The organism is bacterium (assembly GCA_035691305.1).
In the GTDB taxonomy this organism is placed as follows: Bacteria; Sysuimicrobiota; Sysuimicrobiia; order Sysuimicrobiales; family Segetimicrobiaceae; genus DASSJF01.
Genome location: DASSJF010000073.1, coordinates 1 through 57,671 on the forward strand (window position 1 = coordinate 1; position 57,671 = coordinate 57,671).

53 protein-coding genes (1 of these 53 running past the window's edge) are annotated in these 57,671 nt (G+C 68.4%); 29 read left to right on the forward strand and 24 right to left on the reverse strand.

What is annotated here, in order from left to right:
* Window positions 1–20: 20 nt before the first annotated feature.
* Genes VFL28_13425 through VFL28_13440 form a run of 4 tightly spaced genes read right to left on the reverse strand, consistent with a single transcriptional unit; the run spans window position 21 to window position 4,593 of the window.
* Window positions 21–1,091, reverse strand: a complete 1,071-nt coding sequence (locus tag VFL28_13425; GenBank protein ID HET7265659.1) for a 2-dehydropantoate 2-reductase N-terminal domain-containing protein — start codon at window positions 1,089–1,091, stop codon at window positions 21–23.
* Window positions 1,092–1,108: 17 nt separating this feature from the next.
* Window positions 1,109–2,728, reverse strand: coding sequence for a peptide ABC transporter substrate-binding protein (locus VFL28_13430; GenBank protein ID HET7265660.1), 1,620 nt, complete (start codon window positions 2,726–2,728; stop codon window positions 1,109–1,111).
* A gap of 48 nt (window positions 2,729–2,776) precedes the next feature.
* On the reverse strand, window positions 2,777–3,652 hold the full coding sequence (locus VFL28_13435) for an ABC transporter permease (protein HET7265661.1): 876 nt from the start codon (window positions 3,650–3,652) through the stop codon (window positions 2,777–2,779).
* Window positions 3,649–4,593, reverse strand: coding sequence for an ABC transporter permease (locus VFL28_13440; protein HET7265662.1), 945 nt, complete (start codon window positions 4,591–4,593; stop codon window positions 3,649–3,651). Before VFL28_13440 ends, VFL28_13435 begins: the two co-directional genes overlap by 4 nt.
* Window positions 4,594–4,755: 162 nt before the next feature.
* On the opposite strand from VFL28_13440, the gene VFL28_13445 reads away from it, so the two are divergent.
* Window positions 4,756–6,012 carry an amidohydrolase family protein gene (locus VFL28_13445; protein HET7265663.1) on the forward strand — a complete coding sequence of 419 codons (1,257 nt, stop codon included), beginning with the start codon at window positions 4,756–4,758 and terminating at the stop codon, window positions 6,010–6,012.
* 21 nt (window positions 6,013–6,033) lie between these two features.
* Window positions 6,034–6,891: a creatininase family protein gene (locus VFL28_13450; protein ID HET7265664.1), complete on the forward strand. Its 858-nt coding sequence runs from the start codon at window positions 6,034–6,036 to the stop codon at window positions 6,889–6,891.
* A 43-nt stretch (window positions 6,892–6,934) separates the two neighbouring features.
* On the opposite strand, the gene VFL28_13455 is transcribed toward VFL28_13450, so the two are convergent.
* Complete coding sequence (locus VFL28_13455) at window positions 6,935–7,372, reverse strand: nuclear transport factor 2 family protein (GenBank protein HET7265665.1); 438 nt, start codon at window positions 7,370–7,372, stop codon at window positions 6,935–6,937.
* 59 nt (window positions 7,373–7,431) lie between these two features.
* Window positions 7,432–8,049, reverse strand: a complete 618-nt coding sequence (locus tag VFL28_13460) for a helix-turn-helix domain-containing protein (protein HET7265666.1) — start codon at window positions 8,047–8,049, stop codon at window positions 7,432–7,434.
* A 195-nt stretch (window positions 8,050–8,244) separates the two neighbouring features.
* Here VFL28_13460 and VFL28_13465 point away from each other — a divergent pair, with 195 nt between their 5' ends.
* The 3 genes from VFL28_13465 (at window position 8,245) to VFL28_13475 (ending at window position 11,981) form a co-directional block, all read left to right on the forward strand.
* Window positions 8,245–10,647, forward strand: coding sequence for a LuxR C-terminal-related transcriptional regulator (locus VFL28_13465; protein ID HET7265667.1), 2,403 nt, complete (start codon window positions 8,245–8,247; stop codon window positions 10,645–10,647).
* A 160-nt stretch (window positions 10,648–10,807) separates the two neighbouring features.
* Window positions 10,808–11,659 (forward strand): sulfurtransferase, encoded by an 852-nt coding sequence (locus VFL28_13470; protein ID HET7265668.1) that lies wholly within the window; start codon window positions 10,808–10,810, stop codon window positions 11,657–11,659.
* 31 nt (window positions 11,660–11,690) lie between these two features.
* Window positions 11,691–11,981 (forward strand): antibiotic biosynthesis monooxygenase, encoded by a 291-nt coding sequence (locus VFL28_13475; GenBank protein ID HET7265669.1) that lies wholly within the window; start codon window positions 11,691–11,693, stop codon window positions 11,979–11,981.
* 27 nt (window positions 11,982–12,008) lie between these two features.
* Here the strand turns inward: VFL28_13475 and VFL28_13480 are convergent, their stop codons facing one another.
* Complete coding sequence (locus tag VFL28_13480) at window positions 12,009–12,446, reverse strand: hypothetical protein (GenBank protein HET7265670.1); 438 nt, start codon at window positions 12,444–12,446, stop codon at window positions 12,009–12,011.
* Window positions 12,447–12,764: 318 nt separating this feature from the next.
* Here VFL28_13480 and VFL28_13485 point away from each other — a divergent pair, with 318 nt between their 5' ends.
* From VFL28_13485 to VFL28_13495, 3 genes are all read left to right on the forward strand, one after another.
* Window positions 12,765–14,105, forward strand: a complete 1,341-nt coding sequence (locus tag VFL28_13485) for a cytochrome ubiquinol oxidase subunit I (protein ID HET7265671.1) — start codon at window positions 12,765–12,767, stop codon at window positions 14,103–14,105.
* Window positions 14,105–15,121 (forward strand): cytochrome d ubiquinol oxidase subunit II, encoded by a 1,017-nt coding sequence (gene cydB, locus VFL28_13490; protein ID HET7265672.1) that lies wholly within the window; start codon window positions 14,105–14,107, stop codon window positions 15,119–15,121. Before VFL28_13485 ends, cydB begins: the two co-directional genes overlap by 1 nt.
* Before the next feature lie 71 nt (window positions 15,122–15,192).
* Entirely contained in the window at window positions 15,193–15,603 is a 411-nt protein-coding gene (locus VFL28_13495) for a DUF3830 family protein (GenBank protein HET7265673.1), read from the forward strand.
* A 15-nt stretch (window positions 15,604–15,618) separates the two neighbouring features.
* Here VFL28_13495 and VFL28_13500 read toward each other — a convergent pair whose 3' ends face one another.
* Genes VFL28_13500 through VFL28_13510 form a run of 3 tightly spaced genes read right to left on the reverse strand, consistent with a single transcriptional unit; the run spans window position 15,619 to window position 18,998 of the window.
* Window positions 15,619–16,470 (reverse strand): ABC transporter permease, encoded by an 852-nt coding sequence (locus VFL28_13500; GenBank protein ID HET7265674.1) that lies wholly within the window; start codon window positions 16,468–16,470, stop codon window positions 15,619–15,621.
* The gene (locus tag VFL28_13505) at window positions 16,463–17,410 is read right to left on the reverse strand and encodes an ABC transporter permease (protein HET7265675.1); all 948 of its coding nucleotides are present in this window, start codon (window positions 17,408–17,410) and stop codon (window positions 16,463–16,465) included. The genes VFL28_13500 and VFL28_13505 overlap by 8 nt, the downstream gene beginning before the upstream one ends.
* Window positions 17,411–17,423: 13 nt before the next feature.
* A complete protein-coding gene (locus VFL28_13510; protein HET7265676.1) occupies window positions 17,424–18,998 on the reverse strand; it encodes an ABC transporter substrate-binding protein in 1,575 nt (524 codons plus the stop codon).
* 278 nt (window positions 18,999–19,276) lie between these two features.
* Between VFL28_13510 and VFL28_13515 the strand changes: the two genes are divergently transcribed.
* The 9 genes from VFL28_13515 to VFL28_13555 all read left to right on the forward strand — a co-directional run bounded on the left by VFL28_13515 (window position 19,277) and on the right by VFL28_13555 (window position 27,921).
* A complete protein-coding gene (locus VFL28_13515) occupies window positions 19,277–20,401 on the forward strand; it encodes a mandelate racemase/muconate lactonizing enzyme family protein (protein ID HET7265677.1) in 1,125 nt (374 codons plus the stop codon).
* A gap of 24 nt (window positions 20,402–20,425) precedes the next feature.
* Window positions 20,426–21,331, forward strand: a complete 906-nt coding sequence (locus VFL28_13520) for a DUF6772 family protein (GenBank protein ID HET7265678.1) — start codon at window positions 20,426–20,428, stop codon at window positions 21,329–21,331.
* Window positions 21,328–21,663 carry a hypothetical protein gene (locus VFL28_13525; protein HET7265679.1) on the forward strand — a complete coding sequence of 112 codons (336 nt, stop codon included), beginning with the start codon at window positions 21,328–21,330 and terminating at the stop codon, window positions 21,661–21,663. Before VFL28_13520 ends, VFL28_13525 begins: the two co-directional genes overlap by 4 nt.
* 10 nt (window positions 21,664–21,673) lie before the next feature.
* Entirely contained in the window at window positions 21,674–22,594 is a 921-nt protein-coding gene (locus VFL28_13530) for an ABC transporter permease (GenBank protein HET7265680.1), read from the forward strand.
* Window positions 22,591–23,514, forward strand: a complete 924-nt coding sequence (locus VFL28_13535; GenBank protein HET7265681.1) for an ABC transporter permease — start codon at window positions 22,591–22,593, stop codon at window positions 23,512–23,514. The genes VFL28_13530 and VFL28_13535 overlap by 4 nt, the downstream gene beginning before the upstream one ends.
* 89 nt (window positions 23,515–23,603) lie before the next feature.
* Window positions 23,604–25,130 carry an ABC transporter substrate-binding protein gene (locus VFL28_13540; GenBank protein ID HET7265682.1) on the forward strand — a complete coding sequence of 509 codons (1,527 nt, stop codon included), beginning with the start codon at window positions 23,604–23,606 and terminating at the stop codon, window positions 25,128–25,130.
* A gap of 25 nt (window positions 25,131–25,155) precedes the next feature.
* The gene (locus tag VFL28_13545) at window positions 25,156–26,172 is read left to right on the forward strand and encodes a D-cysteine desulfhydrase family protein (GenBank protein HET7265683.1); all 1,017 of its coding nucleotides are present in this window, start codon (window positions 25,156–25,158) and stop codon (window positions 26,170–26,172) included.
* A 17-nt stretch (window positions 26,173–26,189) separates the two neighbouring features.
* The gene (locus VFL28_13550) at window positions 26,190–26,930 is read left to right on the forward strand and encodes a ribonuclease activity regulator RraA (protein HET7265684.1); all 741 of its coding nucleotides are present in this window, start codon (window positions 26,190–26,192) and stop codon (window positions 26,928–26,930) included.
* A gap of 94 nt (window positions 26,931–27,024) precedes the next feature.
* Complete coding sequence (locus VFL28_13555) at window positions 27,025–27,921, forward strand: DUF3830 family protein (protein HET7265685.1); 897 nt, start codon at window positions 27,025–27,027, stop codon at window positions 27,919–27,921.
* 7 nt (window positions 27,922–27,928) lie between these two features.
* Here VFL28_13555 and nikC read toward each other — a convergent pair whose 3' ends face one another.
* The 4 genes from nikC to VFL28_13575 form a co-directional block, all read right to left on the reverse strand.
* Complete coding sequence (nikC, locus tag VFL28_13560; protein HET7265686.1) at window positions 27,929–28,786, reverse strand: nickel transporter permease; 858 nt, start codon at window positions 28,784–28,786, stop codon at window positions 27,929–27,931.
* Window positions 28,783–29,709, reverse strand: coding sequence for an ABC transporter permease (locus tag VFL28_13565; GenBank protein ID HET7265687.1), 927 nt, complete (start codon window positions 29,707–29,709; stop codon window positions 28,783–28,785). Before VFL28_13565 ends, nikC begins: the two co-directional genes overlap by 4 nt.
* Window positions 29,710–29,727: 18 nt before the next feature.
* Window positions 29,728–31,215 (reverse strand): ABC transporter substrate-binding protein, encoded by a 1,488-nt coding sequence (locus VFL28_13570; protein HET7265688.1) that lies wholly within the window; start codon window positions 31,213–31,215, stop codon window positions 29,728–29,730.
* Window positions 31,216–31,425: 210 nt separating this feature from the next.
* Window positions 31,426–32,130: an RraA family protein gene (locus VFL28_13575; GenBank protein ID HET7265689.1), complete on the reverse strand. Its 705-nt coding sequence runs from the start codon at window positions 32,128–32,130 to the stop codon at window positions 31,426–31,428.
* Between the two features lie 178 nt (window positions 32,131–32,308).
* Here VFL28_13575 and VFL28_13580 point away from each other — a divergent pair, with 178 nt between their 5' ends.
* The 8 genes from VFL28_13580 to VFL28_13615 are packed head-to-tail and all read left to right on the forward strand — an operon-like array spanning window position 32,309 to window position 41,060.
* Window positions 32,309–33,901, forward strand: coding sequence for an ABC transporter substrate-binding protein (locus tag VFL28_13580; GenBank protein ID HET7265690.1), 1,593 nt, complete (start codon window positions 32,309–32,311; stop codon window positions 33,899–33,901).
* Between the two features lie 47 nt (window positions 33,902–33,948).
* Window positions 33,949–34,872 carry an ABC transporter permease gene (locus VFL28_13585; protein HET7265691.1) on the forward strand — a complete coding sequence of 308 codons (924 nt, stop codon included), beginning with the start codon at window positions 33,949–33,951 and terminating at the stop codon, window positions 34,870–34,872.
* Window positions 34,842–35,717: an ABC transporter permease gene (locus VFL28_13590; protein ID HET7265692.1), complete on the forward strand. Its 876-nt coding sequence runs from the start codon at window positions 34,842–34,844 to the stop codon at window positions 35,715–35,717. Before VFL28_13585 ends, VFL28_13590 begins: the two co-directional genes overlap by 31 nt.
* A 9-nt stretch (window positions 35,718–35,726) precedes the next feature.
* The gene (locus VFL28_13595) at window positions 35,727–37,352 is read left to right on the forward strand and encodes a gamma-glutamyltransferase (GenBank protein ID HET7265693.1); all 1,626 of its coding nucleotides are present in this window, start codon (window positions 35,727–35,729) and stop codon (window positions 37,350–37,352) included.
* Complete coding sequence (locus VFL28_13600; GenBank protein HET7265694.1) at window positions 37,349–38,506, forward strand: CapA family protein; 1,158 nt, start codon at window positions 37,349–37,351, stop codon at window positions 38,504–38,506. The genes VFL28_13595 and VFL28_13600 overlap by 4 nt, the downstream gene beginning before the upstream one ends.
* A complete protein-coding gene (locus tag VFL28_13605; GenBank protein ID HET7265695.1) occupies window positions 38,500–39,306 on the forward strand; it encodes an aldolase/citrate lyase family protein in 807 nt (268 codons plus the stop codon). The genes VFL28_13600 and VFL28_13605 overlap by 7 nt, the downstream gene beginning before the upstream one ends.
* Window positions 39,307–39,312: 6 nt before the next feature.
* Window positions 39,313–39,993: a cyclase family protein gene (locus VFL28_13610; protein HET7265696.1), complete on the forward strand. Its 681-nt coding sequence runs from the start codon at window positions 39,313–39,315 to the stop codon at window positions 39,991–39,993.
* 50 nt (window positions 39,994–40,043) lie between these two features.
* Window positions 40,044–41,060 carry a Gfo/Idh/MocA family oxidoreductase gene (locus VFL28_13615; protein HET7265697.1) on the forward strand — a complete coding sequence of 339 codons (1,017 nt, stop codon included), beginning with the start codon at window positions 40,044–40,046 and terminating at the stop codon, window positions 41,058–41,060.
* On the opposite strand, the gene VFL28_13620 is transcribed toward VFL28_13615, so the two are convergent.
* The 10 genes from VFL28_13620 to VFL28_13665 all read right to left on the reverse strand — a co-directional run bounded on the left by VFL28_13620 (window position 41,021) and on the right by VFL28_13665 (window position 53,913).
* Window positions 41,021–42,223, reverse strand: a complete 1,203-nt coding sequence (locus tag VFL28_13620; protein HET7265698.1) for an amidohydrolase family protein — start codon at window positions 42,221–42,223, stop codon at window positions 41,021–41,023. The genes VFL28_13615 and VFL28_13620 overlap by 40 nt on opposite strands.
* An 11-nt stretch (window positions 42,224–42,234) precedes the next feature.
* Window positions 42,235–43,140 carry an ABC transporter permease gene (locus VFL28_13625; protein HET7265699.1) on the reverse strand — a complete coding sequence of 302 codons (906 nt, stop codon included), beginning with the start codon at window positions 43,138–43,140 and terminating at the stop codon, window positions 42,235–42,237.
* Window positions 43,140–44,057: an ABC transporter permease gene (locus VFL28_13630; protein HET7265700.1), complete on the reverse strand. Its 918-nt coding sequence runs from the start codon at window positions 44,055–44,057 to the stop codon at window positions 43,140–43,142. The genes VFL28_13625 and VFL28_13630 overlap by 1 nt, the downstream gene beginning before the upstream one ends.
* A gap of 27 nt (window positions 44,058–44,084) precedes the next feature.
* Window positions 44,085–45,596: an ABC transporter substrate-binding protein gene (locus VFL28_13635; GenBank protein ID HET7265701.1), complete on the reverse strand. Its 1,512-nt coding sequence runs from the start codon at window positions 45,594–45,596 to the stop codon at window positions 44,085–44,087.
* A 40-nt stretch (window positions 45,597–45,636) separates the two neighbouring features.
* Window positions 45,637–48,813, reverse strand: a complete 3,177-nt coding sequence (locus VFL28_13640; GenBank protein ID HET7265702.1) for a glycosyl hydrolase — start codon at window positions 48,811–48,813, stop codon at window positions 45,637–45,639.
* A gap of 34 nt (window positions 48,814–48,847) precedes the next feature.
* Complete coding sequence (locus tag VFL28_13645; protein ID HET7265703.1) at window positions 48,848–49,681, reverse strand: ABC transporter permease; 834 nt, start codon at window positions 49,679–49,681, stop codon at window positions 48,848–48,850.
* Window positions 49,682–49,695: 14 nt separating this feature from the next.
* Entirely contained in the window at window positions 49,696–50,613 is a 918-nt protein-coding gene (locus tag VFL28_13650; protein ID HET7265704.1) for an ABC transporter permease, read from the reverse strand.
* Between the two features lie 3 nt (window positions 50,614–50,616).
* Window positions 50,617–51,588: a succinylglutamate desuccinylase/aspartoacylase family protein gene (locus tag VFL28_13655; protein ID HET7265705.1), complete on the reverse strand. Its 972-nt coding sequence runs from the start codon at window positions 51,586–51,588 to the stop codon at window positions 50,617–50,619.
* Window positions 51,589–51,600: 12 nt separating this feature from the next.
* Window positions 51,601–53,139: an ABC transporter substrate-binding protein gene (locus VFL28_13660; protein ID HET7265706.1), complete on the reverse strand. Its 1,539-nt coding sequence runs from the start codon at window positions 53,137–53,139 to the stop codon at window positions 51,601–51,603.
* A 66-nt stretch (window positions 53,140–53,205) separates the two neighbouring features.
* The gene (locus tag VFL28_13665; GenBank protein ID HET7265707.1) at window positions 53,206–53,913 is read right to left on the reverse strand and encodes a GntR family transcriptional regulator; all 708 of its coding nucleotides are present in this window, start codon (window positions 53,911–53,913) and stop codon (window positions 53,206–53,208) included.
* Between the two features lie 164 nt (window positions 53,914–54,077).
* Here VFL28_13665 and VFL28_13670 point away from each other — a divergent pair, with 164 nt between their 5' ends.
* From VFL28_13670 to hydA, 4 genes are all read left to right on the forward strand, one after another.
* Complete coding sequence (locus VFL28_13670) at window positions 54,078–55,646, forward strand: NAD(P)/FAD-dependent oxidoreductase (protein ID HET7265708.1); 1,569 nt, start codon at window positions 54,078–54,080, stop codon at window positions 55,644–55,646.
* Window positions 55,647–55,734: 88 nt separating this feature from the next.
* On the forward strand, window positions 55,735–56,610 hold the full coding sequence (locus tag VFL28_13675; GenBank protein HET7265709.1) for a MurR/RpiR family transcriptional regulator: 876 nt from the start codon (window positions 55,735–55,737) through the stop codon (window positions 56,608–56,610).
* A gap of 11 nt (window positions 56,611–56,621) precedes the next feature.
* Window positions 56,622–57,410, forward strand: coding sequence for an aldolase/citrate lyase family protein (locus VFL28_13680; protein HET7265710.1), 789 nt, complete (start codon window positions 56,622–56,624; stop codon window positions 57,408–57,410).
* 9 nt (window positions 57,411–57,419) lie between these two features.
* Window positions 57,420–57,671, forward strand: the start of a protein-coding gene (gene hydA, locus VFL28_13685) for a dihydropyrimidinase (protein ID HET7265711.1). 1,140 nt of this gene lie beyond the right edge of the window; 252 of the gene's 1,392 nt are visible here — the first part of the coding sequence; its start codon is at window positions 57,420–57,422; its stop codon lies off the right edge, out of view.

Consider the following 57,671-nt stretch of genomic DNA (forward strand, 5'->3'; position numbering starts at 1 on the left):
GGGAGCCGGCGCGTTGGGCCTTAGGGCAGCGCCACCCCCAGTTGCTCGGCGTAGGCATTCGCTTCGTCGATGTTGTGCCAGCCCATCTTCCTCGTGCCGGCTTCCACTTCGTTGATCATCTGCACGATCCGCCGGTTCAGCGGGACGTCCACCCCGTAGCGGTCGGCGATGCAGGCGACCGTGAGATAGTCCGCTTCGCTCTTTCGCTTCCGATAGACGATGTCCCAATGGATCCCGCTGGCCTTTTTCACGTACGTGTAGCCGCCGGGCGGCGTCTTCAGTTTGTGACCCGAGAGGTGCTCGGTCAGACGATCGTAGGCGTGGAATAGCCGTGCGGTATCGGCGGCCGTCTCGGGACGGTAGAGTTCGGGATGGAACCACTCGTCCGCGTGCAACGTGACACCGGCGGCGTCCGAGACCTTCATGGCCTCGCGTACGGCGGCGCCCCCGAGCCGCTGGACACGTCTATCGGCGAGCACCGCCGTCTCGTCGATCAGCGCCGTCGGGACGATTTGCGAATTGTACACCTGTTTAGTCCACACGCGGCCGACGACGTCGGTCAATAGCTCGCACTTGTTGGGACCGATGCCGAGAAGGCGCGCCGCCTCGCGCGCCCGCGGCGTGATGCGCCCGTCAAGCTCGCCGACGTACACCACCCCCGCGTGCACCGCTTCGAGCAGCCCGGGATCGAGGTACGCGCCGCCGTAATCCGGCAGCGCACCCATCGTGCGCTCGCGTCCGACGACGTCGGCGATCAGATCTTCGTTCATGCCATTCTGCAACGACACCACACACCCGCCCGGGGTGAGATGCTCCACGATTCCGCGCACCGCGTCCCGGGTGGCCTGCGACTTGCACGCCATAAACACCAGCCCGTCGAGCGGCTCGTCCAATTCCGCCGGCGTCGCGGCGGGCTGCGGCCCCACGGACATCGGCCCGTAGAAGCCGTTGACGCTGATGCCGTGATCTCGAATCGCGCGGACGTGGTCCGCGTTTTGATCGACGAAGAGCACCTTCTCGCCGGCGCGGGCCATGTAGAAGCCCGCCAGCCCTCCGATGGCGCCGCACCCTACGATCGCGATCTTGGCCATAGCGTCGTTTGTCCTCCTCAGGGCTCCAGCGTCCACTGCTCCATGTTCCAGCCGTCCCCGTCGTTGGTCGGGTTGCCGACGAGTCCGCGCAGTTGGGTCGTCGTGGCCTGCGCCCCGTACAGATAGTACACGGGGATCGACGGGAGGTCGCGTCCGAGGATCTCCTCGGCCTGCCAGAACAGCTTCTTGGCCGCCGCTTGGTCGATCGTACGCTCTGCGCGGCGGATCGTGTCGGTGAACTCCGCGCTGACGTAGAAGTCTTCGTTCAAGCCGTTCGGGGGCATCGCATCGGACCCGTAGAACTGCGCGAGGGCCGGATAGGCCGGGACGATCCAGCGATGGAACAGGGTGTCGCATTCGCCCTGGAAGCGGATCTGCCCGTACACCGTCGGCGAATAGTTGTGGATCTGCATGCCGAGTCCTACGGCGCGCAATTCCGCCTGGATCACCTGCTGTACGCGATCCTGCGTCGCGTCGCCGACGCTGTTGCAGTTGGTGAACGCGAGCGACTTGCCGTCCTTCTGCACGACGCCGTCGGGCCCGGCTTTCCAACCCGCCTCCGCGATCAGCTGTTTGGCTTTCGCCGTATCGTACCGATACTGCCTGTACGCGTTGGGATCATACGCCCACGACAGAGGCGTGACCGGCGGCCCGGCCGGCCGGCCGAGGCCCCCGAGCACGCTGGCGACGATGTCCTGTTTGTTGATCGCGTACGCGACCGCCTGCCGGAGCCGGACATCTTGGAACAGCGGCCTGCGGAGGTTGAAGTCGAAATGCATCCAGGCGTTGAGCGGATGTACGACCACCTTGACGCCGGCCACGGACTGCAGCGGTTTGATTTGATCGAATGGAAGCGCCCACGCGACCTGCGCCTCGCGGGTCCGCAACATATTGATCCGGGTGTTTGCGTCCGACACGAACCGCCAGACGATCTTCTTGATGCGGGGCAGACCCTTGGCCGCGTCGCGGTAGTATGGGTTCGCGATCGTCGTCAGGTACTGGCCCGGGACCCACTCTTGGACGACATACGGCGCCGTCGTGACCGGCGCGCGATTGTAGGCGGCGTAGGTGTTGAGGTCCTGACCGTCCAGCACGTGTTTGGGGAGCAGATAGCGGAACAAGTCGCGATAGGCGCCGTAGGGCTCCTTGAAGTGCGCGACCACGGTGAGGGCATCGGGCGTGTCGACCGAGGCGATCAGCCCCCACCCGGCACGGCTATCTACCCGGAACGAGGGATCGGTCATCGTCTTGTATGTGAACGCGGCGTCGGCCGACGTGACCGGCTGGCCGTCGCTCCACTTCAAACCGGGCTTGAGCCGCCAGGTGACGGTCATGGTGTCGCCGGAGAGTTTCGCGCCGCCGTTGGCGAGGGTCGGCACCTCCTGGACGAGGTGCGGAACATACTGCATCTGGCTGTCCGTCGCCGCGAAGCCTTCGACGACATCCAGTTCCTTTGCGGCGAGGACGTGCGTCGCGTACGGGTTGAGCGTGTCGGGCTCGATGTAATAGGCGACCACCATCTGCGAGATCCCGGCCCCGCTTGCCGGCGGCGCCGCGGGCGCGGTGGCCGCCACGGCCGCGGCTGCAAGACACAGCGCCGCGAGTCGGATCGGCCGCCATCCCATGCGTCGGTTCACGTCATTTCCCCCTTTCGGTCTGTGGCCGGCGGCGACGACGGCCGCCGTCTACTCCTTCGCCCGGACGTCCAGCGCATCCCGCAGGCCGTCGCCCAGGCCGTTGACGCTCAACACGCTCAACAAGATGAGCACGCCCGGGAAGACCGAGAGCCACGGCTTGGTCGCCATCGTCGATTCCGCGTTCTGAAGCATGTTGCCCCACGAGGCCGTCGGCGGCTGAATCCCGACGCCGAGAAACGAGAGCACCGATTCGGTGATGATGGCGTTGCCGACCGCCAGCGTCGCCGCGACGATCACCGGGGCGAGGCTGTTGGGCAGCGCGTGGCGGAGAATGACCCGCAGGCTTCCGCAGCCCGCCGCGCGGGCAGCCTCGATGTACTCGGTCTCCCGGATCGAAAGGAACGCGCTCCGGACGAGACGCGCCGTTCCCATCCAGCCCACGCCGGCGATGATCAACACCAGGATCTGCGGCGACGGCTTCACCACCGCCGACAGGACGATGATGAGCGGCAGCGGCGGAACCGAAAGGGCCACGTCGGTGAGTCGCATCAGCGCGGCGTCGACGAGCCGCCCGTGGTACCCTGCCAGCGCGCCAACCGTCGTGCCGGCCAACGCCGCGACGACGGCGACGGCGGTGCCGATCGACAGCGAGACGCGGCCCGCGTACAGCGCGCGGCTGAACTCGTCGCGGCCGAGGTCGTCGGTGCCGAACCAGTGGGGCGCGGACGGCGCCGCGTCGAGCTGCTTCAAGTCCACCTCGTTCGGCGCGTACCGGGTGAGCAGCGGGGCGGCGGCGGAGGCGAGCGCCAGCGCCGCGAGCACGATCCCGCCCGCCAGCGCGAGCCGGTCGCGGAGGAATCGCCTCCACGCGTCGAGCCAGAGGCCGGACCGTCTGGGCGGCAGGCCGGCCGCGCGCGCGCTCACCGGTACACGATCCTGGGGTCGAGGACCGTGTAGAGCACGTCCGCGATCAGGTTCGAGACTACGATGGCGAAGGAGCTCAACATCAGAATCGCCAGCAGAGTGGGATAGTCCACGCTGGAGATCGACTGGATCAGGAGACTCCCCATTCCGGGCCAAGCGAACACCGTCTCCGTGACGACCGCGCCGGACACGAGAGCGGCCAAGTCGAGCGCGACGATCGTGACAACCGGGATGAGGCCGTTTCGCAGCGCGTGGCGGAACACCACCTGCCGCTCCGGCAGTCCTTTTGCGCGCGCGGTGCGGATGTAGTCCTGCCTCAACACTTCGAGGACGCCGGCGCGCGTGAACCGGCTCCACCGCCCCGCGGTGAATAGCGCAAGCGTCACGCTCGGCAGCACGAGGTGTCTGGCGATCTCTCCCCAGCCGCCTCCGCCGCCGAACCCGGCGACCGGCAGCCAGCCGAAGCGCACGGCGACCACCAATTGCAGCATCAGCCCGAACCAGAATACCGGCATCGAGATGCCGAGGAACGAAAAGACGGTGATGGCGTAGTCGAACGCCGAGTACTGGCGCACTGCGCTGTACGCGCCCGCCGCCACCGCGAACGCGAGTGCAAGCAGCAGCGCCGTTCCCATCAATAGAAGCGTCGCCGGCAGGCGGCCGGCAATGAGCCCTGCGACCGGCTGTCCTGACGAATAACTGAGGCCCCAGTGCCCGAGCGCGTACGCGCCGAACCACCGCAGATACTGCAGATACACCGGCTGATCGAGGCCGAATTGGTGCCGGAGGAGCATGAGATCGCGACCGGTGACGAACGGGTTGTTGAGGTAGACGGCCAGCGGACCGCCGGGGATCGCCTGGAGAAGGCCGAAGAGAATCATCGAGACGCCGACAAGCAGCGGCACGATGCCGAGCGTTCGGCGCAGTACGAAGGTCGTCATCGCAGACGCGTGAAGCTGTAGATGGCCGGTATCCCCGGACAGTTGGGCTGCACAGTCAATGCGGGTTTACGTGCATCGTCTCCTGCCGGGGCTCGGGGAGGTGCTGCGCGGCGTGCCGCAAGAAGAAGCCCGCAGAGATCGTAGGGCAGAGGAGGCTGGCTGATGGAAGCACCCGCAACGCTGATCAAAGCGGGACGTCTCATCGACGGTACCGGGGGGCCTGTTCAACGGGACGTCGCCGTTTTGATCGAACGCGGCCGCATTACACAGATCCGGCCGGCCTCCTCCGCGCGGACCCCGGGCGACCGGGTCGTGGTGCACGATCATCCCGGCCTAACCCTGATGCCGGGTCTCATCGACACCCACGATCACATTGCCCACTTCGGCCACGACTTCCGGCGGCGGTTCAACTTGGCACCCAGCCTGGCGGTCCTGCAAGTCGCCCGGTGGGCCACCGAGACGCTCCTCGCCGGCATCACGACGTTCCGGGACGCCGCGGGGGCGGATCTCGGCTTGAAGACGGCAATCGACGAAGGGCTCCTCGCCGGCCCGCGGATGCTGATCAGTCTCGTGATCATCACGCAGACCGGCGGCCACGGCGACCTGATCCAGCCGTGCGGGCTCACGTCGGATTTTCCGAGGCTACCCGGAGTGCCGGACGGCATCGCGGACGGCCCCGACGGATGCCGCAAGAAAGTCCGCGAAATCATCCGGCTCGGCGCGGACTGGATCAAGATAGCCACGACGGGCGGTGTCGGATCGCCGCGCGGCGGACCGGCGACGCGGCAGTTCACGCTCGAAGAGCTTCGTGCGATGGTGGACGAGGCGCACGCGGCCGGCAAGGGTGTGATGGTTCACGCGCACGGCGGCGACGGGCTCAAGATCTGCCTCGAGGCGGGCGTCGATTCAATAGAACACGCCGCGGTCGCCGACGAGACTGACATCGAGCGCATGGCGCGCCAGGGCGTGTGGTTGGTGCCGACGCTCAGCGTCACGCAGCGGATGAAGGAACGTCTCGATGCCGATCCGCGATCCCTGCCGGCCTACGTCGCGGCCAAGCTGCCGGCCGTCCTCAAGACGCAGCAGCGCAACTTCCGCCGGGCGCTCGAAGCCGGTGTCAAGATCGCGATGGGCACGGATGCCGGCGCCCTCGGGCACGCCCAGAACGGCAGAGAATTGCCCTACATGGTCCAGGCCGGCATGACGCCGATGCAGGCGATCGTCGCCAGCACCGCCGCGGCCGCTTCGCTCCTGGGCATGGCCGACGACCTGGGCACCGTCGAACCCGGCAAGCGGGCGGACTTGATCCTGGTTGATGGCGATCCGCTCGAGGACATCGCCGCCGTCGCGGATCCGACGCGAATCACGCTGGTGATGAAGGACGGGGTCGTCCACAAATTCCCTGAGCCGAGCCGGTGAAGGCCATTCGGAGGTTGTAAGATGGCGCGCAAATGGAACCTCGCCCTCATGAGCTACAAAGAGATCGGTGCGATCCCGAAAGATCGCGCCGTGTTGATGGTCCCGATCGGGTGCGTTGAGCAGCACGGGCCGGCCGGCTACACCGGTGCCGACACATTTCTTGCCGACTATCTCTGCCGGCGTACGGCGGAAGGTCTGGAGGATGTGTACGTCGCGCCGCCCCTATGGTACGGCTATACCCCGTACACGGCATTCCCGGGAACGGTGACGCTGCGCCTTGCGACCCTCGAAGCCCTAGTCCGGGACGTGGTCGGTGGATACGTGGTCCACGGCTTCCGCCATATCATCATTGTGAACAACCACGGCCCGAACGAGGCCGCGATCGAACCGGTCGCCGCGGAGATGCGGCGGCAGCACGGCATTGTGATCAGTATCCTGTACCCTTGGCGCCTCGCCGAGCACTTCGGCCGTGAGATCATTCCAAACGCCGCTCACGTGTTCGGGCACGGCGGTGAACCGACGATCTCGGTTATGCTGGCGCTCCACCCGGAGGCCATCACGATAGATGGACACGGCGAGAGGCGGGGTTACGTAAGAGACGCCGGGCCGATCTCCGCGTCATCGTATCGCACGGCGGCCTTCCAGGGATTTTCGATCGGTTTGTTCAGCGAAGCCGCGGAGGTACTCCCGAGCGGAGCCAGCGGCGATTGGACTGCGGCGTCCGCAGAGCGCGGCGGGGAGGTTCTCGACCGCATGGTGGCGTACGCGCGGGAGTTCGTGCCGGCATTTCTGCGTTTCAGTCAAGGCCGGCAGTCGGCCGCCGGATCAAGCTCGGCGGTGCGCGAACGACGCGACGTTCGCCCGGGCCGGTCCGAATGAGCGGGTCGCCGTCCGTTTCGTTTTCGACGCCGCGGCGCACGCCTTATCGTCCGGCGTTCCTCAAGAACTCGAGGATCGCGACCGTATCCTGGTTGAACATCCAGGACTCGATGACTCGTTTGTCCTGCACGGTGAACACGAACGCCTCCGGGACATCCAGCGCGCTCCCGTCGGGTCCGACCGCGAGCTGCCGGCCGATCACCACGACGTGATCCTGGGCCGCCTCAAGAAACTCGAACAGGCGGGGGCGCGTCGTGCCGATGTCTTCGAAGAGACTCGGAGGTTTCAGGCCCTCCCACGTCCGGTAAAATCCCTCCACGTGTTCGACGGCCCCCGAATGTCCATGGAAACGGCCGCCGTATGGCAGCGAGCGTGCCTCGTGGATCGACACCTCGGGGTGGTAGGCCTCCAGGAGGGCCGCTCGGTCGCGCCGCCTCACCGCATCAAACAACCGCTTCACAACATCAACTCGCTCCGACATCGCGCATCCTCCTTGTGATGGGCTTCCGTTGGGGATGGGCTTTCATCCGGTGACCGTCGCTACGGCGGGTTCTGCGACGGCTGGACGCCCGCGAGGCGCAGCGTGGCATGGTACGTCGCGGTTATCAGGAGATCGACGTAATCGGGCGGGACCTCCTTCGCCGCTACGTGCCGGCGAACCGCCGCGAACGGCGCGTCGAGCACGGCGAACGTGACGATGCGCACCGTGCGGGCATCCGTACGTTCACACAACCGCCGGCTGAAGTCACGAAACTCGCCGTCGATCTGTTGCCGCAGCGCCCGGGCACGCCGCTCCATGCGGGGTGGCCAGCCGTGCCGGACAAAGTCCTGCCGCCGGTAGAGTTGCAGCACCCGCGCCTCCGCGAGATTGGCACGCACCCGTTGCGCGAGGTACAGGGCGGCGGCCAGTCCGGCATCGCGGGCTTCGGGCCCCCGAAGGACCTCGAAGTAGGCGTTCTGGAACGACTCCGCCGCGCTCAACCACACCTCGCCGAGGAGCACCGCGCGCGACTCGAATCGGTGGTAAATTGAGCCGATCGGCGCGCGAATCGCCCGAGCAATCGCGCTTACGGACGCCGCCGCGGGGCCGTGGGCGGCGACCAGGTCTCGCGCCGACGCCAGGATCTGGGCTTCGTCGAATTTGGGGGCTCTCGGCATGAATTTAGAATATATATTCTAGAATGGACTGTCAACGTACGCCGATGCCCGCGAGCAACGGAGCGCGCTGCCGGCGGCCGGCGGTGCCGGTCACGCCGGTGTCGTGGGTGTCCGCGCGGCCGCAGGTCGCCGTCATCGGCCCACCGAACACCGGCCTCTGATCCGGTGCAGGCGGTCCGGGTTTGGGGGAGCGCGATGGCTCGTCGACCGAGGAAGCCGAGCGCGAAACGACGGACGGCCGGGCGGCCTGTCCGCGAGGATGGGCCCGGAGTCGGCCCGCCGCCGCGGCGCCGTCACAACCTTCCGATCCAACTCACGACCTTCATCGGCCGCGAGCGGGAGATCGCCGGCGTCCAACGGCTGCTGACGACCGCCCCGTTGCTGACCCTCACGGGCGCCGGAGGCGCCGGCAAGACCAGGTTGGCTCTTCGGGTGGCCGCCGAATGTCTTGAGCAGTACCCGGACGGCGTGTGGTTTGTCGATCTGGCACCGGTCGCCGATCCGGCGCTCGTCCCCAGCAGCGTCGCGGCCGCGCTCGGCGTCCCGGAGCAGCCGGGCCGTCCATTAGCCGACACGCTGGCCGCTTACCTGCGAACGAGCCGCCCCCTGCTGGTCTTGGACAACTGTGAGCACCTCCGCGCGGCGTGTCAGGCTCTCGCCGATCGTCTGCTGCGGGCGAGCGAGACTGTTCGGGTGCTCGCGACCAGCCGGGAGGCGCTCGGAGTCGCGGGGGAGATCACGTACCGTGTCCCGCCGCTACAGTTTCCCGCTGCGCGTCACGCGGCATCCGCCGCGGATATGGTCCGGTATGATGCGCTGCGCCTCTTTACCGAACGGGCCGCGCTCGCGCAGCCGGAGTTCACCGTTACCGATGACAGTGCTCCGACGATCCTGCAGATTTGCCGGCGGCTGGATGGCATGCCGCTCGCCATCGAGTTTGCCGCCGCCCGCGTGGCGGCGCTGTCCGTTGAGCAGATCGCCGCGCGGCTCGACGACCGGTTGCGGCTGTTGACGGCGGGGTCGAGGCAAACCCTCCCCCGGCATCAGACGTTGCGCGCGACGCTGGATTGGAGCCACGATCTGCTGACGGAGCGCGAACAGACGTTGTTCCGGCGGCTCGCGGTCTTCGCCGGCGGGTTCACGCTGGAGGCGGCTGAACGAGTCTGCCCCGGCACCGGCATCGCGGAGCAGGACATCTTGGACCTCTTGACGCGCCTTGTCGACAAGTCGCTTGTCGTCTTCGATCAACGTCGCGGCGACCCCCGATACCGGCTGCTGGACAGTGTGCGCCAGTACGGCCAGGAGCGGCTCGAAGCGTCCGACGACACCGAGGCCATCCGGCGGCGGCATCGCGATTGGTACCTGGACTTTGCCGACCGCGCAGGCGACGCACTGCGCGGACACGCGCAAGACCTGTGGCTGAGCCGGATGGAGACGGAGCACGACAACCTCCGGGCGGCGCTCGCGTGGAGCAAAGCGGCCGGCGACATCGCCGGGTGGCTGCGGTTGACCGGTGCGCTCACCTGGTTCTGGTTCATGGGCGAGCACTGGGGCGAGGGGCGGCGGTGGGTGGAGGACGCGCTCGCGGCCGGCGGGACGGCGGAGCCGCTGAGCCGGCGGACCCGCTGGGGGGCCATGCTCTTTGCGCTCGCGCAGGGAGACATCCCGCGCGTGGAAGAGCTGACCGGAAACCTGAATTTCACCGGTGCGGGCCGGGACGACCAGGTATTTGGCATTGTGGCGCGCATCGCCAAGGGCAACATCGCCGCCGACACCGGGATGGACCATGGGGTCCGGCCCCTCGAAGAAGCGGTCGCCCAAGCGCACGCGCTGGGTGATCGATGGCTCCTTGCGTTCGCCCTAACGCAACTATCGGTCGCCCTGCGAAAGCGCGGTCACTACGACCGCGCGGTCGATCTCTGCGCCGAAAGCGCGCGGCTGTTCGAGGCGCTTGGAGACCGGTGGCGTCATTCGATCGCGCTGCGCAACTTGGGCATCACGATGCTGCGCCGCGGCTCGTATGACGAGGCGGTGGACGCCTACGCGAAGAGCATCCGGCTCCGCGCTCCGGAGCAAAACCGATGGGTCGTCTTTCAAGGGCTCGAGGGGCTGGCGTGCGTCGAATGTGCGCGCGCCCACTATGAACGAGCCGCCGTTCTGTTCGCCGCGGCGGCACCCGTCCAGGAGGCGCTTCGAGCCCGGCGGGACTCGGACTTCCTGGCCGAGGTTCAGCGCTACGGCGATCGCGCACGCATGTCTTTGAGCGGACGGGCATTCGAAGCGGCCCAGATCGCGGGCCGCGCGATGACTCTGGAACAGGCCATCGAATACGCGCTGCCACCGGCCAAATCAGAACCGGCGTCCCTCGGGCAGGAGGATAGAGGGCCGGCCGATTCCTCGCTCACGGGTCGTGAGCGCGAGGTCGCCCGGCTCGTCGCGCGCGGGTTGACCAACCGGCAGATTGCCGCGGCCTTGGTGGTGTCCGAGCGTACGGCCGAGGGTCACGTCCAGAGCATCCTCAACAAACTGAGCTTCAACACCCGCGCGCAGGTGGCCGTCTGGGCCGTGGAGCACGGACTGCACCTATCTTCGGCCTGACCCGCCGGGCCGGACCTCCGGCCGCGCTCGCTACCTACACTGGAAAACACGTACCGGGCTCCCAGAAAACACGTACTTCCCCCGGTGACGCGGCGCCTGGGTCTCTCGTACGTTGGCATCGGATCGCGCATTGATTCTTCACGTGAAGGGGGAACGGCGCATGCCGAGGGGTTACGCGCAACCCGAGGTTTTGGTGGATACGGACTGGCTCGGCGACCACCTGCAAGACCCCGCGGTGCGGGTGATCGAAATTTCCGAGGACGTCACGCTCTACGGTCAGGGGCACATTCCCGGGGCCGCGCATATCAACTGGCAGACCCAGCTCCAAGATCGGGTCCGTCGCGACTGGATTTCCAGAGAGCAGTTCGAGAATCTGCTCGGGTCCTACGGCATCGACAACGCCAGCACGCTGGTGCTGTACGGCGACAAGAACAACTGGTTCGCCGCGTACACATTCTGGCTGTGCAAGATGTTCGGGGTCGACCGCGTCCGCATACTCAACGGCGGCCGGGCGAAGTGGATCGCGGAAGGCCGCCCCATGGCTACCGATGCGCCGGTGTATCCGCGCGCGCTGTTCCGCGCGAAAACTCCGGATCTCAGCGTCCGCGCTTTTCGCGACCAGGTGCAGGCGCGCATCGAGGCGCCCGGCGTGGCGCTCGTCGACGTCCGTTCGCCCCAAGAGTTCAGCGGCGAACTGATCGCGATGCCGGCCTACCCGCAGGAGGGGGCGCAGCGCGGCGGCCACATCCCGGGCGCACGCAACATTCCGTGGGGGCAAAATGTCCGCGAGGACGGCACGTTCAAAGAGGCCGACGATCTTCGCCGCCTGTACGAGAGCCGCGGCGTCCACCCGGACAACGAGGTGATCGCCTACTGCCGCATCGGCGAGCGCTCGTCGCTCACCTGGTTCACGCTGACGTACCTGCTCGGGTACCCTCGCGTCCGCAACTACGACGGGTCGTGGACGGAGTGGGGGAGCCTGGTCGGCGCGCCGGTCGAGAAGACCGCTTAGCCGCACGTATTTCGATCTGAGAGGTGCAACGATGAATTTGAGACTCGTTCAGTTCAGCTTGGGCCCGGGGAGCCGCTCGGCAGCCGAAGCGATAGCCGACAAGATCGTCCCCGCCATTCGATCGCAACAGGGCTGCGACCGATGCGAGTTCTTCGCCGACAACGAAACGGGCGACTACGGTCTGGTCGTATTGTGGGCGTCGAAGCAGGCCGCCGACGCCGCCGCCTCAGTGATCGGTCCCGTTTTGAGGCCGGTCCTGGCCGACGCGAAGGCGCCACACAACATCAAACTGTTTGAGGTGTACCAGCCGAAGACGAGGTAGCTGCGGCAGGGTACCTCTTGAATTCGTTTACGGGAGCACGGCGGCGAGACGGCGGATACCTTCCTCAATGTCCCCGTCCGGTATCGCCCCGTACCCGAGGAGTACCCCCGCGCGGCGCGGGCGGCGGAGGAAGTCACGCGTCGCCGGATATACCCCTGCTCCGGCGCTTGCGGCACGCTCGACGAGCGCAGCAAGCCTGCCGACCGGGATTCGGCGAAACCACATCAACACTTGGGTTCCGGCATCGGTACCTGTGATGTCGACGCGGACGGCCAGATGTGTCCCGGCCGCCGCAAGAAGTGCCGCCCGGCGCTTCGCGTACACCCTGCGCGAGCGGCGTAGAGCGCGCTCGAAGTGACCGCCCGCCATGCGCCCGCAACGTTCCGCGAGCGACACCCCGACGGCGGCGAATTCCTCGGGCCGGTATCCGGCGACGATCCCCACGATCAGGCGGCCCTTCGACACTACATCGCCGGCGCGGAAGCACCGGAGGCACGCGTCATGGGTGGGAATCCGGCGCTGATCATCTGGCCCCGGGAAGAACTTCGGCCACCGATAGTAGTTCGATGCGCGCAAATAGTGGTCTCGGGCCTTACTCCGTGTCCGGCGTTGGCCGCTTTTCCGGCATGGTGTTCCAGCGAGGCGGCCATCGCGTGTCGCAAGATGCGGGACTCGACGGCAGCGGTTCGTAAGCGGAGCGGAACACCGCGTGGCGTGTAGAGGAAGGCAGGTGTACGCAATGAAGTGAGGCACGGCCCGACGTCAGAGCAGGGTGGGGCCCGCATGACAGACGCGGTGATCGCCGATCGTCTTCAATTTACGTTTACCGTCATGTTCCACTACCTCTTCCCGATCCTCACGATGGGACTGGCTCCGCTGATCGTCGTCCTCCGGACGCTGCACCTAATCCGGGGGGAGGCGCGCTGTGGCGCGGCGGCCCGCTTCTGGACTCGCATCTTTGCGCTCAACTTCGCCATCGGGGTGATCACAGGGATCCCGATGGAGTTTCAGTTCGGCACCAACTGGGCGCAGTTTTCGGCCTACGCCGGAGGCGTGATCGGACAGTTTCTCGGCCTCGAAGGCGTATTCGCGTTCTTCCTCGAGTCGACGTTCCTTGGGATCGTGCTGTTCGGCGAAGGCCGCGTCCCGCCCCGGCTACATTGGCTCGCGACGGTGCTGCTCGCGGCCGGGGCTTGGCTGTCGGGCTTGTTCATCACTGCCACAAACGCCTGGATGCAGCACCCGGTTGGCTATCGTCTTGCGCCGGACGGAACGGCGCAGGTCGCGAGCCTGGGCGCGATGCTCGGCAACCCGTTCCTCTGGTGGCAGTACGCCCACGTGATCAACGGCGCCGTACTCTCCGCCGCCGTCGTGATGGCGTCGATCGGCGCGTACTACCTGCTTGCCGGCCGCCACGTAGAGTTCGGACGGCTCTCGGTCGCCCTCGGGGTGGGGGTGGGGGTGGTGTTCTCGCTGACGCAGCTGTTTCCGACCGGCGACATGAACAGCCGGAACGTGACAGCCTATCAACCGGTCAAACTCGCCGCGATGGAGGGCCTGTTCGAGACGCGGTACGGCGCGCCGCTTGCGATCATCGGGATGCCGTCGACGACGGAGCGCAAGCTGCTGGATCCGGTCTTCGTGCCGGACGCGCTGAGCTTCCTCGCCTACGGCAACCTGCGCGCTGAGGTCAAGGGTCTCAACGACTACCCCGAGATGGACTGGCCACTCGTGCAGATCACCTACTACGCCTACCACATCATGGTGGGGCTGGGGACGATCCTCATCGTCGCCCTCCTGCTCGGGGTGCTGCTGTGGTGGCGCGGGATCTTGTTCACGAGCCGGTGGTTTCTCTGGGTGTTGATGCTGTTGCTTCCGTTCCCCTATATCGCGAATGAGGCCGGCTGGGTTGTGACCGAGGTCGGCCGCCAGCCGTGGCTGGTGTACGGCCTGCTGCGGACGGCCGCGGGCGGCTCGCCCACCGTCGAAGCCGGAGAGACGATCTTTACCGTCCTGGGATTCGCCGGCACGTACGCCCTGCTCGGCGTCCTCGCCGTTTTCCTGGCGATACTGCTCGTGCTGCGCGGGCCCGACGAGCCGTCGTCCGCGGCGGCGGTGCGCTGATGGCGATGTTCTGGTTCGTCATTCTCATCGTGCTCCTCGTGGCATACGCGATCCTGGACGGGTTCGACCTGGGCGTCGGGGTCCTGCACTTGGCGGTGGCGCGGACGGACGCCGAGCGGCGAACGGCGCTCAACGCGATCGGGCCGGTGTGGGACGCCAACGAGGTGTGGTTGCTCGGCTTTGGGGTCGGGACCTTCCTCGCTTTTCCCCGCGCCTTCGCCGTGGGGTTCAGCGGATTCTATCTGCCGTTGATGGTCGTTCTGTGGCTGCTGATGGGCCGCGGCGTCGCGCTCGAATTTCGCCACCATATCGCCGATCCTTTGTGGCAGGGGGCCTGGGACGTCGTGTTTTCGGTGACCAGCCTGCTCCTCGCGTTGTTTTACGGCATCGCAGCCGGCAACGTAGTGACCGGCGTCCCGATCGGCGCCGACGGGTACTTCCAGGGCCTGTTCGGGTGGCTGCTGAATCCGTACGCCCTCGTCATGGGCCTGTTCAGCGTGGCGCTGCTCATGCTCCACGGCGCCTACTATTTGTGCCTGAAAGCGGACGGCCCGCTTGGTGAGCGCGCGCACCGCGTGGCGGAGCCGTTGTGGACCGTCGTGCTGGTGCTGGCGATCGTGCTGACCGTTGCGACGTTTGCGCTTCGGCCCGAGCTGCTGGGGAACTATCGCGTCTATCCGATCTGGCTGCTCGCCCCGCTCGCGGCCGCGGTATGCCTTGTCGTGACGCGGCGGGCGCACCAGCGGCGCCGGTACGGCGCGGCGTTTTTGGCGACGAGCGGGATTATCGCGGCACTGCTCACTGCGACGGCAATCGGCGCCTACCCGTACCTCTTGCGGTCGCAGCCGTTTCCCGAGCGCAGCCTGACCGTGGCCAACGCCGCCGCGGCGCCGGCCGGACTCGCCGCGGCGACACTGTGGCTGCTTCCCGGTGTGTTCCTCATTATCGTCTACCAAGTGGTCGTGTACCGGGTGTTCGCCGGCAAGGTACGGATGGACGCCGGGGCGCACTACTGAGGCGGAGGCAGCCCGGCCATCATCCCCGCGGGCCGCCCGCGCGGTGACGTTGTGGCGAGAGGAGCGGTGACGTGGACGTGGAGCTCGTTCTGGACGGCGTGACGGCGCGGGTGACCTTGCTCGAGATGGCGGCGCCGCGCACCACGAAGGCGCTGTGGGAGGCGCTTCCGATCAGCGACCGCGCCGTGCAGGTCAAGTGGTCGGGCGACGCGTGGCGGACCGAAGGCGACTACGACATCGGCATCACCGCGGTCGAGAACGAGGGACACGTGCTGGCGGCCGGCGATCTCATCTACTACCCGCGGATGAAGAAGATCGGTCTGGCCTATGGGCGCGCGGAGTGGCGTCACCCCGACCTTTCGTTCGCGCTCCACGTGTCCGTGATCGGCAGGGTGAGCTCGCAGCTCGAGGCCGTCGTCGCCGCGAGCCGGCGCGTCTGGCTCGAGGGCGCGCGTCCGCTGCGGCTGAGCCGGGCAGAGTAGGCTGCGGCCGGCCGGTCAGGAACGGAGCCGCGGGTCGAGCGCGTCCCGAGCGCCGTCGCCGAGCAAATTGAGCCCGAGGATCGTGATCATGATCGCCATCCCGGGGGCCAGGGCGATCCACGGGGCCTGATCGAGGAAGGGGTAGCCGTAGCGCAGCATCGAGCCCAAGGACGCGGTCGGGGGCTGGGCGCCCAGCCCGAGGAACGAGAGCGACGCTTCCGTCAGAATGGCAAAGCTCACGGTCAGCGTGGCTTCGATCGTGACGAGCCCCAGCAGGTTGGGCAGCAGGTGACGCCGCATGATGCGGATCCCGGTGGCGCCGGTCGCCGTGGCGGCTTCGATGAACTCCATTTCCCGGAGCACCCGCACCTGTCCGCGGACAAGCCGCGCGAATCTCGGCATGGCCACCACCGCGATCGCGAGCGTGGCGTTGGCGAGATTCGGTCCGAGCACGCCGACGATGGCCACCGCGAGCACCATCGCCGGGAACGCGAACAGCAGGTCCGCCAGCCGCATCAGCGCTGTGTCGACCCACCGGCCCCAGTATCCGCTGACGAGCCCCGCCGAGACCCCCCCGCAGGCGGCCAGCGCGGTGGCGGCCAGTCCGACCCCGAGCGAAATCCGTCCGCCGGCCAAGAGCCGGCTCAGGATGTCCCGTCCCAGGTCGTCGGTGCCCAAGGGCCAGGCGGTCGAGGGCGGCTGGAGCATCACCGAAACGTGCACCGCCTCGGGCGAAACCCGGTCGAGCGCGGGGCCGAGGAGCGCCGCCAGGAACGCGGCGGCGCAGATTCCTCCGCCGAGCGCGGCGAGCCTGTGGCGCTCCACGAGCCGTCCGCCGCGCGCGGCGAACCCGGCCTGATCACTCATACTTGAGCCGCGGGTCCGCCCACGCGTAGAGCACGTCGGCGAGGAAGTTCGCCCCGATCAGCGCCAGCGCCATGAACAGCGTCGCCGCCTGCAAGATCGGCAGGTCCCGGCTGAGGACCGAATCGACCGCGAGACGGCCGATCCCGGGCAGCGTAAAGATCGTTTCCGTGACGACGGCGCCGCCGAGGAGGCGGCCGGTCTCTAGAGCGACCACGGTGATGATCGGAATAAACGCGCCGCGCAAGATGTGCCGCGCGACGACGCGCGGCTCCCTGAGCCCCTTCGCCCGCGCCGTCTGCACGTACTCCGCCCTCGCGACGTCGAGGACGCTCATGCGGACGATGCGGAGCACCACCGCGGTGTAGGGCACCGCTAGGGTCACGGCGGGCAGGATCATGAGCCGCAGATTCGCGCCGAGGTCCCGCCACGGCGGCACATATCCGGCCGGCGGCAGCCAGTGGAGGTCGACGGCAAAGAACAAGATCAGGAGAAGGCCGAGCCAGAACGCCGGCATGGCGAGGCCGAGAGACGCCAGCGCCGAGATCAGGCCGTCGGCCAGGGTGTTCCGGCGAAGCGCCGCGGCGACCCCCAGCGGGAGCGCCGCCGCCACCGCCCCGCCCATCGCGAGCGCCGTCAGCTCGAGGGTGACCGGCAGGCGCGCCGCGATCTCCGGCGCGACGTAGGCCCGGGACCGGTACGAGTACCCGAGGTCGCCGCCCAGCGCGTGGAGGAGCCATGTCTCGTACTGGAGGTACAGCGGTCGATCCAGACCCAGCTGGTGCCGGAGGTCTTGGGCGACCTGCTGGGCCTGCATGTCCTCCGGCAGGAGCAGCGTGACCGCGTCACCCGGTGCGAAGTGCAGCATCAGAAAAATGCCGATGCTCAGGAGCAGGAGCATCGGCACCGTGACGGCTATACGACGGACGAGGAACCGGAGCATCGCCGCGGCGGGCTCACACCTGCATCCACACGGCGCCGAACCGCAGCATCGTGTCGGGGACGACGGGGAGGTCGTGCACCTCCTTGCGCGTCGCGGTCATCAGGTTTTCGAAGACGAGGAAGACCCACGGAGCATCGTCCACGACCAGCCGCTGAATGTCCCGGTAGACGCGGACGCGTCCGGGTCCGTTCGGAATCGCCCGGCTCTGCTCGAGCAGCCGGTCCACCTCGTCGTTCCGGTACGTCATCGAGTTCACATTGCCGCGGGAGCTGAAGTGGTTGTACATCGTGCCGTCGATGTCCGGGCGCGGCGTCCACGATCCGATGACCGCTTCGTAACGCTTGCCCGTGATGCGGGCCTGGAGCGTGGTCAACTCGTAGGATTGGATGTTGGCGGTGATGCCGACCTCCGCCAGTTGCGCCTTGATCAGCTCGGCGAGCCGGGTCTGCTCCGGCGACGCGTAGATCTCCAGCGTGAACGTGAAGCCGTTCGGCCGGCCGCCATCGGCGAGTTTGGCCCTTGCCTTTTGCGGATCGTGGCGGTAGCTGACCCGGGTGATGGACGGATCGTAATAGTCCCGGTACACGGGCGAGATGGGGCCGTAGGCCGGACGCGCCTGCCCGAAGTAGATCGCCGTCACGATCTGCAGGCGGTTCACGGCGTACGAGACGGCCTGCCGCAGGGCCTTGTTGTTGAACGGCGGCAGCGCGTTGTTCAGACGAATCATCGGCCACCGCGTGCCGGGGAAGATGATCGTCTTGAAGCGCGGGTCGCCGCCGATGGCGCGCTGCTCCCTGGCCGGTACGGTGTCGACGAGGTCGAGGCTGCCCGCCCGCAGGTTCGCCATCTTCACCGTTTCGTCGTTCAGCGGTCGATAGACGACCTCGTTGAGGTACGGCCGGCCCTGTTGCCAGTAGTCCGGAAACTTCCGCAGGGTGATGTGGTCGTCTTTGACCCACTCCGCGAACGCGAAGGGGCCCGTGCCCGCGGGATGCTGCCCGAACTGCGCGCCCCACTTTTTCACCCCCGCCGGCGATACCATGAAGCCCGGGCCCTCCGTGAACCAGCTCAGGAGCGGAGTGAAGGGCGCGGCCAGCGTCAGGTCCACCGTCGCGGCGCCGGTCACGCGGACGTCTTTGATCGGTGCGAGAATCGTCCGGAAGGCCGAGCCGGTCGCGGGATCGAGGGTGCGTTCGATGTTGAACTTGACCGCGGCGGCGTCGCACGGCGTTCCGTCGTGAAATTGCACCCCCGGCTGCAGATGAAACGTCAGGCGCAGGCCGTCCGGCGAGACCGTCCACGTCCTCACGAGGCCCGGGCCGATCGTGAAGGCCGGCGTCAGGGAGAAGAGCGGGCTGTAGATCGAATAGAAGATCTCGCGCTCGGAAACGTTCGTGTAGTGCGGCGGGTCGAGCGTCGCCCACCCCCCGGTAAGTCCGATCCGGAGCGTGCCGCCGGGGACGGGCTGTGCTGCCGGCGCGGCGAACGCCGTGGCCCGGGAGCCGGCGATCCTCGACAGGCGGCCGCCGGCGACCATCACCCCGGCGGCGCCGATCGCGGTCACCAGCCGGCGGCGTGTGAACGGCATTGTCATCTGGCCCCCTGCCTCAGCATCGACTTGGCCCCGTCATCGAGCAACCCGGCCGCTTGACGGCCGCGGTCCGCCGGCAAGCCGGCATCCCGCGGTTAGTGGGCTTCTTTCTGGACTGAGCCGTCCGCGCTCCTGCGTTCCGGCCGTCCGTACGCCGTCCACGCCGCGCTTCGATGGATTCGTCCGCGGTCCCCGGAGGGAGGAGGTGGGCGAGTCACCCCCGACCGAAGGAGTCACGGGATCACGACAAAAATTCCCGGCCGAAGGCTCCGCCGATGCACATCGAGACCGTCCGCGCGATTCCCCTGCTCGCCACGATCGATCCGCCCCAGCGGATCGGCCGGGCCACGTTCACCAAACTCGGCGTGACGCTCGTCGAGGTCCGGTCCGACACCGGCCTCGTGGGCTACGGCGAATGTCTCGGCCGCTACGCGCCGCGGATCTGGGCGGCCATCGTGGACGACCTGCTGGCGCCGCTCGTGGCCGGGGAGGATCCATGGGACACCGAGCGGCTGTGGGAGCGTATGTTTCGCGACCTGCGCTCGCTCAGCGGACACAGCCGGGGCATGCTGGTCGAAGGGATCGCCGGCGTCGACACGGCGCTGTGGGACCTTAAAGGGAAGGCGGCGGGCCGGCCGGTGTCGGCGCTGCTCGGAGGGCGCGTGCGGAGCCGGCTCAGCGCCTATGCATCCTCCGTGATGGTGCGCGAGCCCGAGGCGATGGCGGCGGACGCTGCGGAGGTGGTGGCACGCGGCTTCCGCGCCCTGAAGGTCAAGATCGGCACCGGGGTTGAGAGCGACGCCGCCGTCATCCGCGGCGTCCGCCGCGCCGTGGGCGACGCGGTCGACCTGATGGTCGACGCGAACGGCGCGTACCGGGCGGCAGAGGCGATCGACTTGATCCGGCGCATCGACGACTGTCGAATCACGTGGTTCGAGGAGCCGGTGCCTCCCGATGATCTGGAAGGGTACCGCCGCATCCGCGCGGCGACGACGATGCGCCTGGCGGCCGGCGAGGGCGAGTTCACGCGCTTCGGCGTGCGCGACGTGCTCGCGGCGGACGCGGTAGACGTGATCCAGCCCGACGTGGCGCGGGCCGGCGGCATCAGCGAGACGAGGAAGATCACGGAACTGGCCGCGACGCACCACGTCGCCTACGCGCCCCACGTCGGGTTCTCGTCGATCGTCTGTGTGGCGGCGACCCTGCAACTCGCCGCCGCGGCGCCGAACTTCCTGACCTACGAGTGCATGTACACCGCCAACCCGCTCCGCGAACGCCTGGCGGTGACCGCGTTGGGCGGCCCCGCCCAGCTCGACGACGGCCGGGTGCCGGTGCCGCAGGGGCCGGGCCTCGGACTCGAGCTGGATCCGGACGCGCTCGCCTTCTACGCGGCGACGTAGGGCCGCCGAAGGAGGATGCTTCCCATGAGATCGCGCCGAAGGGCGGCCCGGCCGGTGCGCGCGCCGGTTGTCCCCGCCGACCCGCGCCTCAGCCGCTTCAGCCCGCTGTCGCGGATCCTGTGCTTCGACGATTTCGACTACGGATTCAACGGCTGGGGCGGCCACATCGGCAACTACGAAGGGTCGCTCGACACGATGCTGCCGGACTACCGGGATCTGCGTCCGCCGATGCTCAGCACGATCCCGATGTGGGACACCGGGTCGGTCGGGGGCGTCGACGGCGCCTACGCCCTCAAACTGGCGACCCGGCCGGCGGCGGGCAGCCTCGCGGTCGCGATCAAGCGCCTCACGTGGCGGTACGCCGGGCCGATCCAGATCGAGTTCGCCTTTACGTTCAAGCCCGAAGCCTCGGCGCTCGCACTGCTGGAAACGGAGGTCCGGGCGTTCGGCTTCGCGTTCGACCTTCAGGCCGGTGACCGCGCCGCCCCGCCCCGCGAGCGGGTCATGCCGCATCTCCGCTACCTCAACGCGCTGGAGGGGCGGCGGATGGAAAAGTGGCAGTTCAAGCGCGTCGTCGAACCGCTGCGCGACATCGGCGGCAGCGGCAAGACGCGGTCGCACTTCCACCTCGCGCCGTCGGGCTGGGAAGACGTGCCGGACGGCGGCCAGCAGCTGTGCTACAACGAAATCGCCACCAAGCACAACTGGTACTACGTGAAGATCGGCTTCGATCTCGCGTCGATGAGCTTCACGGCCTTCCGGTGCAACGACCGTGAGTTCGATCCGGCCGGGATCGCGCCGATGCGGTTTGCGGCGATGCCGAACCTCTCGTGCATGCTGAACCCCTTCGTGTGGGTCGAGGCGGACGGCGATGTGCGGGCGTTCCTCTACCTCGACTCGGTCGTTTTGTCGGCGGAGGTGGACGCGTGATCCACCGCGGCCACACCGCGGTCGTCGAGCGCAACGTGCGGTGGGCCGGGGCGTTCTCGACCGAGCCTTATGAGGCCGCGTGGGCCTCGGAAGCGATCTTCTTTGTCCGGACGCTCGAGCCCGGCACGCTGCGGACGGAGGCCGCGGCGCGGGTGCAGATCTCACCCGACGGGATGCGGTGGGCGGACGAAGGGACGGCGGTGCCGCTGCGCGCCGGGCTCGGGGTGACGTTCGGGCGCGTTTCGCACTTCGGCGGGTGGCTCCGTCTCGCGGGCGAACTCGGTCCGGGCGAGGCCCTCACCGTGATCGTCTATCTGGTGTTGAAAGAGTAGGGGCACGCGGGTGGGCGCGTATCTTGTCAAGCGGCTTGCCTACTCGGTGTTCGTCGTCTGGGGCGCCGTCACGATCGTTTTTGTGGTGGTGCGCCTGATCCCGGGCGATCCGGCGCAGCTGATGGTCGGGGCCGAAGGGACGCGCGCGGACGTCGAAGCCCTGCGGCACCGCCTCGGACTCGACCAGCCGCTCGCGGCGCAGTACGTGCGCTACCTCGGCCAGGCGGCGGCGCTGCGCTTCGGCAACTCGCTCCGTCTCGAGGTTCCCGCCGCGGCCGCGGTGGCGCAGCGCGTGCCGGCGACGGCCACGCTCGCCGCGAGCGCGATGGTGCTCGGCGTGGCGGCGAGTATGCCACTCGGGATCGTCGCCGCGCTCCACCGGCAGTCGATCCTCGACCGCGCCGTCGCGGTGGTCTCGCTCATCGGGCAGTCGGTACCCAACTTTTGGCTCGGCATCATGTTCATCCTGATTTTCGCGCGGGGCCTGCGGTGGTTCCCGAGCGCCGGGACCGGCGGCCTCGAGCATCTCGCCCTGCCGGCGGCGACGCTCGCCCTGCTGCTCGTCGGCGTGCTGACGCGTCTAGTGCGCAGCGGGCTGCTCGACGTGCTCGACGAGGAGTACGTCCGCTCCGCCTACGCGAAGGGCCTGCCCGTCCGGCGGGTGATCAACCGGCATGCGCTGCCGAACATGTTGATCCCGGTGGTGACGGTCGTCGGCCTGCAGCTGGGATCGCTGCTCGCGGGAGCCGTGATCGTCGAGACCGTGTTCGGCTGGGCCGGCGTGGGCCGTCTACTGGTCGATGCGATCAGCAACCGCGACTACCCGATCGTGCAGGCGGCGGTGCTGTTCATCACCGTGGGATTCATCGCGGTGAATCTGGTCGTCGATCTCAGCTACGCGTACCTCGATCCCCGGATCCGTTATCGATGACGGCCCGGGTCGGGGCCGCGGGGGCGGCGCGGGCCGCCGGCGGGCGTTCCGGTGAAGCGACCTGGCAGGCGGGACAGCGCCGCCGTCAGCAGCGCCGGGCACGGCGCCTGGCGGCGTGGGGTGTTCCGGTCGCGCTCTTCGTCGTGATCGCCGTGGTGGGCCCGATCCTGGTGCCGTACGACCCGGTGACCGTCCGGCTCGCCGACCGGACCCGGCCGCCCGGAGCCGTGCTGCACGACGGCAGGCGCGCGTGGCTGGGCACGGATCAGGTCGGCAAAGACCTCGTCGCGCAGGTCCTCCAGGGCGCCCGCATCTCGCTGCTCGTCGGGGTCGCGACCGTGGCGGTCGCCGGGGTCATCGGGCTCGCGACGGGGGTGCCCGCGGGCTACTTCGGCGGGGCCGTCGACGGCGTCCTCATGCGGCTTGCCGATCTCCAACTCGCGTTCCCCTCGCTGTTGCTGGCGATCCTGATCGCGGCCGTGCTCGGACGGAGTGTCACCAACGTCATCATTACCTTGTCGGTGACCCGCTGGGTGACCTTCGCTCGGGTGACGCGCGCCACCACGCTCGCGATGCGGGAGCGGGAGTTTGTCACCGCGGCCAGGGCCACCGGCGCGAGCACCCGGCGGATCATGAGCCGGCACATCGTGCCGCTCACCGTCACGCCGCTCGTAGTGGTGGCGACCGTGGAACTCGGGCTGGTGATCCTGGCCGAAGCCTCGCTCAGTTTCCTCGGGCTCGGGACGCCGCCCGGCCATCCGTCCTGGGGCCTCATCATTGCCAACGGGCGCAACTACCTCAGCACCGCGTGGTGGATCTCGACGATCCCGGGGATCGCGCTCAGCCTCGTAATCCTGGCCGTCGGCCTGTTCGGCGATCAGCTCAACGAGTATCTGAACCCAAAGGCGGCATCGCGGTAACCGGCGAAGCGTTTCACGCGGGAAGCGACGTTTCTGGGGGGAGATGATCGGTCATGGACACATCTCCGAGCGGTGGCAAGAGGGGTGCGATGACGCGCCGCGCATGGCTGCAGGGCACCGCGGCGGTCGCAGGCGGAGTCCTCGGCATGGGCACGCGGTGGAGTCTGCCGGCGTCCGCCGCGCCGCCGTCGAGGGTGCCCGCCGGCACTTTGACCGTGTCGCTGCCGGCAAGGATCGTGGGGCTCGATCCCCTCGGCACGCAGGCCGCGGAAGAGTCGCTCAGGACCGCGACCGCCGGCATCTTCGATACGCTCGCCGTCCGCAGCCCCCGGTCGGCCACTTACCTTCCGTCGCTGGCGACGAAGTGGGAGACGCCTGATCCGCTGACGTGGGTGTTCACGCTCCGGCCGGGCGTGAAATTCCAGGACGGCACGGCGCTGACCGCGAACGACGTCAAGGCGTCGCTGCAGCGTCTCGTGGCGCTGAAGGGACCCTACGCGCCGCTCTGGGTCGCCCTGGATACGGTCGATGCCCCGAGTGACACCACCGTCCGCATCAAGACGAAGACGCCGTTCGGCGCGATGCTGCCCAACGTCTCGCTGCTCTCGATCGCCCCCGCGGCCAAGATGGATCAGCCGGGGTTCTTCACGAAGCCGTTCGGCTCGGGCCCTTTCCGCGTCGTTTCGTATCAGCCGGACGCCGAGTTGGTGCTCGAGGCCAACCCCGGCTACTGGGGACCGGCGCCTGGGGTCCGGACCCTGCGGTTCAAAGACATTCCGGAGGTGGCGGCCCGTGTCACCGCCCTCATCACCGGGGAGATCGATCTGACCTTCGGGCTGCCCCCCGACCAGATCGCGGCGCTTCAGGGGCACAAAGACATCCGCCTGATGAGCACTCCGTCCTTCCGCTACTACATGGTCTGGATGAACTGCAAGCGCGCCCCGTTTCCGGACGCCCGGGTGCGCCAGGCCATGGCCTACGCGCTCGACGTCGACACCATCGTCAAGACGCTGATGAAGGGCATCGGCCGGCGAATGAGCGCCCCGATCCCCTCGACGGCCTTTGGGTACGCTCCGCAGCGGCCGTTTGCCTACGACCCGGCGAAGGCGAAACAGCTGCTCGCCGCGGCCGGGCGTCCGTCCGGGTTCGAGTGCACCATGATCTGGAACCCGGACTCCGGCCCCCAGGACCGCGAGCTGGCCCAGGCACTCTTCTCGTACTGGAACGCGGTCGGGATCAGGGTGCGCGACGGCCAGGCGGAACGTCCGCAGTGGCTGGACAAGCTGCTCAAACTCGACTGGGACCTGAACTTCCAGTCCAACGGCGATGCGACAGGCGACGCCGACTTTGTGCTGCGGCGCCTGTACACGACCCAGGCCAACCGGAACGGCTACGCCAACCCGCAGCTCGACCAGATCCTGAACGGCGCGGTCGAGACGGTCGACCAGGCCCGGCGCAAGCTCCTCTACGCGCAGGCGTGCGAGATCATTTGGGACCAGGCCGTCGGCGTCTACCCGGTGGAGCTGATCCAGACGTACGCGCTGCGCGGGGGGGTTGAAGGGTTCGTCCTGACCCCGAACTACCCGACGTTCGAGTCGGTCACCGTCCGCCGGTAGCGTGGGCGGCGGGCGAGGGGCGACGATGCGGGGACTGGACCGCCTGCCGCGGGTGTCCCTCGTGCGGGCGCCGACCCCGCTCGAGGACGCGCCGCGCCTCGCGGCGGCGCTCGGCGTGCGGCGCCTCCTGGTCAAGCGGGAGGACCTCACGGATCTCGCGCTCGGCGGCAACAAGGTGCGCAAGCTCGAGTTCCTCTTCGGCGAGGCGCTCGCCCAGGGGGCCGATACGATCGTCACCACGGCGAGCGCGCACTCCAACTTCCTGCGCATCGTGTCGGCGGGCGCGCGCCGCTTCGGTCTGCGGCCGGTGCTGCTGGTGCGCGGCCGGGCGGATCTGCCGTCCGAAGGCAACCTCCTCCTGATGCGGCTATTCGCGGAACGCATCGTCTATCTCGACACCGAGGACCCGTACGCGGATACGACCATCGCCACGATGCGCGACCTGGAGCAGGAGCTCCGGCGGTGCGGGCGGCGCCCGTATCTGATTCATCTGGCCGCGTTCTCCGCCGGTCTCGCCACCGCCGCGTATGTTCCGGCCGCGGAAGAACTCGCCGCGCAGCTCCGGGAACGCGGGGGCGGCTGCGATCGTATCGTGCTGGCCGTCGGGTCCGGCGGCACCTACGCCGGCCTGCTGCTGGGCCTGCGCGCGGCGGGCGTCTCGGCGCCGGTGCTCGGCGTTTCCGTCAACACCGCGGCCGGCGAGATGCACCGCCGCATTCGCGACCAGATTCGCGCGGCGGAGGACCTCCTCGGCATGACGCCGTCGGTGCGCGACGACGAGATCGACATCACCGACGCGCACGTCGGGGCCGGCTACGGCATTCCCACCGCCGACAGCCTGGCCGCCGTCACGCTGGCCGCGCGCACCGAAGGACTGCTGCTGGACCCGATCTATACGGGCAAGGCGTGGGCCGCGCTCGCCCACGCGGTCCGGACCGGCGCGGTCCGGCCGCCGGACACGGTCGTGTTCATGCACACGGGCGGGGCGCCCAACACCTTCGTTCACGGCGCCGAGATCTCGGCGGCCCTCCCGGCGACGTAGGCGCGGGGGCGGCGCCGATGCACGGTCCGGATTTCCCGCGCCCGCGCGCAGAGACGCTGGCGCCGCTGCGCCGAGCGAGCACCGCCACGCTCACCACGATCTTTAGGCGGAAGAAGGGCATCACGAATATCTGGATGCCGCTGCGGCCGCTGTTTCCCGGAATGAGGGCCGTCGGGCCGGCGCTCACGATCAGAAGCGTGCCCGGCCGCGACGACCTCCAGCCGATCGCCTACGCTCCGGGGACGCTGTTCCCGGGCCATCCCGACGAGGCGATCGAGGCCGTCCAGCCGGGCGACGTCGTGGTGCTGGACGGCGGCGGCGCCGCCAACGAAGGGCTGTTCGGAGACCTCCTGACGCTGCGCATTAAGATGAAGGGTGCGGCCGGCATCGTCTCCGACATGTGCGTTCGCGACTCGCCCCGCCTGGCCGAGAAGGGTGTGCCGATCTTCTGCAGGGGATGCGTGAGCCCCGGCGGCAGCGTGTTCAACGTGGACTACAACGTGCCGATCGGATGCGCGGGGGTGTTGGTCTGCCCGGGCGACATCATGGCCGGGGACGACGACGGGGTCGTCGTGATTCCACGCGCCATGGTCGAGGACGTGGTGGACGAAGTCCTCCTGCACGAAGATCGGGAAGAGTACATCCGCCTGATGCTGTCGCGCGGCGCGCCGCTCGAGGGCCTTTATCCGATGGGGCCGGAGATGGAACGGCGCTTCCTGGAGTGGCGGCGCGAGACCCACCCCCGGCCGGACAAATAGCGCCGTAGGGAGAGTCTCCGGCCGGCGGCGAACGCACCTCGATGGACAGCGCACTTACCGAAGATCCTCAAGGGGGACCCAACGGATGAGGTTCATGGAGATCGAACTCGACGGCGCGGTATGCCGGGCACTGTTGAACGAAGAGAAGGCCCCCAAGACCTCGCAGGCCGTCTGGGAGGCGCTGCCTTTCGAGGGCCGCGCCGTCCACGCGCAGGTCTCGGGAGACATGTTCCGGATGTTGGACGAGGCGCCCGTCGGCGAGCTCGACCTCGAAAGCGCCACGTTTTTTCAGCATCCGGGGTCCGTGGTCTTCTATCCTCCGATCAAGGAGATAGCGTTTTGCATCGGCGAGGCCGCGTTTGCCGCCACGCAAGGGTTCTTCAAAGTCACTCCGCTTGCGGAACTGGAACCCGATTTCAGCGAGTGGGCGAAAAAAGGCGATGCGTTGCGGCTCAGCGGCACCAAGCGGATTCGATTCCGCCGCGCTGCCGACCAGACGACGCCGTTCCGGTATCGGGCCCGCCGCGGGCGCAAGCTCGAGGTGCAGTTCGGCGGCGCGCGCCTCACCGCGACGCTGCTCGAGGACGAGTACCCCAAGGCGTCCCGGGCGTTTGCCCGCCTGCTGCCGCTCGAAGGCCAGGCGGCGAACTCCATGTGGGGCGCCGCGATTACCCGTTTCTATCCCCGATCGGCGCGCCGGCCGGGAGTCCGTCTGTCCGGGGCGATCGAACGCGGCACCACGTTCCACTGGCCCGGTTACATCTATTACGACCCCGCCGACCGCGGCATCTGCCTCTGCTACGGGGACGCGGCGGAGGGCCTGCAGGGCAATCCAACAGCCCTGGTCCCGGTGGCGTGCTTCGACGGCGACATCGCCCCCTACGTGCAGCAGGCGCAGCGCCAGCTCTTGGAGGGCGCCAAGCCCATGTCGATCACGATGGCGGGCGGGGCACCCACGCGCCGGGGGCGAGCGACGAAGGGACGGCGGTAAGCCGGGCCTAGCCTCTCAGCCGAGGATCGAGAACGTCTCGCAGCCCGTCGCCCAGCGTATTGATCGCCAGCACGGTGACCATGATGGCGAGCCCGGGAAAGGTCGTCAACCACCAGGCGCGCTGCAGCCAGTTCCGTCCGGCATTGAGCAGGGCGCCCCACTCCGGCTGCGGCGGCTGCGCGCCGAGGCCCAGGAAACTCAGCGACGCCGCGGTGAGGATCGCCGCGGCCATGTTCAGCGTCGAGAGGACGATGATCGGCGCCGCCACGTTCGGCAGCAGGTGGCGGACGAGAATCACCGGCGAGGGGACTCCAACCGCACGGGCGGCTTCGACATAGGGGTACGCCTTGGCCTGAAGTACCGCGCCCCGGACCACGCGCGCGTACGACGGGATGCCGGTGATGCCGACGGCGATCATCGCATTGGTCAGCCCGGGGCCGAGTATCGCGACGATCGCCAGGGCGAGCAGGATGCCCGGAAACGCGAGCATCAGATCCACCAGGCGCATCAGGCCCAGGTCCAGAAAGCCGCCGTAGTATCCCGACGCCAGGCCGACGACGACGCCGGTCGCGCAGGAGATGCCGACCGCCACCAAGCCGACGCTGAGCGACAGCCGTGCCCCGTGCACGACGCGCGTGAAGAGATCCCGACCGAACTCGTCGGTGCCGAACCAATGCTGCCGCGACGGCGGCCACAGCGCGTCCTGCGGCCGCATCTGGTAGAGGTCCGCGCCGGCGACGATCGGCGCCAGGACGGCGATCAGCACGAGGGCCAGGAAGACCGAGCCGCCGGCCACCATGTGGGGATGCCGGCGGATGCGCCGCCACGCGGTCGCGCGCGTCCCGGGAGACGCCGCTGCGATCACTCGAAGCGAACGCGCGGGTCGAGCACCGCGTATGACAGGTCGACGGCCAGATTGACGGCGACGTACAGCACCGCGACGAACAGCACCGCGCCCTGGACCACCGGAAAGTCCTTGTTCAGGATCGCGTTGACGATCGTCCGCCCCAGTCCGATCCGCGAAAATACCGTCTCGACGACGAACGCGCCGGCCAGCAGGCGCCCCAGCTCGAGGCCGAAGAACGTGATGACCGGGATCAACGCGTTGCGAAAGGCATGCCGCATCACGACCGCGGGTTCGGCCATGCCTTTCGCCCGCGCCGTGCGCACGTAGTCCTCGCCGAAGGTTTCCAGGAGGCTGCTTCGGACGAGGCGGGCGAGGCTTGCCATGGGCGCGAAGGCGAGCGCGATGCCCGGGAGCACGAGGCGGTTCGGCCCGCCCTGGCCGATCGCGGGGAACCATCGGAAGTGCAGCGAGAACACGAAGATCAGCAGCGCCCCAAGCCAGAAGCTGGGCATCGACACGCCGACGAGCGACACGAACATCGCCGCGCTGTCTCCCCACCGCGTGCGCTGCACCGCCGCGAGGATCCCGAGGGGCACGCCGGCGGCCACCGCGATCACGAGCGCCGCGGCGGCGAGCTCGATCGTGTACCGCGCGTTTTCGATCAGGAGTGCCAACACCGGCCGGTTGAAGCGAATCGACCGGCCCCAATCGCCGCGGGCCATGTCGCCGGCGTAGCGGACAAACTGTACCGGGAGAGGGTCGGTCAGTCCGAGCTCATGGCGCAGTGCGTTCATCGCTTCGGGGGAGGCGACGCCGCCCTCCCCCAACAGCAGCACCACCGGATCTCCGGGCACGAGGTGCAGCATCAAGAACACGAACGCCGTGATCCCGGCGAGCACCGGCAGCGTGGACAGCACCCGCCGTGCCGTGTACGACGTCATCGCGCACGGGCGGGCAGGTCACCGGGTGATGTAGGCGTCATAGAACAACGGATATCCCACCGCGTCGAACTTCACGCCCTGCAGCGTGCGGCGTGCCCCCAGGATGTTGTTCTCGTAATACAGGGTCAGGGGCAGCGCATCGTCCATGACCTTCCGCATGACCTGCCGGTAGAGGCGAATCCGCGCGCCCATGTCGGCGAGACGGCTCGCCTGGAGCAGCATCCGGTCCACGTCGGGATTGTTGTAGTGGAACCAGTTGAACGGGATGTTGGTCGAGTAGTAGAGGGTGCGCAGCATGTCCGGATCCGGCCAGATGAAGAACGCGAGCGTCATATTGTGGTCGCCCTTGTTGATCCCCTCGTACCACGCCGCGCGGGCGAGCGCTTTGATCTCGAGATCGATGCCCACCTGCCGGAGTTGGGACTGGAGGTACTCCGCCGTCGGCTCGGAGCCGATATTCGGGATGATATAGAGGCTCATCCGCAGCGGCTGCCCGTCCTTGGTCCGGACGCCGCCGGGACCGGGCCGCCATCCGGCCTCCTCGAGGATCTGCCGGGCCTTCGCCGGGTCATACGTATAGATCTTCTCGAGGCTCTTGTCGTAGCCGGCCATCGGCGGGGACACCGGACCTCGTCCCACGACGTGCTGCCCGTAGTAGAGCGTCTTTACCAGGGTGGCGGTATCGACCCCGAACTCGATCGCCCGGCGGACGCGCACGTCGTTCGTCGGCGCGCGCTGGCTGTTGATCAGCACCACGCGCCCGGCGCCGGTCTCGAGCTGTTTCAGGACGTAGAGGTTGGGGTCGCCCTGGACCTGCGCCACGCTCTGCTCGGGCAGCGGCTCGATGAGATTTGTTTCGCCGTTCTGCAGGGTCGCGAGCCGGGTCGAATCTTCAGGGACCGTGCGGACCACGAGCCGCTCCAGATACGCCGGGCCGGAGTGGGCCTTCCCGGCCGAGGGCGGCCAGGCGTAGTCGGGGTTGCGCACCATCGTGATGTGGTCTTGCGCGACCATCTCGACGAATTTGAACGGCCCCGTGCCCACCGGATGCTGCGCGAAATCCCGGCCCCAACTCTTGACCGCCGTCGGTGAGACGATGCCCAGCCACGGCTGGCTCAGCGCGTTGAGGAAGGGACTGTACGGCTCCCTGAGATGCACGCGAATCGTGGACGCGTCGATAACCTCGCTCGAGGCGTACGGGCCGATCGCGGAGATGGCGGACGTGGATCGTGTCGCCGGGTCGACGATACGATCGAGGCTCACCTTGACGGCCGCGGCGTTGAACGGCGTGCCGTCGTGGAACTTCACCCCCGTGCGGAGCGTCAGCGTGTAGGTTTTGCCATCCGGGGCGATCGTCCACTTGGTGGCCAGCCACGGATGGTACGCGCCGTCCGGGGTCATGTACACGAGTCCGTCGTACAGGTGCGCGAGCACCCGCTGCGACACTCCGTTGGCGGACGCGTGCGGATCGGTGGTGCTCGGCTCCTGGCGAATTCCGAGGGTCAACGTGCCTCCCGGCGTGGGGGCCGCCGGGGCCCCTACGGCGACGGCCGAGGCTACGAGAACGGCCGCGATCGCCGCCAGCGCGGAGCGCCATCCCGATCCGTGTGGTGCGAGCATCGAGAAATGCCCCCTTTCGCCATCTTCAGTCACGCGCGTTGTCGTCGGTCTCGCGGCTTTCTGTGGCATCGGCGCGCGTTCCTATCGCCGGCCCTGCTAGTCGGGCGCGCCGCCGTCGATCGCGAAGCCCTGCTTCCGCAGCCCCTCGATGATGCCGTCGATCGCGGTGACCTCGCCGCGCTCCAGCACCGGCTGAACACGCGCGTGGCGCTGCTTGAGGTCCTGGACCTGCCCCAACACCCACTCCGCGGCGGCCGCCGGGATGACGGCGATGCCGTTGGCGTCGGCCACCACGATGTCGCCGGGATGCACCACCACCCCGCCGCACGCGACCGGAACGTTCACCTCTCCGGGCCCGTCGAGCGGCGGAGTCGCCGTCGCCTGGTGGCGGGCGAAGACGGGAAAGTCGACGGCCTCGGCCTCGTCCGGATCGCGCGCCGCGCCGTCGATGATCACGCCCGCGACGCCTCGGCGCCGCATCCCTTTGCTGACGTTGCCGCCCCAGACCGCGTAGGCGTCGATTCCCCATGCGTTGACCACCATCACGTCGCCCGGCTGCGTCTGCTGCATCCCGAACTTGATGACGTTGAACCCGCCGCGCGGAACCGCCACGGTCACGGCCGGCCCGGCGATCCTGCGCCGCAGCGGATAGATCGGGTGGATGCTCGGATGGACCGTATGCGACGCGTGCATTACGTCCGAGAGGTCGGGCGGCGCAAACTGGGCGAGGCGCCGGATCACGTCGGGCGATGGACGCCGAATCGTGCGAAAACCTCGAAAACCAAGCTGTTCTACCGGCATGAGCGCCTCCCGAGGGCGGTGGTCGGACGGTCGGCCACGACGAATATCAGTGTTCAGATACAATAGCGGCCGATCGCTGTCCTCGGAAGACCGTCCGGCCCAAAAAAGGCCGCGCACACCACGACGTTGTAAGTAATTGGGAACGCGCACACACACAGCGAGGGTACAGGGGGCGACGATGCGGCGAACGTGGCTTCTGCTCGTGGCGTTGGCGGTCTTGAGTCTTCCACAGGTCGGGTTCACCGCTGCGGGGCCGCAGCGGGGCGGGTCGCTCGTCTACGCGCTCGACGGAAGTCCGGACCGGATCGACCCGAACCTCTCCGGGCTGCGGACGGCGCAGATCGTCTTCTTCCAGATCTTCGACCCGCTCCTCGTCCGCGATCCGAAGGACAACGCGTTCAAGCCGTGGCTTGCGACCTCGTGGGAGGTGTCGCCGGACGGCAAGACATACACGTTTCATCTCCGGCCGGGCGTGCGCTTCCAAGACGGCACGCCCTTCGACGCGGCCGCGGTGAAGTTCAATTTCGACCGCACGCACAACCCGGCGCTCGGCGCCCGCTGCGGCGGCTGCGCGGTCGGATTCTACGAGTCGGCCGATGTCGTGAACCCGGCGACCGTGCGCATCCACCTCAAGTCGCCGTGGGCGCCGTTCATGGATGCGGCGAGCCTCTTCTACCGCATGGTCTCACCCGCCGGCGTCCGCAAGGCCGGGGACCAGGACTTCGGCCGCCAGCCGGTCGGCACCGGACCGTTCCGCTTCGTAGAGTGGGTGCCGAACGACCACGTAACGCTGGAGCGCAACCCCGGCTACAACTGGGCGCCGTCGATGTTCACGCACCAGGGCCCGGCCTACCTCGACCGGGTGACGTTTCGCATCATTCCCGAGCCGTCCACCCGCGTCGGCGCGCTGCAGAGCGGTGAGCTGCAGGTGACCACCGCGGTATCGCCGCAGGATTTCCAGCGGCTGGCCCGCGACGCGCGGTTCCGGCCGATCATCGGCCTTGCGCCCGGCTCGCCGTACAACTGGGCGATCAATATCACGAAGGCGCCGACGGACGATCTCGCCGTCCGCCAGGCGATGGAGTTGGGCATCAACCGCGATCTCATCGCTCGCGTGGTCTACGGGCCGTTCCAGCAGTACGGCGCCTACCGGCCCGCCTTTACGATGCTCAGTCCCGTCACCTGGGGCTACGACAAAGGCTCCGAGATCTACCGCTACGATCCGGCGAAGGCGAAGGCGCTCCTGGACGCCGCCGGCTGGAAACTCGGTCCGGACGGCGTGCGGGTGAAGGGCGGCCAGCGGCTCGCGCTCGTGTTCAACGCCTGGGAGCACGGCATCCCGGAGCTCGTGCAGTCCGAGCTCCGCGGCATCGGGATGGACGTCAAGATCGGGATCTACGACGCGCTGACCGTGAACGAAAATCAGCGGAAGGGCCAATCCAACCTTTCGCCGCTGCCGGGCGCGCGCACCGATCCGGATGTGCTGTCGGCGTTCCTGCACTCGCGGAACGCCGGGGGCGGCGGCTTCAACTTCTCGTTCGCCAGGGATCCGATGCTGGACCGGCTGTTCGACGAGGGTGCGACCGAGGTCAACACGGCGAAGCGCAAGCAGATCTACGCGGAGGCGCTGCGCTACGCGATGGACAAGGCGTACATGCTGCCGATCACGACTCGGGACAACGTTTCACTCGAGTCGGCCAAGGTCCAGGGGCTGCGCTTCGACGCGACGGGCTTCTTCCCGTTCCTCTACGACACGTCGCTCGCGCCGTGAGGTCCGCGGCCGCGCGAACAGGCGAACGGCCCGGCTGACGGGCCGGGATGGGGTCGTTTCTCGGCTACAGGCTGCTCCACAGCGCGTTCGTGGTCGCAGGGGTCCTGGTGTTGGTGTCGGTGATGATCCATCTCGTCCCGGGCGACCCGGCGCAGCTGATGGTGGGCGACGCGCCGGTGTCGGCGGAGCAGCTGCGGATCATCCGGCACAGCCTCGGGCTCGACCGGCCGCTCTACGTGCAGCTCGCGGACGACGCGCGGCGGTTCGCCGCGGGGGACCTGGGTCGTTCCCTGCGCTCGGGCCGGCCGATCAGCGACAGCCTGCGTGCCGCGCTGCCCTCAACGCTGTCGCTCGCGGTCGCGGCGATGGTCTTCGGGCTGCTCGTCGGAGTCCCGGCCGGCGTGCTGGCGTCCGTTCGCCGCGGCGGCTGGCTCGACACCTCGGTGACCGCCTTCGCCGTCGTCGGTATTTCGCTGCCGTCGTTCTGGACGGGGATCCTGTTGATCGTGGTCTTCGCCGTGCAGCTCGGCTGGCTGCCGACCAGCGGGCAGGCGGGGCTGCGCGCGCTGGTGCTGCCGGCGCTGACCCTGGGATGGTACCCGGCCGGCGCGCTCGCGCGGCTGCTCCGCAGCTCGATGCTGGAAGTGCTCCGGAAAGACTACGTCGGCGTGGCACGGGCGAAGGGCCTGCGTGAACGGACCGTCGTCGTCCGGCACGCCCTCCGCAACGCGCTCTTGCCAACCGTGACGCTGGGATCGGTCCAGTTCGGCACGCTGCTCAGCGGGGCAATCGTGACCGAGACCGTCTTCGCGCGGGACGGCGTCGGCCGGCTCGTGGTCGACGGCATCTTGCAGAGGGATTTCCCCGTGGTGCAGGGCGTGGTGCTCCTGATCGCCGTGATCTACACACTCGTGAATCTCGCCACGGACATCATGTATGCGTGGCTCGACCCGCGCATCCGGTACTCGTGACGGCCGCCGCGCCTCGATGGGCCCGGTTGCTGCGGCGCGCCAACGGCGCGAGCCGCGCGGCGTTTGTCTTTCTCGCGGCGATCGTCGCGGTCGCGGCCGTGCCCGGACCGGTGGCCCGGTACGACCCGGTCCAGATGAGCCCCGAGGCAGTGCTCGCGTCGCCGTCCGCGGCGCATCCGTTCGGGACGGACGAGTTCGGGCGCGACATCGCGAGCCGCGTAGTGTACGGCGCCCGCATCTCGCTCGGGTATGCCGTGCTGGCGACGGCGATCAGCATCACGGCCGGCACGCTCATCGGCGTGACGACCGCCTACTACGGGGGCGCCTACGACAACATCCTTATGCGCGCCGTCGACGTGCTGATGGCGTTTCCGGGCATTCTGCTCGCGCTCATCGTGGTCACGCTGCTCGGGCCGGGATTGACCCACGCGATGGTGGCGGTCGGGATCGGCCAGACGCCGGGGGCGGGTCGCGTCGTCAGAGCGGCGACCCTCGGCACGAAGAGCAACCTGTACATCGAGGCGTCGCGCGCCGCGGGAGGCTCCGGCACCTGGATCATGTGGCGGCATCTCTTGCCGAACATCCGGCACGTCGTCCTCGTCCTAGCCACGCTCGGCTACGGCGCCGCGATTCTGATCGGGGCGTCGCTGAGCTTTCTCGGGCTCGGCGCGCAGCCGCCCACCCCCGAATGGGGCAGCATGCTGGAGACCGCCCGCGGATATCTGCAGAGCAACTGGTGGGTCGGTGTGCTGCCGGGCGTGGTACTCGGCGCCACGCTGCTGTGCGTGAACGTCGTCGGCGATCAACTGCGGGACATTTTCGACCCGAGCCTCAGGCTCGATTAGGAGGCATCGATGCGCACGGGAGCGATTGCGTGTCCGGAGCCGCCGGCCGCGGAAACCGGCGAGCGGATCTTCGCCGGGGGCGGGACCGCGCTCGAGGCGGCCGTCGCCGCGGCGGCGGTGCAGGGCGTCACCAATCCGCTCGGCTGCGGCCTCGGCGGCATGGCGCATATCATGGTCGTGCGCCGCGGCTGGCCCGCGCCGCGGTTTCTCAACGCGTCCGTCGCGGTGGGCTCGCGGGCCGAGCCCGGCGTCTTTGAAGAGGCGTTTTTGGGTCGCAGCGAGCGCGCGGGTCGCTATCTGATCGCGGGCGACCGCAACCAGTTGGGCTACGAGTCGATCATGACGCCCGGCTTCGTGCGGGGGATGGAGACGCTGCTCCATCTGGGAGGCGGCTGCCTCGGCTGGCCGGCGCTGTTCGAGCCCGCCGCCGGGATCGCCGGCGACGGATTCCCGGTATACTCTTATCTCGAGTCGTATTACACGTTTGAAGGAGGCGACCGGCCCGGTTATCCGGACGTTTTCCGGAAGCTGGGCCGGGACGCGGCCGCGCGGGAGCGCTATCTGCCCGGCGGCCGGCCGATGCGGACCGGCGAGACGATGCGCCAGCCCGAGTACGGCCGCACGCTGGAACGCCTCGCCCGCGGCGGACCGGACGAATTCTATCGCGGCGCGCTGGCCCGCGAGATGGCCGCGGATTTCAGCGCGCGCGGCGCGTTCGTGACGGCCGAAGACCTCGCGGCCTACGCGGTCCAGCCCGCCGAGCCGGTGCAGGGGACGTTCAAGGGGCTCGAGGTGTACTCCGCGCCGCCCCCCGCCCACGGCGTGGTGCTCGTGACGATGCTCAACCTGGCCGAGGCGCTGGACCTCGGCCGGCTCGAGTGGAACAGCCCCGACTACGTGGAGGCGGTGGCGTGGGCGACCCGCGCGGCCTTCGCCGACTGCATGCCGTACCTCTCGGACCCGGCGTTCGTCACCGTGCCGGCCGCGTGGCTCGTGTCGAAGGAGCGGCTCCGCGGCGTCGGGCGCGAGTTCGCGCTCGAGACCGGGCACGCCGGCGGGATGCCGGCCGACGGCCACACCACCCACGTCTCCGCGCTCGACAGTGACGGCGACGTCGTCAGCATCACGCATTCGATCGGGTCGATCGCCGGGTCCGGCGTGATGACGCCGGGGCTCGGGTTCCTGCACAACAACTTCCTCGGGCACTTCAACCCGCTGCGCGGCTACCACAATTCGATCGCGCCGCGGAAGCGCATGGGCGGAGGTTGTCCGACGATCGTCTACCGCGCCGGCGCGCCGTGGCTCGCGATCGGGTCGTCCGGCGGGAGCCGCTTGATCAGCGCGGTGTTCCAGACGCTGCTGAACGTCGTGCTCTTCCGGATGCCGCTCCTGGCCGCGCTCGCGGCGCCGCGCATCCACAGCGAGGCCGGACGCAAGATCTACGTGGAGCCCGCGCTCGCGGAGACCGTCGCCGAACCGCTTCGCCGCCGCGGGTACGAGGTCGACGTGACGATCTACATGGGCTGCAATCAGGCCGTCGAGTGGACGCCGGCGGGGCCGGCGGCGGCATCGGATCCGCGCGGCGGAATGGGCGTCGGCCTGTGGCCCGGTGCGCGCGGACAGGACCGGACATGACCGTGGTGCGGACGAACCGCCCGGACGGCGGGCCCATCTCGCTCTGCCTCACGGGGGACGTGATGCTCGAGCGTCCGCTCCTGCGAACCGGCGCGAACGCCGCCGCGCCCGCGACGCTCGAGGCCTACGCGCTGCTCCAGCACGCGGACGTCGGCGTCGTCAATCTCGAAACGGTGCTGACGGACACGGGTGCGCCGGCCAGCAAACTGGTGACGATGCGCAGCGATCCCGCGCTCGCCCGCGAACTGCCGCGCATCGGCTGCCGCGTCGCCACCGTCGCCAACAACCACGCCCTCGACTACGGCGCCGATGGGCTGCTCCGCACGCTCGACGCGCTCCGGGACGCGGGCGTTGCCGCGGCCGGCGGCGGCCGCGATTTCGACGCGGCGATGGCTCCGGCGATCGTGGAGGCGCGCGGCCGGCGCGTGGCGATCTTTTCGTTTGCGACGACGCTCCCCCACGGTTTCGCGGCGCGGGCCGGCGTGCCGGGCATCGCGCCGATTCGGATCCGGACGAGCTATTACTACGACAGCGAGACGCTGGACGAGGTCCCGGGGATGTCTCCCTACGTCCAGACCGAAGCGAATCCGGACGACGTCGAGCGGGCGTGCGGTGCGATCCGGTCGGCGCGCCGGCGCGCCGACCTGGTCGTCGTGGCGATGCACTGGGGCATCCCGAACGGCTGGGTCGCCGCCCATCAAGGCCCGCTGGCCGGCTACCAGCGCCCGCTCGGCCGGCAGATCATCGACGCCGGCGCCGATGCGATCGTCGGCCACAACGCGCACATGCTGCACGGCATGGAACTCTATCACGGCCGGCCGATCCTCTATTCGATCGGGGATTTCGTGTTCCACACCCACGCCGAGGGCCGCACGATCGCGCTGCGCCGGGCATACCCGCCGTACAACACGGCGCCGCTGCACGCGCCGATCACAAAGCTGACCTGCGCCGTCCGGATGCTCGCCGGGCGCGAGAGAATCGACCGCGTCGAGGTCGTGCCCGTGGTGCTGAACGCGCTGGGAGAGCCCGAGCTGGTGACGGGCGGGTCCGCCGAATCCGTGCTCGCGTTCGTCGACGAGCAGAGCGCGCCACTCGGAGCGCGGCTGCGCCGCGACGGCGGGTGCGCGGTGCTCGTGGAGGCGGCCGCGTGCTGAGGCCGAATCGCGTGCGGGTCGCGTACCGGGAGGGACGGCCTTCGTTCGGCGTCTACGCGCGCATCCCGTCGACGGCGACGATCGAGCTCCTGGCCCACGCCGGTCTTGACTTCGTGCGCATCGACCTTCTGGAGAACCACATCGGGCCGGAAACGCTCCGCGCCTTGATTCAGGCCGCGCATGCGGCCGGCATCACGCCGTTCGTGCGGGTCCCGGCGGTGGACCCGGACGCCATCCGAACGGCACTCGACCTCGGCGCCTCGGGGGTGATCGTGCCGGAGGTGGAGAGCGCCGCCGACGTCGCGACCGCGGTACGCGCGGCCAAGCTGCCGCCCCACGGCCGCCGCCGAATCGGACTGACCGGCGTCGACGGGCACGGCCGGATTGCCCCCGAAGAATACGCGACCTGGGCCGCCGAGCATGTGCTGCTGGGCGTCCAGGTCGAGACGCGCGCCGCGCTCGACGACCTCGACGCCATCCTGGCGGTTCCCGGCCTCGATATGGTGCTCGGCGGCCGCGGGACGCTGGCGGCCCAACTCGGCGTCCCCGGGCAGCGCGATCATCCGAGGGTCGTGGAGACAGAGGCGCGATTGATGGATCGCGCCAGGGACGCGGGCAAGATCATCTCCATCACGTATATGCCGGTGCGCGATCCCGCGCAGACGACTCCCGTCTGTGACTGGATCGCGCGCGGGATCCACAGCGTGGCGCTCGGGCTGGACGCCGATTTCGTATACGTCTACCGGCGTCTCCTCGCGACGCTCGCGCCCGCGGCGCCGGCGCGCCGGCGGGAGGTCTGAGGGGGCGTGGCGCCGCGGTGCGTGAATCTCGCGCAGCCGTGGTTTACCGGCATGCCCCACGGCAGGCACCACGACGTCCCGTCGTTCGAGCCGAGACCGCACACCGTCACGTTCCCCGGCGGCAGCGCCCGGGTCTCGATCACGGAGATCCACACCGCGGCCCACGTGGGCACGCACATCGACGCGGCGCGCCACTTCTTCCCGGACGGGCCGTCGATCGACGCCTATCCCACCGCGCGGTTCGTGGGGCCGGGCATCGTCCTCGACGCGGCGCGGGAAGGACCGGTGCCGCTGACCGCGTGTGAGCTGCGGGCGATGCATCCGGAGATCCGGCGGGGCGACATCGTGTTCATCTACTTCGGGTACGCGGAGCGGTTCGGGCGGGACGACTACCGCATTCATCCGTACCTCTCGGTGGACGCCGCCGAATTCCTCATCGAACGCGGCGTGAACATCGTCGGGACCGATACGATCACGCCCGACGCGCCGGGCGTCACCCGACAGTCCGGGTTCGACTGGCCGATCCATCGGCGGCTGCTGAGCCGCGACGTGCTGATCGTGGAGAACCTCGGCCCCGGGCTCAGAGACGTGCGAGGTCGCCGGCTGACGCTTGCCGTGCTGCCGATGCGAATTCGAGGGGGCGACGGATCGCCGGTCGCCGCCTGCGCGTTGTTCGAAGACGGATAGTCGGCCGGCCGGCTCCGCGGGCGGGTTGTGGAAGGCGGGTGAGGTTCGTAATGCCGATCCGATGGGGCGTGTTGGGCGTCGCCGGCATCGCCGTCAGGACCGTCATCCCGGCGATCCAGAGCGCTCGCGGCGCCGAGCTCGTGGCGATTGCGAGTCGAACGGCGGCCCGCGCCGCCGAGGCCGCGGAGCGCCTCCGCGTGCGCCCGCACGCGTCGTACGAGGCGCTCCTCGCCGACTCCGAGGTCGACGCGGTCTACATACCGCTGCCCAACGCGCTGCACCGGGAGTGGACGGTTCGCAGCGCCGAGGCCGGCAAGCACGTCTTGTGCGAAAAGCCGCTCGCGCTTACCGCGCTCGAGGCCCGCGAGATGATCGCGGCCTGCCGGGCGCACGGCGTCCGGCTCATGGAAGCGTTCATGTACCGGTTTCACCCGCGGACCGCCCGCGTCGCCGAGATGGCCGCGTCCGGCGCCCTTGGCGAGTTGCGGCTCGTCCGCGCCGCGTTTACCTTTCCCGTACGCGAACCGCAGACGAACATTCGCTTCAGACCGGAACTCGGCGGGGGCGCTCTGTACGACGTCGGGTGCTACGGCATCAACGTCAGCCGGATGCTGCTCGGGCAGCCCGCCGAAGTCTTCGCCTGGGGGGAAATCGGCCGCGCGGGTGTCGACGAGGCGGCTGTCGCGCTCCTGCGGTTCGACACCCATCGCACCGCGGTCGTCGATTGCGGCCTGCGCATCGTACGGCGGGAAGAGGTCGAGATCGTCGGGACCGACGGCCGTCTCTTCGTCTCGAAGGCGTTCCTGCCGGGAACCGCCGAGGCGGAGTTTCAGCATTTTCACGGCGCGGAGCAGGTTCGAATCGCCGTCCCGGGCGCCAATCAGACGCAACGAATGGTTGAGGCGTTCGTCGACGCCGTTCGCACGGGCGCGCCGGTCCCCTACCCGCCGGAGGACGCCGTGTTGAATCTGGCGGTTATCGAGGCCCTTCTGCGTTCGCTGCGCAGCGGCCGGCCTGAGCCCGTAACTCACCAGGGAAGGGGCGGCACCGGCGGTTCGGGCGTGTAATGGACGCCGGCTTTGAACACGTGGCGTACCTGCCGCGCCGCGCTGATGTTCCGGAGCGGATTGCCCTCGAGCAGAACGACGTCGGCCTCCTTGCCGGGCGTCAGGGTGCCGAGTTGGTCGGACCAGCCTAGGATATCCGCGCAGGCGATTGTGGCCGCCCGCAGCGCCTGCTCGGGCGTCAGCCCGACCTGGACCATCAGCTCGAGCTCCAGCGCCAGTTCGTGGTGGAAGACGCGGGGCGCGCCCGTATCGGTTCCCGTAGCGTACTTCACGCCCGCCCCGGCGGCGCGCATGAAATACTCCATCTTGCGGTCCCAGACACGGTTCGCGAGCTCGACGAGGCCGTCGTCGAGGCCGATTTCGCGCCCCTCCCGCGACAGCTTCCAATACGCCGCGAACGTCGGCACGATGTAGGCGCCGCGTTCGAGCAGCAGTTCGATCACGTCGTCCGGCATTTCGGTCGCGTGCTCGATCGTCTCCACGCCGGCCTTGAGCGCGACGCGGGTCACCGCGGCCGGGTGCGAGTGCACGGCGATCCATTTGCCGGCGTTGTGCGCCTCCTCGACGGCGCCGCGGATCTCGTCCTCGCCGAACTCCATGCCGAAGGGGTTCTCAGAAGCCTGCATGACGCCGCCGCTCGCGACGAGTTTGATGCCGTCGGCGCCGGCGTCGATCTGCTCGCGCGCCGCCTGCCGCAGCGCGCCGACGCCCGAGATCTCTTCGATCAGGCCTGTGCCGTGGCCGCCGGGCGCGCCGAGCCAGCGCCCCGCGGCCTGCATCCTCGGCCCGGGGACCAGGCCCAGGTTGATGGCCTTCTTGAGGTGCAGATCGATGTGGGCGTGGCCGCCGACGTCGCGCCACATCGTGATCCCGGCGTTGAGCGCGTTCCGGGCGAACGCGGCGGCCTGGATGGCCTTGAGCGTGTGCGGTTGCGCGTTCACCGGCGCCGTGTCCATCGTGTGCATGTAGCCGGTGAAATGGCCGTGCATCTGCCCCATCCCGGGGATCGCGGTGAGGCCGGCCGCGTCCAGCATGCCCGGGCCGCCGGCCGCGACCGGCTGTGGGAGGACCGCTTTGATGGTCGTGCCTTCGATCCGGATGGCGCCTTCCTCGATGACCGGCCCATCCATCGGGATGATGCGGCAGCGGTTGATCGTGGTCATGTTGGCCTCCGTCAGCGGACGGCGCCGGACTCCGCGCGCGGATCCAGCGCGTCGCGGAGCCAGTCGCCGATGAGATTCGTTGCCAGCACCGTGAGCATGATCGCGGCTCCCGGGAACGTGGCGAGCCACCAGGCGACGGACAGATACTGGGCGCCGTCGGTCAACATCCCGCCCCAACTCGGGATGTTGGACGGGATGCCGAGCCCGAGGAACGTGAGCGCGGCCTCCGCCGTGATCATGCCGCCGAGCGAGAAGCTCGCGATCGTGAGGACGGACGGCACCACATTCGGGACGACGTGCCGGAGGATGATCCGTGCGTCGCGAGCGCCCATGGTCCGTGCCGCGTCGATGTACTCTTGCCGCCGGATTCCGAGGACGCGGCTCCGCGTGACCCGGGCGTATCCCACCCAGCCGGACAGCGCGAGCACCGCGATGAGGTTGCGCACGCCGGCGCCGAGCACCGCGACGATCGCGAGGCTCAACAGAATCGAGGGAAACGCGAGCTGGACGTCCGTGATGCGCATCAGCAGATCGTCCCAGCCTCGGCCGGCGTAGCCGCTCGACACACCGATCGCCGTGCCGGCCAGCGCCGAGACGGCCACCGCGCTCAGGCTCACGACGAGCGAGATGCGCGACCCGAAGATGATCCGGCTCACCAAGTCGCGGCCCAGCTGGTCGGTGCCGAGCCAGAAGTGATGTCCCGCGGCGGCCGACATCGGCGGCAGGAGCCGGTGGACGATGTCTTGGGCCTCCGGATCCATCGGCGCGAGACGCGGCGCCAGCGCCGCGAGCAAGAGGACGCACGCAAACACCGCGGCGCCCACCCAGGCGCCCGGATCCCGCGTTGCGGCGCGCCATACCGGCCACCAGGGCGGGCGCCGGGCCGGTGCGGAGGCGGCCGCGCCCACGGACGCCATCAACTGTAGTGGATCCTCGGATCGAGCCAGGCGTAGAGCATGTCCGTGCAGAAGGTGGCCGTGACAAAGATCGTCGCCGCGAAGAGCACCACGGCCTGCACCACCGGGATGTCCCGCGCGAAGATTGCCTGCACGGCCAGACGGCCCATGCCGGGCCAGGCGAAGACCGTTTCGGTCACCACGGCGCCGCCCAGCAGCGTGCCGAGCTCCAGCCCGATCCACGTGACGATGGGCAGGCTCGCGTTCCGCAGCGCGTGGCGGCCGACGACCGCCGCCTCGCGAAGCCCCTTTGCGCGCGCGGTGCGAAGATAGTCTTCCGCGACGATGTCGAGCATCGATGTTCGCGTGAGACGCAGGATCCCCGCCGCTGAGAAGACGCCGAGCACGACCGACGGCAGGACGAGATGGCGGAAGCCGCCCATGCCGCCGGTCGGAAGCCACCGCAGCGCGACTCCAAACAGCAAGATCGCCTGCAGTCCGAGCCAGAACGTCGGCATGGATTGGCCGAGCATCGAAAACAGGAGCGCCGCCCGGTCCACGAGACGCCGCCGGTGGAGGGCGGCCAGAACGCCGAGCGGCACCGCGAGGCTCACGGCGATCACGAGCGCGGCGGACGCGAGTTCCGCCGTCGCCGGCACTCGGTCGAGGACCAACGAAAGCGCCGGCGTATTCTGCCGGACCGACAGGCCGAAATCGCCGCGGAGGGCCGCGGTCAGGAAGGCGAGATACTGCACGGGGAGCGGCCGGTCCAGCCCGAGAATGTGCCGCATTTCGGCCACCTGGGCCGGACCGGCCTGAAACGGCAGCAGCAAGACCACCGGATCGCCGATCACGTGCGTCAGCGCAAACGCGACGGCGGAGATCCCGAACAGGACCAGGACCGCCTCGAGCAGCCGCCGGGCGACGTAGCGCTGCATCAGCGTGCCGGCGCGGCGCTGCGGGCGCTACTTCACCGTGGACTTGGCAAGCCACAGCGTCTCGTCGTTCTGCGGCGTCCAGTTGAGACGCGCATTCACGCCGTAGATGCCCTTCTGCGTGTACATGAAGATGATCGGCGACTCGTCGTAGATCAGCGGCTCGATCTCACGGTAGAGCGACGCGCGCCGGTCCGGTTCGACCGTCGACCGCGCCTTCTCGTACAGCGCCTGGATGCCTTTGTTGCAGTACCACGAGTCCCACACGCCGCAGGAGACATTCTCGAGCGCGTCGGCCGCATCCAGCGCCGCGGACGCCGACCCGATCAGAAAGATCGGCCCGAGCTGATGCTTGAAGTACATGTTGACGTAGTTGCCCCATTCGTAGTACTTGAGGTCGGCGTTGACGCCGGCGGCTTTCAGGTAGCCGACGACCGCCTGCGACACTTGCGCGTCCGCGAGGTACCGGCCGCGGGGTGACTGGAAGACGATCGAAAACCCGCCGGGATAACCGGCCTGCGCGAGGAGCGCCTTCGCCTTCGCGGGATCGTACGCGTACGGCTTCAGCCGGGGGTTGAACCCCAGGTACGCGGCCGGCACGAGCGTCGCTTCGACCGTGCCGAAGCCGCCGAGGATAGTCTTGACGATGGTGTCCTTGTCGACGGCGTAGTTGAGCGCCTGACGGACGCGCTTATCCCGCAGCGGTCCGGTCTGCGTGTCGAGCATGATGTTGATGGAGCGCGTGCCGGTCGTCACGTCGACTTTGAGCCGGGGGTCGTTCGCTACGCTGGGCACGAGGTCCGGCGCGAAATCCGTGATGAGATCGACTTCGCCGCTCCGGAACGCCGCGACTCGCGCCGCCGGATCGGGGATAAGCCGGAACACAACGGTTTGGATCGCCGGCGCGCCGCCCCAGTAATCGTGGTTGGCGGTCAGGGTCAGCCGATCGTCCTTGACCCAGGACTGGAAGCGATACGGGCCGGTGCCGACGGGGTGCGTCGCCACATAGCTCGCGCCGCGCGCCTGATAGTACCTGGCCGGCGCGATGCCGAGCAGCATCAATCTCGGCAGCAGCAGCGGCACCGGCTCGCCGGTCGTGACCTCGATCGTGTACGGGTCGACGATGCGGGTGCTCTTCACGCCGTCCACGAGGTAGTTCGACGCCGAATCCTTGAGCATCGCGTGATCGATCGTGAACTTGACCGACGACGCGTCGAAGGCCTCGCCGTTGTGGAACTTGACACCCTTGCGCAGGCTGAACTGCCACGTCGTCGGGTTGACGATCTTGTAGCCGGTCGCCAGCATCGGGACGATCTGGCCGGCCGGGTTGCGCATGAAAAGCGGGTCGTAGATCTGCAGCGTGACGTTGTATCCGGTGCGGGAGATCTCCTGAAGCGGATCCAGCGTCGCGGGCTCGGCGCCCTGCGCGACGGTGACCGTGCCGCCGGCCGCCGCGTGCGACGGGACGGCCGGCGCGACCATCGCCGCCGCCAACGCGAGCGCCAGCCCTAGTGCCGGAATTGCCCTCCGTACCCCGTTCATCGATTCCCCTCCGTGGTGCCGCTGTAATGGCGTCGTGCGCTTACTCGTCCGCCGGAATCCTGATCGGCGGGACGCCCAGCTTCCGCAGCGCGTCGCTGAACATCGCGACGCCGCCTTTCTTGATCTCGGCCAGCCGCTCGAGCTGCCGGCCGGCGTGCCGGCGCAGTTCGTCGAAGAGCTCGCGGGCCTGGCGGGTCGGTGCGCCGTCGGTGATGCTCATCAGGTCGGCGATCGTCGCAATCTGGTTGTTCAGCCGCACCGGATAGTGGAAGACGTCCTCGTACGCCTGCGCCCGCCACTGGATCAGCTCATCCTCGATCCGGTCCAGTTCCGCGCTCAGTTCCCGGGCGGCGCCGGCGAGCGCGTCGCTGCCCCGCAGGCCTTCGGCGCGCGAGACCCACTGCTGCACCTGATCGCGAATCGCGCGGGCGCTCACGACCGCGCCGTTGACACCGCTCAGCGTGTCGCGGACGTCGAGCAGGAACTCGAACTGCTCCGCGAGCGCGCGGTCCGGTATGTCGAGCCGCGGGTCTTTCAGGATCTCGAAGGGCCGGGTCAGGACCTCCTGTCCAACGGTCAGCCGCGCTTTGTACGCGCCGGGAAGGACGACGGGCCCGCCCATGAAGCCGAACCAGAGCGCCGCGTCGGGCACCTCGCGGGCGCCGGGGAGCCGCATGTTCCAGATGAAACGGTTGGCGCCTTTCTCGGCCGGCACGGTGGGGTTCTGCTCGTCGCTCGTAAGCGAATACGCGAGGCCGGAGGGCTTGGCCGGTGCTGCGTCCTTGCTTGAAAACTCGCGGAGGACCCGATCTTTGGCGTCGAGGAACGCCAGCTTTACTTCGCCGGCCGGCTGCTCGCGGAAGTAATAATGTACCACGACGCCGGACGGCGGGTTTTGCCCGGCGTCGAGGAGCGCCGGGGAGCCGTTTCCGGTATCGCGCGCCGTCACGCCGAACCCGCCGGCCCGGCCGTAGACGTACCCGCCGCCTTTCTTGAGCGACAACGACTTGTACCGCGCCCGCGTGGCAGGGCGCGGCGCGAAGAGATGGACGTCTGCCGCGGGCGCCTTCTCGGCCAACTGCCGCAGCGGTGTCAGGTCGTCGAGGACCCAGAACGAGCGGCCGTGCGTGGCGACGACCAGCTCGTGATCTTTGACCACCAGATCGTGGGCCGGCGCCACGGGGAGCCCGTTCAGGATCGGCGTCCACCGGCCGCCGTCGTTGAGGCTGACGAAGACGCCGGTCTCCGTGCCCGCGTAAAGCACGCCCGCCCGTGCCGGGTCCTCGCGAATCGCGCGGGTGATGACGTTGTCGGGCAGCCCGTCGACAATGCGGTCCCAGGTCGCGCCGCAATCTTTCGTCTTGAAGAGGTACGGCGTGAGGTCGTCGAGCTTGTACCGCGTCGCGGCCACGTACGCCGTGGCGGGGTCGTGCGGGGACGCCTCGATGACGCTGATGAGCGCCCACTCCGGGAGCGCCTTGGGCGTGACGTTGCGCCAGGTCTTCCCGCCGTCGGTCGAGACGTGCACCAGACCGTCGTCGGATCCGGCCCACAACACGCCGGCCTTGCGGGGCGACTCGCAGAAGGCAAAGATCGTGCAGTAGTACTCGGTGCCGACGTTGTCCTTGGTGATCGGTCCGCCCGACTGGCCGAGCTTCGTGCGATCGTTGCGCGTCAGGTCGGGGCTGACCACGTCCCAGCTCGCGCCTTCGTTCGTCGTCCGAAAGACGTGGTTGCCGGTCGCGTACAAGACGTTGGGATCGTGCGGCGAGAGCACGATCGGGAACGTCCACTGGAACCGATACTTGAGCGCCTCGGCGCCCCACCCGGCGAGGTTCTGCGGCCAGACGGTGATGTCGCGCACGTCGCCGGTCCGATGGTCGTACCGCGTCAGCATGCCTTGAAAGATGCCGGCGTAGACGATGTTCGGATCGTCCGGGCGGACGGCGATGTACCCGGACTCGCTGCCGCCGACGTCGTGGTACGAGTTGGGGTGAATCGCGCCGTGCAGGGCCGCGCTCGGCAGCGAGATCGTCGAGTTGTCCTGCTGCGCGCCGTAGATGCGGTACGGCGTCCGATTGTCGGTGATCACGTGGTACATTTCGGCCGTCGGCTGATTGTACAGAGTCGACCACGACTCGCCGCCGTTCAGCGAGACGCTCGCGCCGCCGTCGCTGCCGTTGATCATGCGCCGCGGATCACGCGGGTCGAGCCACAGATCGTGGTGGTCCCCGTGGGGCAGCGACTTCTTCCGGAAGGTGCGCCCGCCGTCGGCCGACCGCCACAGGTCCAGGTTGGCGACATAGACGGTTTCCGGATCCGAGGGATCGGCGAAGATGTGGCTGTAGTAGAACGGCCGCTGGCGGGGCTCGCGCTCCTCGTTGAGCCGCTCCCAGCTGGCCCCGCCGTTGTCGGACCGGAAGATGCCGCCCTCCTCGGCCTCGACAATGGCCCAGACGCGGTCGGGCCGCGCGGGCGACGCCGCCACCCCGATGCGGCCTTTGATCCCGCCCGGAAGGCCGGGCCGGTCGGTCAGCTCGACCCAGGTCTCCCCGCCGTCGATCGTCTTGAAGAGGCCGCTGCCGGGACCGCCGCTATTGAGACCCCACGGCGTCCGATGCGCTTCCCAGATCGCCGCGTATAGGACGCGGGGGTTGTTCGCGTCCATGCTGAGATCGCACGCGCCGGCGCGATTGCTCCGGAAGAGGCTGCGCGTCCAGGTCTGGCCGCCGTCATGCGACCGGAAGACGCCGCGTTCGTCGTTGGGGCCGAACACGTGGCCGAGCGCCGCGACGTAGACGCGATCGGGATCCCGGGGGTCGATGCGCACGCGCGCGATGTGCCGGCTGTCCGCCAGCCCGGCGTGCCGCCAGGTCTTTCCGCCGTCGTCCGTGCGATAGACGCCGTCGCCGTGCGCGACGTTGCCCCGGATGCACGACTCGCCCATGCCGGCGTAGATCACGTTGGGATCGGACTCGGAGACCGCGATCGCGCCGACCGAGGCGGTGCCGAAGAAGCCATCCGAGATGTTGTGCCAGTTCCACCCGGCGTCTTCGGTCTTCCACACGCCGCCGCCGGTGGAGCCGAAGTAGAAGACCTGCGGGTGCGCGAAGTGGCCCGCGACCGCGACGACGCGGCCTCCTCGAAACGGCCCGACCTGCCGCCAGCGCAGCGATTTGAGCAGGCCCGGGTCGCGGTCTAACGCGCTTTGACTCATCGTGCAACCCTCCCGTCGTTTCGGAGCGGTCCGATCATCGAAGACGCGGATCCAGGTAGTCGCGCAGCCAGTCGCCGACCAGGTTGACCCCGAGCACGGTCATGAGGATGGCCAGGCCGGGAAAGGCGGTCAGCCACCACGCGTCCGTCATGTACTCGCGGGCGTCGGCGAGCATCGACCCCCACGTCGGCGTCGAGGCGCCGACGCCGAGCCCGAGAAAGCTGAGCCCCGCCTCGGCGAGGATCGTGCTCGCGACGGAAAATGTCGCGACGACGATGACCGTTCCCACCACGTTGGGCAGCGCGTGGAGCACGAGCACCCGCGGCGCCGGGGCGCCCAACGCCCGGGCCGCCTGGACGAACTCGCGCTCGCGGAGCGACAGCACTTCCGAACGCACGACGCGGGCGTAGGTCACCCAGCTCGTGAGCCCGAGCACGCCGATGATGTTGACGAGCCCCGGGCCGAGGACCGCCATGACCGCGAGCGCGAGCAGGATGAACGGAAACGCGAGCTGCACCTCGCCGAGCCGCATGATGATCCGGTCGGTCCAGCCGCCGTAGTAGCCGCTCAAGAGACCGATCGCCGTGCCGAGGCTGCCGCCGATCAGGACGGCCGTCAGGCCCACCAGGAGCGAGACCCGCGCGCCGACCAGCAGCCTGCTCAGGATGTCGCGGCCGAGCGCGTCCGTTCCGAGCCAGTGCCGGGAGCCGCCCTGCAGCGCGAGCGGGTGCAGCAGCCGGTCCTGGACGCGGACGAGAGTGATCGACTGGGGCGCGAGCAGTGGAGAGACCAGCGCCGCCGCGACGATGCACAGCAGGAGGATCAGGCCGGCGACGGCGCCGGGCGATCCGCGGAAGCTGCGCAGCACGCGGGACCGCGCCGTCAGCTGTACCGGATGCGCGGATCGAGATAGCCGTACGCCACGTCCACGCACAAGTTGAGCAGCACGAAGATGGCCGCGATGACGACCACCGCGGCCTCGACGATCGGAAAGTCCTTTTCGTAGATCGCGTTCACGATCAGCCGGCCGACGCCGGGCCAGGCAAACACGGTCTCCGTGATGATCGCGCCGCCGAGGAGGACGCCGAAGTCGAGACCGATGAGGGTCACGATCGGCAGCAGGGCGTTGCGCAGCGCGTGACGGTACAGCACCGCGAGGCGCGACGCGCCTTTCGCGTACGCGGTGCGGATGAAGTCGTGGCCGAGGGCGTCGAGCATCGACGCGCGCACGACGCGGGCGTTGCGTCCCATCGAGAACATCGCGAGGGTCACGCCGGGCAGTACGAGATGGGACAACCCGCCGCGGCCCGACACGGGCAGCCAGCGCAGCTCAACCCCGAAGACCAGGATGAGGACCAGTCCGATCCAAAACCCCGGCGCGGACTGGCCGACCAGACCCGCGACCATGCTCGTCGTGTCGACCAGCGTCCGGCGGTGCGTGGCCGCGACGACGCCGACCGGCAGCGCCACGGCGAGGGACAGCAGCATCGCGACGACCGCCAGTTCGAGCGTTGCCGGCATCCGCTCGATCACGAGCGGGAGCGCGGGCAGCTGGCTTCGCAGCGACGCGCCGAAGTCGCCGCGCACGGCGCGCCCAAGAAACTCGCCGTACTGCACGTACCACGGCCGGTCGAATCCCATCTGATGCCGGAATTCCGCGATCTGCTGCCGCGTGTAGTTCTCCGGGATCATCAGGTAGGTCGGATCGCCGGAGAGAAAGAGCACCGCGAACGCGAGAAAACTGACCCCGAGCAGGACGGTCGCGGACTCGAGCAGCCGCCGGGCAACAAACGCGCCCATCGGCTAGCCGTCGGACACGGGCCGGCCGAGGCCGAACAGCAGCGCGCCCTTCTTGGCCGCCATGCTCGTACTGAGAAAGAGGACCTCCGAGTCCACGGGTGCGCGCACGTCTTCCAGCGGACGTCCCCACAGATCCCGCAGCGTGCCGATGACCTGACCGGTCCGCACGCGGTCGCCGATATCGGCCGACCGGTCGAAGAGACCGTCCTGCCCGGCCGTGACCAGCACGAATTCGACCAGGCGCAGGGCGGGCCGCGGGGCCGTGCCCGCGATCATCCCGAGCTGCGCCAGGGCGCCGCGGAGACCGTTGAGGTGGACGGCGACGTCCTCGGGTTTGACCTGATCCTCGCCGCCGGCTTCCGCTACGATGGCGGGTATCCCGCGCACCGCGGCGGCGGCCTGCATGTAGCCGAGGACCGTACGCTTCAGCACTTCTTTTGACCGGCGCACGGCGACCGGCAGGCCGTAACTCGCCGCGAGCGCCCGCGACCGCGCGTCTAACTCTCGGTTGCCGGTCTCCTGAAAAATCGTGAACGGGACGAGCCGCTCCATGATGTCGCCGCCGTGCAGGTCGACGAGCGCGTCGCAGCGGGCAAAGACGTCGTCAAACAGGTAGGCGGCCATGATCTCCGTGACGGTGCCGTCGCGGCGTCCGGGGAACACCTGGCTCGGATTCTTGCCGTCGAGTGGCACGACGGCGGCGGCGCGCGCCCAGAACCCCGGTTGGTTGAGGAGGGGCAGGATCAAGACGTGGCCCCGTACCTCCTCCGGTCGCAGTTCGTCGGCGAACCGCAGCGCGGCGGTGATGCCCGCGTATTCGGACCCGTGCATGCCCGCGCTGATACACAGCGTCGGCCCGCCGGCCGGGCCGCGGATCGAGACATAGGGCCAGGAGAGGCCGGCCAGCGCGGCGTGGTCGAACGCCAATTCGCCGTGGACTTTGGCGCCGCGCCGGCCGATCTCGTCGATGGTCACGCCGGTCGCGCGCTACGGCGCCGCCGACGCCCGGTCGAGGATGATCAGCTCATCCCGGCGAGGCGTCCAGTTGAGCCGTTTGCTCACCCCGTAGTAGTCGGTCTGCTTGTAGAGGTAGATGATCGGCGGATCGTCGTGGGCGATCTGCTGCAGCTTGTACAGGAGCTGCGTGCGCTGTCCCGGGTCGACGGTCAGGTTGAGGTCGTGGTAGGCCTTCTCGAAGTCCGCGTTGTTCCAGAAGGTCGGGTTGTATCCGAAGTCCTTTTCCAGATAGCGGATCTCGTCCTGGCCGTCGAATGAAGAGCCGAGCCCGAGGAGGTACATGTCCGCCGGGTTGACGTCGTCGAACATCTTCTTCGCGTACACCGGCCAGGCAAGCGGGTTGACTTTGATCCTCACGCCGACCTGCTGCAGGTACGACGCGGTCGCTTCCGCCAGCTCCTTGTCGCGGATGTAGCGGCCGGCCGGCGTATCGAGCGTGACCGAGAACGGCTGTCCGTCCTTCGTCAGCACGCCGTTGTCCAGCTTCCAGCCGGCCTCGGCCAGCAGCGCCTTGGTCTTCGCCGGATCGTACGGGTACGGCTTGACCGCGGGGTTCGCGTACGCGTTCACGACCGTCGCCATCCGCCGGCCGCGGCCGTTCAGCAGCGCCTTGAGAATCGCGTCGACGTCGACCGCGTAGTTCATCGCCTGGCGCACCCGCGCGTCCTTGAACAGCGGGTGATCCGTGCGCATGCCGATGAAGATGTCGCGGCCGCCCTCCACGGTCTTGACCGACGCCGCGGAGGAGCTGTTGATCCGGTTGAGCTGATCGGGCGACACGTTGACGATGATGTCCGCGGCGCCCGAAAGCAGGTCCGCGATACGCGTCCCGGCTTCGGGGACCGGCCGCCAGACGATCGTCGGGATCGCCGGCTTCGTCCCCCAGTAGTTGGGGTTGGCGGTGACCGTTACGTGGTCGTCGTGGACCCATTCCTTGAACACGTACGGGCCGGTCCCGATCGGACGCAGCGCGGCCTGCGCCGGGGTGAGGCGGCTGTAGTATTGCGGCGCCATCATGTAAAAGTAGACGAACCACTCGAGCATCAACGGCGCCGGTTCTTTCGTCACGATGTTGACGGTGTAGTCGTTGACGATGTCGACCCGGTCGTACTTCACGAAGCCCTTCAAGAAGCTCGGCGCCTTGATCGCGGGGTCGTACAGGCGGTTGATCGTGTACTTCACCGCCTGCGCGTTGAAGGGCTCGCCGTCGTGGAATTTGACGCCCTGGCGGAGCTTGAACTGCCAGACGGTCGGACTCACGATTTTCCAGGACTCCGCGAGACGCGGCCGGTAGCGCATGTCCGTGTCGCGGGTGACCAGCGTTTCAAACATGGTCAGCATGATGTTGTCGCTGAACCGTGCCTGCGTGAACATCGGGTCCAGGCTTTCGGTGTCCGTGCCCTGATCGACGACGACCTGCGACCTGGACTGTCCGGCGGAGCGTTGTGCGGTGAAGGTCCCCACCGCAAGCGCCACGATCAGCAACACTGCGAGCCGACGCGCCATCATCTCTCCTCCCGTCTCCCTTTGTGGTCGCGTCACCACGACGTGGTGGCGGCCGCGATGCAGAACCGACTATCGCGTGACCGGAGGCGGCGCGTTCGGCGCCGCCTCCGAGAACTCGAGGAACTGCGCTTCGATGCGCCGGTCGTTGTCGTGGAGGTAGGTAAACAGCTTGTCCCAGTCGGCGGTCTCGAGCAGATCGACGATCTTCGCATGGTGCGCGACCATCGCGGCGAGCGACGAGTACACCAGCGTGGCGTAGTCTCTGACCAGGAGGTAACTCTGGAATTTGAGACGCTGCCACATCTGTCGGAGCCGTCCGTGGCCGACGCGGCCAAACAGCGCGTCGTTGAACTGGAGATCGGCCCGCGCCACACCCAGCACATCCCGCTGCTCGGCGGCGGCCCGCATGCCGTGCACGACGCCGCGCAGTTCCGCGACGAGCGCCGGCGTAAGACGCCGCTTCAGCAGCCGCAGCGCGAGATGTTCGGCGATGGCCATGAGACTGTAAACTTCGTACGCGTCTGCGCCGGCCAGCGCGGAGACCCGTGCGCCGCGGTGGGCGCTGAGGACGAGCAGCCCCTGTTCGGCGAGTTGTCGAAACGCCTCCCGCACCGGTCCGCGGCTGACGTCGAGATCGCGGGCCACGTTCGTCTCGACGAGCCGCTCGCCGGGTGCAAATTTCCCCGCGAGGATCGCTTCAACTACAGCGTCGCGGACGTCGTCGCCCAGCAGGCGGTGGGGCAGGCGGCGAGAAACGTCGGCCAGGGCATTATTCACCGATCTCTGCCCCCCTCCAGGATTTTCGGTAACCCGTCGGGCCGGGTCCCGGGCAATGTTGGCGCAACTGTCAACTGTTGACATTCGATAGGGCTCCGGATAAGCCTTTTCGAAGTAACTGTGCGTCGGTTTCTCGAAGTCCGGCAGAAGTGCCGAGACGACCGGTGACTATCGAGAGCGCCCAGACGATGGCGAACTCATACGACGCGGTGATCGTGGGCGGCGGGCACAACGGACTCGTCTGCGCTGCTTACCTCGCGAAGGCCGGCCTGAATGTGCTCGTGTTGGAGCGCCGCGACATCGTGGGCGGCGCGTGCATCACCGAGGAGTTGTTTCCAGGCTATCGCTTCTCTGCCTGTTCCTATTACTGCTATCTCCTTCAGTCGAAGGTTATCGAAGATCTCCAACTGCGCCGGCACGGGTTCCACGTTTCACCGCTTGATCCGGTAAAGACCGTCCTGTACCCGGACGGGCGCGTGCTCATGACGTGGGACAGCGTCGAGCAGACGCAAGATTGGATCGGCCGGTTTTCCAAGAGGGACGCGCAGGCCTATCCGGAATGGGTGGCGTTTTGGGATCGCGCGGCGAGTCTCGTATATCCGTACTTTCTCACGCCGGCTCCCACGCTAGCGGACATCGCGGCCGGGCAGCGGACGTCCGAGGCCCGGGCGTTTCTGGACCGCTTGCTGACGGCCAGCGCGGAGGACGTCGTCACCGAGTTCTTCGAGCACGAAGCGATTCGGGGCGCGTTCATCCACGCGCACGATGCCGGAGACGCCACCGCGCCGGGCAGCGCGTGGGCGTTTTCGTACATCAGGTCGAGCGCGCTGACGCCGCGAGAAAATACCGGCATCGTCCGCGGCGGGATGGGCTCGATCACCCAGGCGATGGCGGCGTCGGCTCGGGCGGCGGGCGCAACGATCAAAACCGGCGCGGTGACCGGTGAGGTTCTCGTCGAGAACGGCGCGGCCGTCGGTGTGCGGCTGACGGACGGCGAGGAGATCCGCGCGCGCGCCGTGGTGTCGAACGCCGACCCGAAACGCACGTTCTTGAAACTTGTGCGGCCGGAGGACGTTCCGGCCGGCTTCCGCCGCCGTGTCGAGCGGTTGAAGACGAATACCGCCTACTTCAAATTCCACGCCGCGCTGAGCCGTCTTCCCGATCTGTCCCGATACTTCGGGGGGGACTTCGACGTGCGGTGTCTCGCGTACACGAAGATCTCGCCGTCGGTGGAGTATTTCAAGGAGGCCTGGGACGACGCGAACCACGGACGGCCGCCGCGCGGGCCGGTGATGGATATTCAAATCCCGTCGGGCTACGATCCGACGATGGCCCCGCCGGGCAAGCACGTCATGTCGATCTGGGCCTCGTACGCGCCGGTGCGTCTCGCCGAAGGAACGTGGGACGAGCGGCGCGAGGAAATCACGGAGACGTTCATCGGCACGCTCGCCAAGTACGCGCCGGACATTCGCGATTGCTTTGTCGACTACAAGCTGTTCACGCCGCAGGATCTCGAGGAGCGCGTCGGACTGACCGACGGCAACATCCGCCACCTCGATATCGTCCCCGGCCAGTTCTTCGCCAGCCGGCCGATGCCGGGCTGGGCCGAATATCGCACGCCGATCCGCAACCTCTACCTGTGCGGCGCCGGCACGCATCCGGGCGGTGAAGTGACGGGCGCGCCGGGGCACAACGCGGCGCAGGTGATCCTGCGCGCGGCGCACCGCTCCTAGCGGGCGTCCGGCGCAAGCGCTGAAGTAATATTTCGAACGTCGCTGAAGGAATCATTCACCGTAGAGCGGAATCTCGCTAACAAATACTATGCCGACGATCACCAGCGGCATCTTCGCCATTCTGCAGGCGGCGGTCGACGGTACCTCGTTGACCACCGCGGAAAAGAAACTCGTCGGGCGGGTTCTCGATAAGCCCACCAAAACTCTGGAGTTGTCCATCAGCGAACTCGCCGCCGACTCCGGCGTCAGCGAAGCCACGATCGTGCGCACCTGTCAGCGGTTGGGGTACAAGGGGTATCCCGAGTTCAAGCTGGCGCTCGCGGCCGATCTGTATCAGCGTCCGCACAAGGCGCGGCCCTCCACCATTCTCGGCGACATCGACAGCGACGACGACCTCAGCACAATCGTTTCGAAAATCTTCGGCACCAACATCGAAGTGCTGTCGCGCGCCTTCGAGCGCCTGGACCGCGACCGGTTCGAACAGGCGCTGAGCGCGATCCTCCGCGCGCGGCGTGTGCTTGTGTTCTCGACGGGGACGCAGGCGCATCTTGTCGATCTCGTGTGCTCCAAGTTTTCCGGCCTCGGCATCGACTGCGTCGGCCGCGTCGATCACTTCCAGCAGATCGCGGCGGCCGCGGTGGCCGGGCCCAAGGACGTGCTGCTTGTCTTCTCGCACTCCGGCCGGGCCCGCGTCCTTGTGCACGCCGCCCAGACGGCCAAGGCCGCCGGCGCGACGACGATCGGCGTCACCACCTTCGAACGCTCCACGCTCGCCAAGCTCGTCGACATCCCGCTCGTCACACACGGCCGCGACCTTGCCTATTATCGCGAGATGCTTGCCTCGCATTTGGTCCAGATGGTGCTGATCGACTGTCTGGTGGTGGGCATCGTCAGCCGGCGGAAGGACGAGGTCCTACCGAAAATCATACGGGCGCGCGAGGCGATGGAAGAGTACCGAATGTAGGGAGGCCGCCGATGACGCCTGCACTGCCGGTCAACCGGATGCGAGAAGCGGTGCGCCAGGGCCGTCCGTCGTTCGGCACGTACGTCAAGACCCCGTCGCCGGCGATGATCGAGATGCTGGGATTCGGGGGTCTCGACTTCGTGCGGATCGACTTGAACGGTGGCTACTTCAACACCGAGACCGTCGAGAACATGATCCGCGCGGCCCATGCCGCGGGCGTGACGCCCGTCGTGCGGGTGGAACGCAACGATCCACTGCAGATCAAGGCGGCACTCGACATGGGCGCGCTCGGCATCATCGTGCCGGAAGTCACCGGCCGTGCCGACGTGGAGGCGGCGATCCGCGCGGCCAAGCAGCCGCCGTACGGCGATCGCCACCTGCCGAGCGGATGGAGTACGCGCTACGGCCTCGTCAACGCGAAGGCATACACCGCGTGGGCGTCGGACAACATCACGCTATCGGTGCAGGTCGAAACCCGCGGCTCGGTCGCCGAAGTCGACGCGATCGTGGCGCTTCCGGGACTCGACATGGTGCAGTGCGGCCGCGGCACATTGTCCTACGAGTTCGGCGTACCCGGCGAGCAGTACCATCCGAAGGTCATGGAGATCGAGCGCACCATCGTGGACAAAGCGCTCGCGGCCGGTAAACTCGTCGGTCTACAGTACTACCCCTATCGCGATCCCAAGCACATCGCCGCGGTCAACCAATGGATCAAGCACGGCGTGCAGTGCCTGTCGCTCGGCATAGACACGGATATCGTGTTCGTTTACCGTCAGCTCCTCGCGCAGCTGAACGCCTAGGCGCGTTCGATGTTTGACCTGGCCGTTCGCGGCGGCACCGTCGTCACGGCCGGCGGCAACGCCGCGGCGGATGTCGGGGTCCAGGACGGCCGCATGGTGCAAATCGGCGGGCCCATGCGGGCGCGCCGCGAGATCGACGCGCGCGGCTGCTACGTTTTTCCCGGCGGCATCGACGTCCATGTGCATTTCAGCGCCTTCCGGCGTCCCGAGCCGGGATTCGAGATGCAGGTCGACGATTTCTACAGCGGCTCGCAGGCGGCG

Coding starts and splice junctions, on each gene's coding strand:
- VFL28_13425 (HET7265659.1), bottom strand. CDS start 1,091: ATGGCCAAGATCGCGATCGTAGGGTGCGGCGCCATCGGAGGGCTGGCG.
- VFL28_13440 (HET7265662.1), bottom strand. CDS start 4,593: ATGACGACCTTCGTACTGCGCCGAACGCTCGGCATCGTGCCGCTGCTT.
- VFL28_13445 (HET7265663.1), top strand. CDS start 4,756: ATGGAAGCACCCGCAACGCTGATCAAAGCGGGACGTCTCATCGACGGT.
- VFL28_13450 (HET7265664.1), top strand. CDS start 6,034: ATGGCGCGCAAATGGAACCTCGCCCTCATGAGCTACAAAGAGATCGGT.
- VFL28_13455 (HET7265665.1), bottom strand. CDS start 7,372: ATGTCGGAGCGAGTTGATGTTGTGAAGCGGTTGTTTGATGCGGTGAGG.
- VFL28_13460 (HET7265666.1), bottom strand. CDS start 8,049: ATGCCGAGAGCCCCCAAATTCGACGAAGCCCAGATCCTGGCGTCGGCG.
- VFL28_13465 (HET7265667.1), top strand. CDS start 8,245: ATGGCTCGTCGACCGAGGAAGCCGAGCGCGAAACGACGGACGGCCGGG.
- VFL28_13470 (HET7265668.1), top strand. CDS start 10,808: ATGCCGAGGGGTTACGCGCAACCCGAGGTTTTGGTGGATACGGACTGG.
- VFL28_13475 (HET7265669.1), top strand. CDS start 11,691: ATGAATTTGAGACTCGTTCAGTTCAGCTTGGGCCCGGGGAGCCGCTCG.
- VFL28_13485 (HET7265671.1), top strand. CDS start 12,765: ATGACAGACGCGGTGATCGCCGATCGTCTTCAATTTACGTTTACCGTC.
- cydB (HET7265672.1), top strand. CDS start 14,105: ATGGCGATGTTCTGGTTCGTCATTCTCATCGTGCTCCTCGTGGCATAC.
- VFL28_13500 (HET7265674.1), bottom strand. CDS start 16,470: ATGAGTGATCAGGCCGGGTTCGCCGCGCGCGGCGGACGGCTCGTGGAG.
- VFL28_13505 (HET7265675.1), bottom strand. CDS start 17,410: ATGCTCCGGTTCCTCGTCCGTCGTATAGCCGTCACGGTGCCGATGCTC.
- VFL28_13510 (HET7265676.1), bottom strand. CDS start 18,998: ATGCCGTTCACACGCCGCCGGCTGGTGACCGCGATCGGCGCCGCCGGG.
- VFL28_13515 (HET7265677.1), top strand. CDS start 19,277: ATGCACATCGAGACCGTCCGCGCGATTCCCCTGCTCGCCACGATCGAT.
- VFL28_13520 (HET7265678.1), top strand. CDS start 20,426: ATGAGATCGCGCCGAAGGGCGGCCCGGCCGGTGCGCGCGCCGGTTGTC.
- VFL28_13535 (HET7265681.1), top strand. CDS start 22,591: ATGACGGCCCGGGTCGGGGCCGCGGGGGCGGCGCGGGCCGCCGGCGGG.
- VFL28_13540 (HET7265682.1), top strand. CDS start 23,604: ATGACGCGCCGCGCATGGCTGCAGGGCACCGCGGCGGTCGCAGGCGGA.
- VFL28_13545 (HET7265683.1), top strand. CDS start 25,156: ATGCGGGGACTGGACCGCCTGCCGCGGGTGTCCCTCGTGCGGGCGCCG.
- VFL28_13550 (HET7265684.1), top strand. CDS start 26,190: ATGCACGGTCCGGATTTCCCGCGCCCGCGCGCAGAGACGCTGGCGCCG.
- VFL28_13555 (HET7265685.1), top strand. CDS start 27,025: ATGGAGATCGAACTCGACGGCGCGGTATGCCGGGCACTGTTGAACGAA.
- VFL28_13565 (HET7265687.1), bottom strand. CDS start 29,709: ATGACGTCGTACACGGCACGGCGGGTGCTGTCCACGCTGCCGGTGCTC.
- VFL28_13575 (HET7265689.1), bottom strand. CDS start 32,130: ATGCCGGTAGAACAGCTTGGTTTTCGAGGTTTTCGCACGATTCGGCGT.
- VFL28_13580 (HET7265690.1), top strand. CDS start 32,309: ATGCGGCGAACGTGGCTTCTGCTCGTGGCGTTGGCGGTCTTGAGTCTT.
- VFL28_13585 (HET7265691.1), top strand. CDS start 33,949: ATGGGGTCGTTTCTCGGCTACAGGCTGCTCCACAGCGCGTTCGTGGTC.
- VFL28_13595 (HET7265693.1), top strand. CDS start 35,727: ATGCGCACGGGAGCGATTGCGTGTCCGGAGCCGCCGGCCGCGGAAACC.
- VFL28_13600 (HET7265694.1), top strand. CDS start 37,349: ATGACCGTGGTGCGGACGAACCGCCCGGACGGCGGGCCCATCTCGCTC.
- VFL28_13615 (HET7265697.1), top strand. CDS start 40,044: ATGCCGATCCGATGGGGCGTGTTGGGCGTCGCCGGCATCGCCGTCAGG.
- VFL28_13620 (HET7265698.1), bottom strand. CDS start 42,223: ATGACCACGATCAACCGCTGCCGCATCATCCCGATGGATGGGCCGGTC.
- VFL28_13625 (HET7265699.1), bottom strand. CDS start 43,140: ATGGCGTCCGTGGGCGCGGCCGCCTCCGCACCGGCCCGGCGCCCGCCC.
- VFL28_13630 (HET7265700.1), bottom strand. CDS start 44,057: ATGCAGCGCTACGTCGCCCGGCGGCTGCTCGAGGCGGTCCTGGTCCTG.
- VFL28_13635 (HET7265701.1), bottom strand. CDS start 45,596: ATGAACGGGGTACGGAGGGCAATTCCGGCACTAGGGCTGGCGCTCGCG.
- VFL28_13640 (HET7265702.1), bottom strand. CDS start 48,813: ATGAGTCAAAGCGCGTTAGACCGCGACCCGGGCCTGCTCAAATCGCTG.
- VFL28_13650 (HET7265704.1), bottom strand. CDS start 50,613: ATGGGCGCGTTTGTTGCCCGGCGGCTGCTCGAGTCCGCGACCGTCCTG.
- VFL28_13660 (HET7265706.1), bottom strand. CDS start 53,139: ATGATGGCGCGTCGGCTCGCAGTGTTGCTGATCGTGGCGCTTGCGGTG.
- VFL28_13675 (HET7265709.1), top strand. CDS start 55,735: ATGCCGACGATCACCAGCGGCATCTTCGCCATTCTGCAGGCGGCGGTC.
- VFL28_13680 (HET7265710.1), top strand. CDS start 56,622: ATGACGCCTGCACTGCCGGTCAACCGGATGCGAGAAGCGGTGCGCCAG.